Source organism: Salinivibrio sp. PR919 (genome assembly GCF_001995355.1).
Classification (GTDB): Bacteria; Pseudomonadota; Gammaproteobacteria; order Enterobacterales; family Vibrionaceae; genus Salinivibrio; species Salinivibrio proteolyticus.
The window spans coordinates 1-57,671 of the sequence record NZ_MUFL01000005.1 but is presented as its reverse complement, the minus strand read 5'-3'; the positions used below and the strand labels follow the sequence as shown (position 1 = coordinate 57,671).

The 57,671-nt window shown below is 49.6% G+C and carries 52 protein-coding genes (1 of these 52 running past the window's edge); 32 read left to right on the top strand and 20 right to left on the bottom strand.

Annotated elements, in window-relative coordinates:
* Positions 1–615 carry the 3' portion of a 3'-5' exonuclease gene (locus BZG83_RS01795; protein ID WP_077479134.1) on the top strand. It extends 117 nt beyond the left edge of the window, so 615 of the gene's 732 nt are visible here — the last part of the coding sequence; the start codon falls outside the window, past its left edge; it ends in the stop codon at positions 613–615.
* 145 nt (positions 616–760) lie between these two features.
* Positions 761–964 (top strand): hypothetical protein, encoded by a 204-nt coding sequence (locus tag BZG83_RS01790; RefSeq protein WP_069591341.1) that lies wholly within the window; start codon positions 761–763, stop codon positions 962–964.
* A gap of 78 nt (positions 965–1,042) precedes the next feature.
* On the opposite strand, the gene BZG83_RS01785 is transcribed toward BZG83_RS01790, so the two are convergent.
* The 6 genes from BZG83_RS01785 to dinG form a co-directional block, all read right to left on the bottom strand.
* Positions 1,043–2,473 (bottom strand): alanine/glycine:cation symporter family protein, encoded by a 1,431-nt coding sequence (locus BZG83_RS01785; protein ID WP_077456478.1) that lies wholly within the window; start codon positions 2,471–2,473, stop codon positions 1,043–1,045.
* A gap of 577 nt (positions 2,474–3,050) precedes the next feature.
* Positions 3,051–3,236, bottom strand: a complete 186-nt coding sequence (locus tag BZG83_RS01780; protein WP_077479133.1) for a DUF2496 domain-containing protein — start codon at positions 3,234–3,236, stop codon at positions 3,051–3,053.
* A 9-nt stretch (positions 3,237–3,245) separates the two neighbouring features.
* Positions 3,246–4,151, bottom strand: coding sequence for a histone deacetylase family protein (locus BZG83_RS01775; protein ID WP_077479132.1), 906 nt, complete (start codon positions 4,149–4,151; stop codon positions 3,246–3,248).
* Positions 4,152–4,234: 83 nt separating this feature from the next.
* A complete protein-coding gene (locus tag BZG83_RS01770) occupies positions 4,235–4,789 on the bottom strand; it encodes a primosomal replication protein (RefSeq protein ID WP_077479131.1) in 555 nt (184 codons plus the stop codon).
* Positions 4,790–4,804: 15 nt separating this feature from the next.
* Entirely contained in the window at positions 4,805–5,578 is a 774-nt protein-coding gene (locus tag BZG83_RS01765) for a sulfite exporter TauE/SafE family protein (RefSeq protein WP_077479130.1), read from the bottom strand.
* A 15-nt stretch (positions 5,579–5,593) separates the two neighbouring features.
* Positions 5,594–7,666 (bottom strand): ATP-dependent DNA helicase DinG, encoded by a 2,073-nt coding sequence (dinG, locus tag BZG83_RS01760; RefSeq protein ID WP_077479129.1) that lies wholly within the window; start codon positions 7,664–7,666, stop codon positions 5,594–5,596.
* A gap of 521 nt (positions 7,667–8,187) precedes the next feature.
* Here dinG and BZG83_RS01755 point away from each other — a divergent pair.
* Together BZG83_RS01755 and BZG83_RS01750 are read left to right on the top strand one after the other, a co-directional pair.
* Complete coding sequence (locus tag BZG83_RS01755; RefSeq protein ID WP_077479128.1) at positions 8,188–9,177, top strand: porin; 990 nt, start codon at positions 8,188–8,190, stop codon at positions 9,175–9,177.
* A 103-nt stretch (positions 9,178–9,280) separates the two neighbouring features.
* Positions 9,281–9,928 carry a YccT family protein gene (locus tag BZG83_RS01750; RefSeq protein WP_077479127.1) on the top strand — a complete coding sequence of 216 codons (648 nt, stop codon included), beginning with the start codon at positions 9,281–9,283 and terminating at the stop codon, positions 9,926–9,928.
* Between the two features lie 113 nt (positions 9,929–10,041).
* On the opposite strand, the gene BZG83_RS01745 is transcribed toward BZG83_RS01750, so the two are convergent.
* Entirely contained in the window at positions 10,042–10,416 is a 375-nt protein-coding gene (locus tag BZG83_RS01745) for a hypothetical protein (protein ID WP_077479126.1), read from the bottom strand.
* A gap of 422 nt (positions 10,417–10,838) precedes the next feature.
* Between BZG83_RS01745 and BZG83_RS01740 the strand changes: the two genes are divergently transcribed.
* From BZG83_RS01740 to BZG83_RS01695, 10 genes are all read left to right on the top strand, one after another.
* Complete coding sequence (locus BZG83_RS01740; RefSeq protein ID WP_077479125.1) at positions 10,839–11,255, top strand: YbaN family protein; 417 nt, start codon at positions 10,839–10,841, stop codon at positions 11,253–11,255.
* Between the two features lie 38 nt (positions 11,256–11,293).
* Entirely contained in the window at positions 11,294–11,839 is a 546-nt protein-coding gene (gene apt / locus BZG83_RS01735; protein WP_077479124.1) for an adenine phosphoribosyltransferase, read from the top strand.
* Positions 11,840–11,916: 77 nt separating this feature from the next.
* On the top strand, positions 11,917–14,022 hold the full coding sequence (gene dnaX, locus BZG83_RS01730) for a DNA polymerase III subunit gamma/tau (RefSeq protein WP_077479123.1): 2,106 nt from the start codon (positions 11,917–11,919) through the stop codon (positions 14,020–14,022).
* A 24-nt stretch (positions 14,023–14,046) separates the two neighbouring features.
* Entirely contained in the window at positions 14,047–14,376 is a 330-nt protein-coding gene (locus tag BZG83_RS01725; RefSeq protein ID WP_077479122.1) for a YbaB/EbfC family nucleoid-associated protein, read from the top strand.
* A gap of 3 nt (positions 14,377–14,379) precedes the next feature.
* Positions 14,380–14,988 (top strand): recombination mediator RecR, encoded by a 609-nt coding sequence (recR, locus tag BZG83_RS01720; protein WP_069588676.1) that lies wholly within the window; start codon positions 14,380–14,382, stop codon positions 14,986–14,988.
* Between the two features lie 172 nt (positions 14,989–15,160).
* The gene (locus BZG83_RS01715) at positions 15,161–15,934 is read left to right on the top strand and encodes a GmrSD restriction endonuclease domain-containing protein (protein WP_077479121.1); all 774 of its coding nucleotides are present in this window, start codon (positions 15,161–15,163) and stop codon (positions 15,932–15,934) included.
* A gap of 194 nt (positions 15,935–16,128) precedes the next feature.
* Complete coding sequence (gene htpG, locus BZG83_RS01710; RefSeq protein WP_077479120.1) at positions 16,129–18,024, top strand: molecular chaperone HtpG; 1,896 nt, start codon at positions 16,129–16,131, stop codon at positions 18,022–18,024.
* 155 nt (positions 18,025–18,179) lie between these two features.
* Complete coding sequence (gene adk / locus BZG83_RS01705; protein WP_077455231.1) at positions 18,180–18,824, top strand: adenylate kinase; 645 nt, start codon at positions 18,180–18,182, stop codon at positions 18,822–18,824.
* A 181-nt stretch (positions 18,825–19,005) separates the two neighbouring features.
* Complete coding sequence (gene hemH, locus BZG83_RS01700; protein ID WP_077479119.1) at positions 19,006–19,980, top strand: ferrochelatase; 975 nt, start codon at positions 19,006–19,008, stop codon at positions 19,978–19,980.
* Positions 19,981–20,069: 89 nt separating this feature from the next.
* Positions 20,070–21,371, top strand: a complete 1,302-nt coding sequence (locus BZG83_RS01695; protein WP_069588683.1) for an inosine/guanosine kinase — start codon at positions 20,070–20,072, stop codon at positions 21,369–21,371.
* A 71-nt stretch (positions 21,372–21,442) separates the two neighbouring features.
* Here the strand turns inward: BZG83_RS01695 and asnB are convergent, their stop codons facing one another.
* From asnB to nagB, 5 genes are all read right to left on the bottom strand, one after another.
* Entirely contained in the window at positions 21,443–23,110 is a 1,668-nt protein-coding gene (gene asnB, locus BZG83_RS01690) for an asparagine synthase B (protein WP_077479118.1), read from the bottom strand.
* 251 nt (positions 23,111–23,361) lie between these two features.
* The gene (locus tag BZG83_RS01685) at positions 23,362–24,948 is read right to left on the bottom strand and encodes a cation:proton antiporter family protein (RefSeq protein WP_077479117.1); all 1,587 of its coding nucleotides are present in this window, start codon (positions 24,946–24,948) and stop codon (positions 23,362–23,364) included.
* Between the two features lie 360 nt (positions 24,949–25,308).
* Positions 25,309–26,523 (bottom strand): DNA-binding transcriptional regulator NagC, encoded by a 1,215-nt coding sequence (gene nagC / locus BZG83_RS01680; protein ID WP_077479116.1) that lies wholly within the window; start codon positions 26,521–26,523, stop codon positions 25,309–25,311.
* Between the two features lie 7 nt (positions 26,524–26,530).
* Positions 26,531–27,667, bottom strand: coding sequence for an N-acetylglucosamine-6-phosphate deacetylase (nagA, locus tag BZG83_RS01675; RefSeq protein WP_077479115.1), 1,137 nt, complete (start codon positions 27,665–27,667; stop codon positions 26,531–26,533).
* An 11-nt stretch (positions 27,668–27,678) separates the two neighbouring features.
* On the bottom strand, positions 27,679–28,479 hold the full coding sequence (gene nagB, locus BZG83_RS01670) for a glucosamine-6-phosphate deaminase (RefSeq protein WP_077479114.1): 801 nt from the start codon (positions 28,477–28,479) through the stop codon (positions 27,679–27,681).
* 301 nt (positions 28,480–28,780) lie between these two features.
* On the opposite strand from nagB, the gene nagE reads away from it, so the two are divergent.
* Together nagE and glnS are read left to right on the top strand one after the other, a co-directional pair.
* Entirely contained in the window at positions 28,781–30,298 is a 1,518-nt protein-coding gene (nagE, locus tag BZG83_RS01665; protein WP_077479113.1) for an N-acetylglucosamine-specific PTS transporter subunit IIBC, read from the top strand.
* A gap of 210 nt (positions 30,299–30,508) precedes the next feature.
* Entirely contained in the window at positions 30,509–32,176 is a 1,668-nt protein-coding gene (gene glnS, locus BZG83_RS01660) for a glutamine--tRNA ligase (RefSeq protein WP_077479112.1), read from the top strand.
* Positions 32,177–32,310: 134 nt separating this feature from the next.
* Here the strand turns inward: glnS and fcrX are convergent, their stop codons facing one another.
* Positions 32,311–32,757 carry a ferric iron uptake transcriptional regulator FcrX gene (gene fcrX, locus BZG83_RS01655; RefSeq protein ID WP_069588691.1) on the bottom strand — a complete coding sequence of 149 codons (447 nt, stop codon included), beginning with the start codon at positions 32,755–32,757 and terminating at the stop codon, positions 32,311–32,313.
* 196 nt (positions 32,758–32,953) lie between these two features.
* Here fcrX and BZG83_RS01650 point away from each other — a divergent pair, with 196 nt between their 5' ends.
* Positions 32,954–33,439, top strand: a complete 486-nt coding sequence (locus tag BZG83_RS01650; protein WP_077455222.1) for a DUF4442 domain-containing protein — start codon at positions 32,954–32,956, stop codon at positions 33,437–33,439.
* A 46-nt stretch (positions 33,440–33,485) separates the two neighbouring features.
* Here BZG83_RS01650 and fldA read toward each other — a convergent pair whose 3' ends face one another.
* The 3 genes from fldA to BZG83_RS01635 form a co-directional block, all read right to left on the bottom strand.
* Positions 33,486–34,013 carry a flavodoxin FldA gene (fldA, locus tag BZG83_RS01645; RefSeq protein WP_077455221.1) on the bottom strand — a complete coding sequence of 176 codons (528 nt, stop codon included), beginning with the start codon at positions 34,011–34,013 and terminating at the stop codon, positions 33,486–33,488.
* A 125-nt stretch (positions 34,014–34,138) separates the two neighbouring features.
* A complete protein-coding gene (locus BZG83_RS01640) occupies positions 34,139–34,360 on the bottom strand; it encodes a DUF2788 domain-containing protein (RefSeq protein WP_077479111.1) in 222 nt (73 codons plus the stop codon).
* Between the two features lie 60 nt (positions 34,361–34,420).
* Positions 34,421–35,194 carry an alpha/beta fold hydrolase gene (locus BZG83_RS01635; protein WP_077479110.1) on the bottom strand — a complete coding sequence of 258 codons (774 nt, stop codon included), beginning with the start codon at positions 35,192–35,194 and terminating at the stop codon, positions 34,421–34,423.
* Positions 35,195–35,293: 99 nt separating this feature from the next.
* Here BZG83_RS01635 and seqA point away from each other — a divergent pair, with 99 nt between their 5' ends.
* On the top strand, positions 35,294–35,836 hold the full coding sequence (seqA, locus tag BZG83_RS01630; protein ID WP_077455219.1) for a replication initiation negative regulator SeqA: 543 nt from the start codon (positions 35,294–35,296) through the stop codon (positions 35,834–35,836).
* Positions 35,837–35,864: 28 nt separating this feature from the next.
* Positions 35,865–37,511 (top strand): phosphoglucomutase (alpha-D-glucose-1,6-bisphosphate-dependent), encoded by a 1,647-nt coding sequence (gene pgm / locus BZG83_RS01625; RefSeq protein ID WP_077479109.1) that lies wholly within the window; start codon positions 35,865–35,867, stop codon positions 37,509–37,511.
* 76 nt (positions 37,512–37,587) lie between these two features.
* Here pgm and BZG83_RS01620 read toward each other — a convergent pair whose 3' ends face one another.
* Positions 37,588–38,385 (bottom strand): DUF1853 family protein, encoded by a 798-nt coding sequence (locus BZG83_RS01620; protein ID WP_077479108.1) that lies wholly within the window; start codon positions 38,383–38,385, stop codon positions 37,588–37,590.
* 127 nt (positions 38,386–38,512) lie between these two features.
* Here BZG83_RS01620 and BZG83_RS01615 point away from each other — a divergent pair, with 127 nt between their 5' ends.
* Both BZG83_RS01615 and BZG83_RS01610 read left to right on the top strand, forming a co-directional pair.
* Positions 38,513–38,710 carry a DUF2517 family protein gene (locus BZG83_RS01615; RefSeq protein WP_069588700.1) on the top strand — a complete coding sequence of 66 codons (198 nt, stop codon included), beginning with the start codon at positions 38,513–38,515 and terminating at the stop codon, positions 38,708–38,710.
* Between the two features lie 109 nt (positions 38,711–38,819).
* The gene (locus BZG83_RS01610; protein WP_077479107.1) at positions 38,820–39,578 is read left to right on the top strand and encodes a Nif3-like dinuclear metal center hexameric protein; all 759 of its coding nucleotides are present in this window, start codon (positions 38,820–38,822) and stop codon (positions 39,576–39,578) included.
* A 60-nt stretch (positions 39,579–39,638) separates the two neighbouring features.
* On the opposite strand, the gene BZG83_RS01605 is transcribed toward BZG83_RS01610, so the two are convergent.
* Positions 39,639–40,928, bottom strand: a complete 1,290-nt coding sequence (locus BZG83_RS01605; RefSeq protein ID WP_077479106.1) for a citrate synthase — start codon at positions 40,926–40,928, stop codon at positions 39,639–39,641.
* Between the two features lie 400 nt (positions 40,929–41,328).
* Here BZG83_RS01605 and sdhC point away from each other — a divergent pair, with 400 nt between their 5' ends.
* The 8 genes from sdhC to sucD all read left to right on the top strand — a co-directional run bounded on the left by sdhC (position 41,329) and on the right by sucD (position 50,869).
* The gene (gene sdhC, locus BZG83_RS01600) at positions 41,329–41,721 is read left to right on the top strand and encodes a succinate dehydrogenase cytochrome b556 subunit (RefSeq protein WP_077479105.1); all 393 of its coding nucleotides are present in this window, start codon (positions 41,329–41,331) and stop codon (positions 41,719–41,721) included.
* A complete protein-coding gene (sdhD, locus tag BZG83_RS01595) occupies positions 41,715–42,065 on the top strand; it encodes a succinate dehydrogenase, hydrophobic membrane anchor protein (RefSeq protein WP_077455214.1) in 351 nt (116 codons plus the stop codon). Before sdhC ends, sdhD begins: the two co-directional genes overlap by 7 nt.
* Complete coding sequence (gene sdhA, locus BZG83_RS01590; RefSeq protein ID WP_069588384.1) at positions 42,066–43,832, top strand: succinate dehydrogenase flavoprotein subunit; 1,767 nt, start codon at positions 42,066–42,068, stop codon at positions 43,830–43,832.
* 14 nt (positions 43,833–43,846) lie between these two features.
* Positions 43,847–44,557: a succinate dehydrogenase iron-sulfur subunit gene (locus BZG83_RS01585; protein ID WP_069588383.1), complete on the top strand. Its 711-nt coding sequence runs from the start codon at positions 43,847–43,849 to the stop codon at positions 44,555–44,557.
* 116 nt (positions 44,558–44,673) lie between these two features.
* Complete coding sequence (gene sucA, locus BZG83_RS01580) at positions 44,674–47,484, top strand: 2-oxoglutarate dehydrogenase E1 component (RefSeq protein WP_077479104.1); 2,811 nt, start codon at positions 44,674–44,676, stop codon at positions 47,482–47,484.
* A 28-nt stretch (positions 47,485–47,512) separates the two neighbouring features.
* On the top strand, positions 47,513–48,721 hold the full coding sequence (gene odhB, locus BZG83_RS01575) for a 2-oxoglutarate dehydrogenase complex dihydrolipoyllysine-residue succinyltransferase (RefSeq protein ID WP_077479103.1): 1,209 nt from the start codon (positions 47,513–47,515) through the stop codon (positions 48,719–48,721).
* Between the two features lie 106 nt (positions 48,722–48,827).
* Positions 48,828–49,994: an ADP-forming succinate--CoA ligase subunit beta gene (gene sucC, locus BZG83_RS01570; protein WP_077479102.1), complete on the top strand. Its 1,167-nt coding sequence runs from the start codon at positions 48,828–48,830 to the stop codon at positions 49,992–49,994.
* 2 nt (positions 49,995–49,996) lie between these two features.
* Complete coding sequence (gene sucD, locus BZG83_RS01565; RefSeq protein ID WP_077455210.1) at positions 49,997–50,869, top strand: succinate--CoA ligase subunit alpha; 873 nt, start codon at positions 49,997–49,999, stop codon at positions 50,867–50,869.
* A 93-nt stretch (positions 50,870–50,962) separates the two neighbouring features.
* Here the strand turns inward: sucD and znuB are convergent, their stop codons facing one another.
* Together znuB and znuC are read right to left on the bottom strand one after the other, a co-directional pair.
* Complete coding sequence (gene znuB / locus BZG83_RS01560; protein WP_077479101.1) at positions 50,963–51,751, bottom strand: zinc ABC transporter permease subunit ZnuB; 789 nt, start codon at positions 51,749–51,751, stop codon at positions 50,963–50,965.
* Positions 51,744–52,511 (bottom strand): zinc ABC transporter ATP-binding protein ZnuC, encoded by a 768-nt coding sequence (gene znuC, locus BZG83_RS01555; protein ID WP_077479100.1) that lies wholly within the window; start codon positions 52,509–52,511, stop codon positions 51,744–51,746. The genes znuB and znuC overlap by 8 nt, the downstream gene beginning before the upstream one ends.
* 81 nt (positions 52,512–52,592) lie before the next feature.
* Between znuC and znuA the strand changes: the two genes are divergently transcribed.
* The 3 genes from znuA (at position 52,593) to BZG83_RS01540 (ending at position 57,638) form a co-directional block, all read left to right on the top strand.
* Positions 52,593–53,492: a zinc ABC transporter substrate-binding protein ZnuA gene (znuA, locus tag BZG83_RS01550; RefSeq protein ID WP_077455207.1), complete on the top strand. Its 900-nt coding sequence runs from the start codon at positions 52,593–52,595 to the stop codon at positions 53,490–53,492.
* Positions 53,476–54,813 carry a murein DD-endopeptidase MepM gene (gene mepM / locus BZG83_RS01545; RefSeq protein WP_077479099.1) on the top strand — a complete coding sequence of 446 codons (1,338 nt, stop codon included), beginning with the start codon at positions 53,476–53,478 and terminating at the stop codon, positions 54,811–54,813. Before znuA ends, mepM begins: the two co-directional genes overlap by 17 nt.
* Positions 54,814–54,941: 128 nt before the next feature.
* Complete coding sequence (locus BZG83_RS01540) at positions 54,942–57,638, top strand: AraC family transcriptional regulator (RefSeq protein ID WP_158074929.1); 2,697 nt, start codon at positions 54,942–54,944, stop codon at positions 57,636–57,638.
* Positions 57,639–57,671: the final 33 nt, after the last annotated feature.

Here is a 57,671-nt window from a genome sequence, read left to right as displayed (position 1 = left end):
GGCTGGGTAGCACCAGATACGCCTCTAAAGGATGTACCTTTTGTTGCACTCGATTTTGAAACCACGGGTCTAGACAGTGAAAAGGATGCCATTGTCAGTATTGGGCTGGTGCCTTTTACCCTTAGTCGCGTTCGCTGCCAACAGGCGCAGCACTGGATTGTGAATCCCAATCGGCCGCTGGCGGAGTCTTCGATTGTTATTCATGGCATCACCCATTCAGACATTATGAATGCACCAGACTTTTCTCATGTGATTGAACCACTGCTAAGCGCGCTCGCCGGTGCGATCGTTGTGGTGCATTACCGCCGTATCGAGCGAGAGTTCCTTGACCGTGCCATTAAGCAGCGTTTAGGGGAAGGGATTATTTTTCCGATGGTCGATACGATGGAGCTTGAGGCGCGGAAGCACCGCACCGGTAAGCGCAGCTTAATGGACCGTATTATGCGTCGTCCGCCGGTGTCAATTCGGTTAGCCGACAGCCGCACTCGGTATCAGCTGCCTTTTTATCAAAGTCATCATGCCTTAACCGATGCCATTGCCACGGCAGAGCTGTTGCAAGCTCAAGTGGCCCACGACTTTTCCCCTGACACACCGATTAGCGATGTATGGAGCTAATGTTAAGACGGCTATCGCTTTTTGATTGAACCATAGACACGGATGGTTCGTAGACCCGTTTACAGGCGATAGCACGTCGAGTGCTGGTTTTCAGTGCAATAAGAATGTGCTACAACATCAGCGACTGATAATCAGAGGAAAGCACATGACATTTATCCATGCAGTAGAAGGGCTGGTGTTTGGCCTTGGGGTGTTGTTGTTGTCATCAGGCATTGGCTTTGCTTACTGGGGACTCACGTTAAAGCCCGAAGAGGCCGAAGACATGACGGCACGTAAAATTGAGTTGGGCTTTTATGCCGGTGCGTGCATTGTGTTTGCGCTGTTAATTGCCTATTGGCTCACTTGGTGATCCGCACTGACTTTAACGATAAAAAAACCACCGCTTGAACGGTGGTTTTTGTAGGTTGATACCGACAGATCGGTGTTGTTACCACACGTCTTTATCGATTTGCTTGTCCAGTTTCGGGAACTTAGTACGATCAAACGTTGGCTTCTTACCCGCTCGGCGTTGGTCTTCATAATCTTTCATCAACGCAAACGCAATGCCAGATAGTAGCGCAATTGCCACTAAGTTGATCACCGCCATCATACCCATCGATAAGTCAGCAAAACTCCAGATCAACGGCAAGTCAGTAATTGACCCCACCAATACCATAGAGAGAACCGCGATACGGTACAAAGTGATGGCTTTACGACACTTGAAGATATACTCGATGTTAGATTCACCATACGAGTAGTTCGCAATGATAGACGTAAAGGCGAACAACAAAATCGCAATGGCAATAAAGCCTGCACCCCAGTCACCCACTTGGCTCACCAAGGCTTCTTGAGTCAGTGCAATACCGGTAAGACCACTTTCTGGGTCGAGCATACCAGACATCAAGATAATCGAGGCGGTTGCAGTACAGATCACAATGGTATCGACAAACACCCCCAGCATTTGTACATAGCCTTGTGCAGCAGGGTGGTTAGGCTTGGTGGTGGCTGTTGCTGCGGCATTGGGTGCAGAACCCATACCGGCTTCGTTCGAGAACAGGCCGCGTTTGATACCTTGCATCATTGCTTGGGCAATGGCATAACCCATCGCACCGCCGGCAGCTTGTTCAACGCCCAGCGCACTCTTAACAATCATCGAGATAACGGCAGGAAGCTGCTCGATATTCATCGCAACGACAAACAGTGCCACGGCAAGATACGCAAGTGCCATGAACGGAACGATAAGCTCCGCTACACGCGCCACTGAGCGCATACCACCAAAAATTACCGGTGCGGTGACCAGTGTAATTGCGATCCCGACTGCGAGTTCATTGACTCCAAATGCCGTATTCATTGCAGCGGCAATTGAGTTGGATTGTACCCCGTTAAAGGCCAGGCCGAATGCAATAATCAGACACACGGCGAAGGCGATACCGAGCCAGCGCTGACCAAGACCTTTTTCAATGTAATACGCCGGACCACCACGATAGCTGTTGTCTTTGTGGTTGACTTTGTAAGCTTGCGCGAGGGTGGATTCGACAAAGCTGGTGGCCATACCGACCAATGCGGTTAACCACATCCAGAAGATAGCGCCAGGGCCACCTAAGTAAATCGCCACAGCGACACCGGCCATGTTTCCGGTACCTACACGTGCCGCCAAGCTGGTGCTAAATGCTTGGAAAGAAGAGATGCCGCCTGATGCGCCATCACGGCTATTGGCCATGAGTTTGAACATATGGCCAAAGTTACGAAATTGAATAAAGCCGGAACGTACAGTGAAGTACAGACCTAGACCAATCAATAAGTAAATCAGTACGCTTCCCCAAAGGAGGCTATTACCTGTATCGATTATGGACACAAATAGGTTTTCTAGTAGTTCCATCATAAAACTCTGTTTTTCGTCTGTTGGGAGACGCCTTGAGCTTGAAAAGTCGAGTGTTTGCAAAGGTGACGACAAGCGCCAAGGCCGACAACCACTGTCCATGTGACTTAACTGCAGTCCATGCAGGCGAACGGCTGGTCCCCATCTTGAGGGGCGGTTAGGTTGGTGGCCTAACGTGGAACCAGCGTGGTGTGCAACAGCATTTTGAATCCATGCTCGACTGTTGCCAGAGTGCTCTCACGTTAGTTATGCACCTTGATTGAATGAGTAGGTACACAACGCGGAGCGCACCGGATAATACCGATATTTGTGAGACAAAACACTATGAGAAGGGCGGTTTGATTAAAAATTAACCTGCTCGGTATATTGATTTTGGTGATATTGACTGTAAATAAAATGTAATGCTTTTCATGCTAATTACTTGAACTTACGCGATTTAGTCAAATACAATATTGCATAAATTTTCGTTAAAAGCGACTAAAGGCGGACTATGTCAGAGCGCGTAAAATTGTGATCAAAAACACGTGGGTTTGATGAAAATGTCGTCACATGAAAGAAGCGAGCACGCTATGTCTGCCTATTTTTGTGTCGATCTGCTGCCTTTTTTATTGAGCAAGTCTGTTTTGACCATATCAATGGCTGACAGCGCAACGTCGATGTCAATTTGATGACTTTCGAGCAAATAAATCAGGTCAACGGCGAGCTTAACGTCATCGGGAGCGTTCTCAAGGCCGTTCGGGGTGTGGGATGCTTCTTTGTTCATGAGGGCTCCTTATTGCTTTTCGGTCACGTGTAACGCGGCACGGATCAATTGTTCATGAAGTGGGACGAGGGTGTCGTGATTATCGTGATAACCACCACCAATGACTGCCGCGACAGGAATTTGGTTGTGCTTGCAACACGAGAGTACGCCTAGATCGCGCTGATAGATGCCGTTTGTTGACACATCGAGATAGCCGAGCGCATCGTCCCGATGAATGTCGACCCCGGCGTCATAAATGACCATGTCAGGACGATACTGCGCGATGGCGAGTTCGAGCAAGGGCAAAAATGCGCTGAGGTAGTCATCATCACCGGTGCCTTTAGGTAACGGTAAATCTATCGTCGACGGCGGCTTACGCGAGGGGAAATTCTTCTCACAATGAACTGAAAAGGTGATGATATCAGGGTGGTCTGCCGCTAAAGCGGCTGTTCCATCGCCATGGTGTACGTCACAATCAACAATTAACACCTTGTCTATGCCAGGGTGAGACAGTGCGTGGCGTGCCGCAATCATTAAGTCATTAAATAAACAGAAACCACTGCCAAAATCGTAGTGAGCGTGGTGGTAGCCACCGGTTAGATGAATGGCAAGTCCGGTCTCAAGCGCGTGGTCAACGGTCAAGGTGGTGCCGCCTAACGAAGTGAGACTGCGGGTGATTAAGGCCTCACTCCATGGAAAGCCTATTCGACGCATTTTGGCCAGCGGTAGCTCGCCTTTGATTAAGTGATTGATATAGTCGTGATCATGCACGGGGTCGATCACCCGACGGTCTGCCGCTGTCGGTTGGTCGAACGTGACTGGCAAGTTGCATGCGCTGAGACGCTCGTATAGAAGGCGGTACTTCTGAAGGGGATACCTATGACCTTCTGGGAGTGGGAAGTCAGAATAAATAGGATGGTAAATCAGAGGTAACACCCTAAGCTCCTTTGTGCTGATTTGCGCGTATTGGCTAATGCCGTAACAGATTTAATATGATGTTGGGTTTACCCCGTGCGCCCCTAGGTCTTGCGCTCACGATAACTGATGGTACTTTCAATACGTTCTCGAGCTTGGCGGCAACGGGCTAAGCGTTGCTCTAGGGCTAAAACTTGCTTCTGGTAGTCTTGGCGGACTGCCGGAGTGCTTGCTGCATCGACGCTAGCATTCGCATCTCTGAGTTTGTCTTCCAAGCGTCGTTCCCAATCTTGGTGTTTGGCGAGCTCTTGGTAAAGTTCACCTATGGATTGGCGACGACGTCCACGGGATGCTTGTTCTTGTTTACGTAATGGAAGTGTCGCCAGCTCACGTTGCAGCGCACTGATTTGTGCCAATAAGGTTTCACAAATATGTGTCGCTCTTGCTTCGGTCAATAGCCCTTGCTCGTCGTCGCGTCGCATCACATTAAGCAGCCCCTGCGCTTCGTTTACACAAGGGGTGAGCAGCTTGCCTTGGCATTGAAAAAGCTGAATGGAGAACAAAGGCGCGTTTGCTTCTCCGCGACGTCTATCGACCTCAGCGGCACGCTTAGCCAGTTGGTCGAGTAACTGGTGCATTGTTTCGAGCTGGGCTTTCATGATTGTTAAATTACCTTAAAACCATGCGTCTAATGCTAGCTTACCCGCGAGCACGACCACGGCCGTGACAAAAATCGGACGGATAAACCGGCTACCAAAGCGAATCGCAGAATGGGCCCCAATAAAAGCGCCTAACATCAAGCAGACACCCATCGTCAGACCGAGTGCCCAGTTAACATGCCCCAGCAGTGCAAACGCAACCAAGGAAGTGAAGTTACTGGTAAAATTCATCGCCTTGGCAAGTCCCGATGACAGCAAAATGTTCATGCGATACATCGACATGGTCGAGACTGTCCAAAACGCGCCAGTTCCGGGTCCAGCTACCCCATCATAAAAGCCCAGTGATAGGCCTTGCCCCCATTGCTTAATGGGGAGCTTTGGGCAGGGCGCGGGCAATTTATGGTTATCGACCTTGGGCTGAGGGTGCCATACCGTATAAACCGCGGCGACCAGCACCACCAAAGGAATCGCCTTTTCAAGCCACTCGGTGCTCAATACATCAACCAACAAAGTGCCTAAGGTGGCACCAATTAATGTTGCCCAAAAGGCATGTTGCCAGAACCGAGGCGAAAAAAGCCGCTTCTTATAATAGGTAAAGGCGGCGGTACTTGACGCAAAAGTGGCGGCAAGTTTGTTAGTTCCTAAGGCAATATGTGGGGGTAAACCTAATGATAGCAAGGCGGGGACAGTGAGCATTCCACCACCACCAGCCACCGCATCAATAAAGCCGGCGACAAACGCCGTGAGCCCTAAAATAATCAGGGTAGAGAGGTCAATCAGTTCAAGCATGCGAATTCTTTCTAGTTATTGTTCGACGACGCGCTTAAAGGGTGGCAACGAGTCGAGTAATGATTGGCCATATCTGCGGGTGATAATGCGCCGGTCAAGGAGCACCACTCTACCAGAGTCTTCCTCTTTGCGCAGTAAGCGTCCGACCGATTGCACCAGCTTTTTGCTTGCCTCGGGAACCGAAATTTGCAAAAACGGATTACCGCCGCATTTTTCTATGTATTCGGCATGGGCCTCTTCCACTGGTGAAGTGGGTACAGCAAAGGGAATTTTGGTAATAATCAAGTTTGTCAGTAGGTTACCGGGTAAATCTAGCCCTTCAGAGAAACTGCCAGTCCCAAAAATAATACTGGTTTTCCCGGCGGCTACCGCCTCTTTATGTTGGTCTAACAGTGCACTACGTGACAGGGTGCCTTGGCAGAGCAGTTGCCATTGATGACGGCGACAGTGCGGCTCCAAGGTTTTAGCCACTTGATGCATTTGCCAATAGGAGGCGAATAGCACCAGTGATGCGGTTTCGCCTTCCAAATACTCAAGCACTTTATCGCTAAGCACATCGGTGAACTGTTTTGCTTGTGGCTCACAGGGCATAGCAGGCACTATCAGCCTTGCTTGATTGGTATAGTCAAAGGGGGAGGGTAACGCTAAATAGCGCGTGCCATCGCTTTCGCTTAGACCGACTTGGCGACAAAAATAGCTAAACCGATTGAGAGCTCGCAATGTGGCAGAGAACAGCCCGACACCAGCTGCCCGAGACCACAGCATTTGATCTAGGCGCCAGCCGACTTCTAACGGTGAGACGTGGACCCAGCGATCATCCTCACGCTCTTGGCAACGTTGTACCCAACGCGCGAGAGGTGCACCTTTGTTTGCGTTGGGTTGTGCCATCAGGGACCAGACTTTTTCTAGGTTCTCGAGCCGTTGTAAGAAAAAGGCACTTTCCGCAAGCGCAGGGTCGGCGAGCTTGGCCGAAATGTCATTTTCTTTCAGTCGCTCGTTGATCAAATCGTGAATTTTCGCCAAGCTCTGGTTGGCTTTTTTACTCGCTTGCTTCAATTGCTGGCAGGGCTCTACCAAGGCGTCAGGCAGTTCGCCATCAACAAAACGGTAGCAGCCATCCTCATTGATGGGTAACCCACTAATAATTTGGTTGGTGTCGCGTAAAGTGGGGATCAGCACTTGGATCGCGTCTAATAAACTATCCACGAAGCGGCTTGCGCGCTTCATATCCGCGGTATTACCGAGCTTAACCGCGGCTTGGTTGAGCTTTTGTAGCCATCCAGTCGCACCGAGTAAACTGGCATTGGCGGCAGAAAAGTCGCGCGCGACTGTGGGTAAATGGTGGGCTTCATCAATCATATAAAGACATTGCTCTGGCTCGGGCAAGATCACCCCACCACCCAGCTCGAGATCGGCCAGTAGTAGGCTGTGATTGACGACCACAACATCCGCTTTATCCATCGCCTCGCGTGCCTTGGCGAAGGGGCACTGACGATGAGCGTTCAATCCGGCGTGGCAGGTGTGCTTGTCTGACGCAATGGCTTGCCAGAGGTGATCGGCAATCGGCTTGGGCCAGCTATCGCGGTCGCCATCCCACTTTCCGCGGCTAAATGCCGAGTACATGTCATTGAGTAGCCGTTGCTCGTTTTGCTTGGGCTCTTGGGTGAACAGCGCGCCTTGAATGCTGTCTGTATCTGCCACTGCACTTAATTTGTGTGCACAACAATATCGTTGGCGCCCTTTTGCCAGAATAAAATCAAACGGTTTTGGGCAGATGCGACGAAAAAATGGAATATCTTTATTGGCTAACTGCTCTTGCAAAGCCACTGTTGCGGTCGAAATCACCACTTTTTTATTGTTATTAAGCGCAAAGGGGATGGCCCCCATAAGATAGGCCATCGATTTGCCCACACCTGTACCCGCCTCCGCCACAAATAGCCGGCGCTTGTTGTCGTAATCGCCTGCTAGCGTTTTTGCAAGCTCTGCCACGAGATAGTTTTGTACCTTTCTAGGAACAAAGTGGGGAAGTTGCGCTTGTAGGGTTTGATAGCAGGCGCGGATGTCTGATTTTACGGCAGGGCTGAGCATCAATATGTCCGGCTTAAGGGAGAATGGCGCGCAGTATAGCACGACTCAAAAACGTGAAAACGATCCCGAACTGCAAGATTTCTTTACATTAATGAGATCCCAATCACGAATTTATATTGAACCAATTTGCCCTATCTTGCTGTTCTACTTGTCGATTAGGAAAGCGCCTATTTTAAGCTATTGAATAGTTTTTTATTCTGAAAAATTAATATTTTTTATATTAATTTGGTTTTTAATTCTGTTTTGTGCTGTCGTTAACTTTTATCAAGATTGGTTAATGTCTGACCGTTTACTGTGATCTTCATTCAGCGAAATCTTCTAACTATTTGTTTTTTAAACTTTGTGAGTTATGATCTGTACGGTTTAGGGTGAGTTGACAGAATCCTAATTGTTCTGCACGATTACCCACGAAGTTTCAGTGGATTGGCATTTTGTTCTTTGCAGCATTATGACAGCCACCATATAACAGAGTTCCAAAAAAGAACTCATAATGACTAAATAGAAAAGGCAGTGGATTAACCATGAAAAAGACTATTCTAGCAATGGCAGTTCCAGCTCTGCTGGCTGCTGGCTCAGCATCTGCAAGCATCAACCTGTATGACGCAGACGGCGTTAAAGTAGACCTATCTGGTGCAGCTGAAGTTCAGTACATGCAAGAAATTGGTAATGACAAAGACGGTATGTGGCGCCTAGATGATGGCGACCTTGCTGTTAATACTGAAGTTGCAGTGTCGCCTGAAATGAGCGTACTGGCTGGTATGTCATTTGAGTTTGAATCAGAAGAAGCTCTGACTAAAAACCCAACGAACGGTAACGTTGAAAACAAAGAACTGTTCGTAGGTTTCAAGAGCGACAGCTTCGGTCAAATCACTTTCGGTCGTCAATATCTCCTAAGTGATGATATTGGTATCACCAAAGATTATGAGCTTTCAATTTCATCTTTTGACGGCACTGAAGCAACTCACGGTGCGCAAGTGGCTAAATACGTCTACGACAACGGCACAGTGTATGGTGGTATTTCTACGCGTCAAGACAGCGATGGCAATGATGATGGAAACGCAGAACTGTCTATCATCGATGCGCGTTTAGGCTACCGTGTAGCTGACTTCGATATTCGTGGCTATTACTACAAAGCTGATGACGTTGGTGCAGATAAACCAGCTTCAAGCACAGATGTAACAGCGTATCAGTTTGAAGTTGAGTATGCAGGTATTGAAAATGTAGGCTTGGCAGCTTCTTATGGTAATGGCGAAGCTGAAAGAGTTGTAGGTGGTGCGGAAGTCGCTGATACTGATTATTTCTCTTTGGCTGCTGATTACACCATGGGCAATACTACCTTCGCTGCAGGCTGGGACCGCCAAGATCCAAAAGAGGGTGATAATGTCAACGGTTATTACGCTAACGTGACATATGCTCTGCACAGCAACGCTAAAGTATACGCAGAAATCGGCGATACTAACGCAGATAACGCTGACCTAGGCTACGTAGCGGGTATGGAAGTTAAGTTCTAATTGAGCTTAACGATACCACTACAGCATGTAGTATTCGTTCTAAAAAGCCGCCTTCGGGCGGCTTTTTTATTCATGGTTTTGGCGAATCAGTGAGAAAAGAATAATGAAGCAGTTGAAATGGGCTGGACTAGCGTTGGGTGTCACCCTGTTATCAGGTGTCGCTCAGGCCGCAACGATTACCTCAGCACGGGGTGTTGAGTTTTTGGTGATTGATGGCACCGAAGTGAAATTTGACAGCTGGGCGCCTCAGCAAAGTGTTGAACTAAGCGATGGCAAACACCAGTTAGTGATGCGCTATGAAGGGGAAGTGAAGCGCGGCAGCAAAGATGTTGTTTTTACCTCTCGCCCTTATGTGTTTGATTTTAATGTCGATGGACGTGATGCCACCATTGATATTGATACCCGCCTTTCGGCACAAAGCCAAGCGTCGAGCTATTTTGCTTCAGGCCCACAATGGCAAGCGGAGTTCGAGAGTGGTGAGGTGATGCCGTTGAACGCGACTGAGCTTAAAGGTGACGGTTTTGCTGCTTACGCAGATATGGAAGCGTTAGTGGCAGACTATAACCGCGCCAATGGTATTATTTTAGACCAAGGTGAAAGCAAAAACCTCAATGATGTCTTGGTAGAAGTGGATGAGGAAGGCAAAACGTCCATCAAGGGCGATGCGCTCTCACAACTTAAACTTTGGTATACCAAAGCAAGCGATCAAGAACGCAAGTCTTTCCGCCGCTGGATTATCGACCAAGAATAATGTGGCATGGTTTGACTCAAGCACAAAAAACGCCCAGCCAAAGCTGGGCGTTCGTCGCTTAAACAGCGAGAAACAGGCTACAAGCGAAAGTAGACCGACACAGTATCACTAACTTAGTGCGGGTCCGTCGCAACACGGCGCTGCGCGGGATCGTGATGGTAGTAGTTTGATGTGCGACACTGAGGACAGCGCTGTTCTGCTGCATCTTGCATCAAATCACTGAGCGGTATTTGGCTCTCACAATCGGCACACAGGCCGTAGATCTCCAAATCCATGGCACACAAAGAGGCGTCCACTTTCTCCAAACGATCGCCTAGGCAACGAATCGCGCCTGGCAAGCTTTGACTTTCTTTTATTAAGTCAGTCACATTGAGATTATCGCATTCCTTTTCCCAATCTTCTCGTAATMGAGTGGTTAGGGTTGCGATCAGCTCCGCTTGCTCGGTTTCGAGCTCACGCCGAAGCTGTGCGAGGGYTTTTGTATCCATGGTCAGTTCGCTTGATTGGCTGAAATGACGTTTATCATGGATCACTCACCCCACTTGTTACCCTGATGTAAATCAAGAATAACGATAAAACCTTACAAAAGGTCCGTTTTTAGCGGTTGAAAGCTGAGCTATAGTAGCGCCTCACTGTTGTTAAGTTGTTGTGAGTAGAGATAACAAAATGGAACATGATTTTAAAGAGCCGTATAGTCTGAAGTATTTCATTGGATTTTTGCTGGTACTCCTTATTCCCACCTTGCCAGCAAGCCTGACTTGGATCGGTATTTTGTTTGGTCGTTAATTATCCTGGCGGACCGCGTTCAGCGGTTAAATGCGGTATTGTGCTGTACTGGCCGGGTGAGGGTCACTACACTTGTTAATGTGTTTCATTTCACCGTCAGGCCAGAACTTTGCGAGACCACAGCATGCAACACTCACTGCCATCTTCTTCTCCCCGTTGGCGCTGGCTTTGGAATAGCCTTGGTTGGCTGTGGGTCGGCTTAGGTACGGCGGGTATTTTTTTGCCGGTGCTACCAACGACGCCGTTTTTACTGCTCGCGAGTGGCTGCTTTATGCGTGGTTCACCCCGTATTGCTAACTGGCTGCATGCACATCCTACCTTTGGGCCAATCTTGACTGATTGGTATCAAAAACGCGCCATTAGTCGTAAGGTAAAAGTACGAGCCACCGTGATGATTCTGGCCAGCTTTGCTTTTTCTATTTATATAGTCAGCTTTGTTTGGCTAAAAGTCATGCTGCTAATTTGCTTAATTGTGCTGTTATGCTGGTTTCTCCGCCTGCCTGAGACAGAATCTGTTGCCGCCTCGGCTGAAAATTCATAACATTGCGGTTTGCGTTTTTTTACCGGCGAGTATTGGCCATGAGCAACGACAGCTTGAATGTCATTAAACAAAGCATCAAAACCATTCCTGATTACCCAAAGCCTGGGATCCTTTTTCGCGACGTAACTAGCTTGATGGAAGATCCGATTGCCTATCAGGCAACCATAGATACACTCGCGAGCCAGTATCGTGACATGGGTTTTACCAAAATCATCGGTACCGAATCGCGCGGATTTTTATTCGGCGCCCCATTGGCACTTGCAATGGGATTACCGTTCGTCCCGGTACGAAAACCCGGCAAGCTGCCTCGTGAAGTTATCAGTGAAAGCTACCAACTTGAATATGGCGAAGACACGCTAGAAATTCATCGTGACGCGATTAGCAGCGGTGATAACGTGCTTGTCATTGATGACTTACTGGCGACCGGTGGTACCATTGAGGCGACAGTAAAACTTGTGCGTCGTCTGGGCGGTGAGGTGAAGCATGCGGGCTTTGTCATCAGCCTACCCGATATTGGTGGTGAGGATAAACTTGCCCAAATGGGTGTTAACGTATTTAGCCTGTGCCAATTTGACGGCCACTAGTCTCTCTCCATACTGGGGCGCTGTGCGCCCTTGTTACGCTCCGCCTCATTGGATATTCAAATAGGAAGCCGAGAAACATGAGTTATCAAGTACTCGCACGTAAATGGCGGCCACACAGCTTTGATACCGTGGCAGGGCAACAACATGTACTGACTGCGCTTGCCAACGCGCTTGACCACGACCGTTTGCATCATGCTTACTTATTTAGTGGTACCCGTGGGGTAGGTAAAACCACCATCGCGCGTATTTTTGCCAAGGGGCTGAATTGCGAGCAAGGCGTTTCTTCATCACCTTGTGGTCAGTGTCAAACGTGCCGAGAGATTGATGAAGGGCGTTATGTCGATTTATTAGAGATCGATGCGGCATCGCGCACCAAGGTTGAAGATACCCGCGATTTACTGGATAACGTTCAGTACAAGCCTGCGCGTGGTCGCTATAAGGTGTATTTGATTGACGAAGTCCATATGTTGTCTCGTCATAGTTTCAATGCGCTGCTCAAAACGCTAGAAGAGCCGCCTGAGTATGTGAAATTCCTATTAGCCACTACGGATCCGCAAAAGCTGCCGGTGACTATCCTGTCACGCTGTTTGCAATTTCACTTAAAGCATTTCGATGCCAGCCAAATTCAAACCCAGTTAGAAACCATCTTGGCGCAAGAGGGCGTAGATGCTGAGTCGCGTGCGTTGATGCTACTTTCTCGCGCGGCTGAAGGCAGCATGCGTGATGCACTGAGCTTAACCGACCAAGCGATTGCGCTAGGCAACGGCCAAATTACCACGGCATCGGTTAGCGACATGCTGGGTACACTGAGTACAGATCACGCATTGATGCTGCTTGAAGCGCTGGTTAACCACGATGCGCTGGAGCTGATGAGTGCCTTAGAGCAGATTGCTCACATAGGTGTTGAATGGGACGGTTTACTCAAAGAGCTGGCTGGGCAACTGCATCAAATCGCTTTACTGCAAGCGTTACCTAATACGCATAGCGAGGCGTCACCGGACAAAGCACGCTTGCATGCACTGGCGACCCGACTGTCGCCACAAGATGTGCAATTGTGCTATCAAATGGCGCTGCAGGGTCGTCAAGATTTACCGTATGCTCCTGATGGACGTGCGGGGCTGGAAATGGTGTTGTTGCGGATGTTGGCATTCCAACCGGTCAAAACAGTCCCCTATGAACCCAAGGCGATTTCTGTGCCGACCCAAGCCCCTCAAACGCAACAGGCTGCGACTCAGAAACCGCATACCGATCCGGCTCAGGCGATTGGGGCATTAAAAGCGCAGGTGCAGCAAGCAACATCGACGCCAAGGGAGCAGGCCGTGCCAGCTCCACAGTCGGCGCAACCTCAATCACAATCTGAGCCACAGGCGCAACAGCCAGCGTCGACGCAGCCGGATAGTGCGGAGGAAGCTCAGGCTGCCCCTCAATCTGCGGCATCCAGTTTGATTCAGGCGCGGAATCAACTTCGTAGTCGCATGAAACGTCAATCGAGTCAGACGGATAACACGCCAAAAAAGACTGAACGGACATCGGCCAAGCAAGATGCGTTATCAGTGCTGGATCGTATTACTGCGAATGCCCAGCCTGCGTCGCCGGTGTCCGACTCCTCTTTTGAGCAAGCGCCGGCGGCATTGTCTCATCAAAAAACGGCTGAAACGGCGCCGGTGTCTGATGAACCTTATCAATGGACGCCGACTCAACCGCAGCCCGAGAAAGCGACAGCCACGCATTTAACGCCAAATGCGCTGAAAAAGGCGCTGGAGCATGAAAAAACACCAGCGATGCGGGACAAGCTTGTCCATGAAGCGAACGTGGAGGATCACTGGTGTGCGTTGGCAGACAGTTTGGTGGTGCCGCGCTTGGTGAAGCAAATGGCACTGAATGCGTCGATGGTGCGTGAGGGCAATACGGTGGTGTTGACCTTACGTCCTGATCAGGCTCACCTCAATAAAGAAAAAGCACAACAACAGCTCGCACAGGCCTTGTCTCAGGCCCTAAATGCCCCCATAACATTGGAAGTCCATTTAGGCGATAGCGGGCGAACGCCATTAGAGTGGCGAGAACATCTCTATCAACAAAAATTAGCGCAGGCGACACAGAGCTTGCATAATGATCCGAATGTCGGTTTTATTCTGCAGCGTTTTGCTGCGGAACTGGATGAAGACAGCATTCGACCAATTTAGAACACCTAACCAAGAGAGAGAATTATGTTTGGTAAAGGCGGAATGGGTAACCTGATGAAGCAGGCGCAGCAAATGCAAGAGCGCATGCAAAAAGTTCAGGAAGAAATTGCCAATATGGAAGTCACCGGTGAGTCGGGCGCAGGCATGGTAAAAGTCACCATGACGGGTAGCCATAGCGTTCGTCGAGTTGAAATCGATGACAGCCTAATGGAAGACGACAAAGACATGCTGGAAGATCTGGTTGCAGCCGCATTCAATGACGCCGCACGTCGTGCCGAAGAGCAGCAAAAAGAGAAAATGGCCGAAGTGACAGGTGGTATGCAGCTACCACCAGGCATGAAAATGCCGTTTTAATCCATGCGTACCAGTCAGTTACTTGAACAACTGATGGACGCGCTGCGCTGCTTGCCTGGGGTCGGCCCCAAATCAGCGCAGCGTATGGCCTATCATCTGCTTCAACGCAATCGTCAGGGTGGTATCGAGTTGGCGCAAGCGCTGACTGCAGCGATGACAGAGATTGGTCATTGCAGCCAGTGTCGCACCTTCACTGAAGAAGAGGTTTGTGCGATTTGCGACAATCCTCGACGTCAGCAAACGGGCTTAATTTGTGTGGTTGAGAGCCCAGCGGATATCGCCGCGGTTGAAGCGACCGGGCAATATTCTGGGCGTTACTTTGTATTAATGGGGCATTTGTCGCCATTAGATGGTATTGGTCCTGCCGATATCGGCTTAGACGTGTTGGAAAAACGCCTCACGCATGAGCCCATTGAAGAGCTGATCCTCGCTACCAACCCAACCGTTGAAGGCGAAGCAACGGCGCAATATATTGCAGAGCTATGTCGAGAACACGATGTGCAAGCCAGCCGTATTGCCCACGGTGTGCCTATGGGTGGAGAGCTTGAGCTGGTGGACGGCACCACACTCTCACACTCGATCATTGGGCGGCAGCGCTTAAGCTATAACTAGCTGAGAAGCATGACGCGCTGTACCATGACGCACTAATTTCTAAGCCTGACTTGGTCAGGCTTTTCTTTTTTCTCCTCCTTGACTAGTAAGTGTGCAATCAATCATTTGATTGTTGACAAACTAGTCGTTAAGCGCTGTTGTGTAATCACTCATTACTAAACGTGCTTAACGTATGAAGCGTTTTCTCTCTTTCTTTCTTGTAAACTTCTTTCTCGCAAGCGCATTGGTCAGTAGCCTGGCTCAGGCCGAGCCAGTTAAGCGCTCAAAATCGGGCATTTGTCACGACACCAATAGTCCCTATTACACCCGCGTCACGCGATTTACCGCATTTAACTCGCTGTCAGCCTGTCTTGAGGCAGGCGGGCGCTTACCTAAGCGGGCGACGTCTTCTCCAAAAGCGCTTGTCCATCAAGAAACCAACGCGGCGTTGCGCGATGGGCGTCCTTTCTCTGGACCCTATCAGCGAGACCATTGGCCCCATTGGTTGGACGAGGACAAAGATTGCCAAAACACCCGTGCTGAAGTCCTGATTGCCCGGAGCCAAGTGCCTGTGACCTACACACGGGATAATCGCTGCACGGTTGCCACGGGATTATGGGTTGGCGCGTTGACGGGCCAGTCGTTTACCCAAGCCAGTGATGTCGACATTGATCACCTTGTGCCATTGAAGTGGGCCCACGGTCACGGTGGCGAGGTATGGTCTCGGAAGAAAAAAGCCCAATTTGCCAATGACCCCGACAACCTGCTGATCGCCGATGATGCGCTGAATGCACAAAAAGGCGCGAAAGGGCCTGATGAATGGCTGCCGCCGCTCGAGACACTGCGTTGTGACTATGTCTATCGTTTTGATCGTATCGTCGCCCGTTACCAACTCCACTACGTGCCCAGTGAGCGGGAGGCCGTGAACCATTGGCTTGCCGCCTGTGGTTACGGGCCGCGGGGATAGCAAGGCTGGGTGAACTTGTGGCTGCTTTGCTTGATGACGCGAATAGATGGCTAAGTGATTTATTTTTGGTCAGTTAAGCCTTGAAAGCGTCGCGAGCGGCCCCTATATCCAAAGAGACTTTATCCAATTCGTCATCAGGTGGTCCGCTTCGGGCTCACTTGGCGTTTAATTATCATAGCTTTAGGTAGATTGACATGAGCGTGAAAACCCCAGAAAAACACCAGTTTGGCTCTGATACATCCAAGCTGTTGCAATTGATGATCCATTCACTCTACTCAAACAAAGAGATTTTCCTGCGTGAGCTAGTCTCGAATGCGTCAGACGCGGCGGACAAGCTTCGTTTTAAAGCACTTTCGGCCCCTGAATTGTACGAAAATGATGGGGATTTACGTGTACGCCTCTCAGTAGACAAGGATGCAGGTACGCTGACTATCTCTGATAACGGCATTGGTATGAGCCGAGATGATGTGATCGCCAACCTTGGGACCATCGCGAAGTCAGGGACAGAAGAGTTTCTAAAGCAACTCAATGAAGATCAAAGCAAAGATTCCAACTTGATTGGTCAGTTTGGCGTGGGCTTTTATTCTGCCTTTATCGTTGCCGACAAGGTGACCGTGCACACCCGTGCTGCCGGTCTGGCGGCAGACCAAGCTGTATGCTGGGAATCTACCGGTGAAGGCGAATACACCCTAGAGCCTATCGAGAAAGCTGAACGCGGCACCGATATTATCTTGCATCTGAATGACGATGAGAAAGAATTCCTCAACGACTGGCGCTTGCGCGAGGTGATTGGCAAATACTCTGATCACATCGGTATTCCGGTTGAAATGTGGACCGTCGAAAAAGACGACGAAGGCAAGGAAACTGGCGAGGGCAAATGGGAAAAGGTCAATAAAGCACAAGCTTTGTGGACCCGTTCTAAATCAGACATTAGCGCGGACGAGTATAAAGAGTTTTATAAGCACGTCTCACACGATTTCGCGGAGCCACTGACATGGAGCCACAACCGTGTCGAAGGTAAAAATGACTACACAAGCTTGCTATATGTCCCGTCGAAAGCACCGTGGGATCTGTTCAACCGTGAGCACAAACACGGTTTGAAACTGTACGTGCAACGCGTGTTCATTATGGATGATGCGTCGCAATTTATGCCAAGTTACTTGCGCTTTATCCGTGGTCTGATTGACTCGAATGATCTGCCGCTCAACGTCTCTCGTGAGATCTTGCAAGATAACAAGATCACTCAATCACTGCGCAGTGCTTGCACTAAGCGCGTGCTATCTATGCTCGAGAAGTTGGCTAAAAACGACGCGGAGAAGTATCAAACCTTCTGGCGTGAGTTTGGTCTGGTACTTAAAGAAGGTCCGGCTGAAGACTTTGGCAACAAAGAAAAAATTGCGGGCTTGCTGCGCTTTGCCTCGACGCACGAAGACAGTGCGGAGCAAACCGTTTCATTGGCGGACTACGTGTCGCGCATGAAAGACGAGCAAGAGAAAATTTACTACATCACTGCAGATAGCTACAACGCTGCGAAGCACAGCCCACACCTTGAGCAATTCAAGGCGAAAGGCATTGAAGTTATCTTGATGTACGATCGCATCGATGAGTGGCTGATGAGCTACCTCACTGAGTTTGATGGTAAGCAATTCCAAGCGATTACCAAAGCAGACCTCGATCTTAGCCAGTTTGACGACGAAGAAGCCAAAGCCAAGCGTGAAGAAACCGAAAAAGCGTTTGAGTCTGTGGTCGAGCGCGTGAAGTCTCATTTAGGTGAGCGCGTGAAAGATGTTCGTCCGACGTTCAAACTATCCGGCACGCCTGCGGTCGTGGTGACCGACCAATTTGAGATGGGTACCCAGATGGCGAAACTGCTCGAAGCGGCTGGGCAACAAGCGCCGGAAGTGAAATATATCTTCGAGCTCAACCCAGAGCATGATCTTGTCAAGCGTATGGCGGATGAGAGCGATGAAGAGAAGTTTGGTACCTGGGTAGAAATGCTGCTAGGTCAAGCGATGCTGGCAGAAAAAGGAAGCATGGATGACCCGTCTGAGTTCTTGGCGTCGGTGAACAAGCTTCTGACTAAGGTATAATCGACAACGTGCTGTGAAAGCGACATACTGAACAGCGACCAACAAGCCCGGCCGGATTGCCGGGCTTGATAGCGTTTCGTGAAGCGTGTATGTTTCGGGTCTTTGCGAATAGACGCAGTTTTACGAAACTCCAAAAACGATAAAAGGGGATCACTATGCGCATCATTCTGTTGGGTGCACCGGGCGCGGGTAAAGGGACGCAAGCGCAGTTCATCATGGAAAAATACGGGATTCCGCAGATTTCTACCGGTGACATGCTGCGCGCCGCGATTAAAGCGGGCACTGAGCTGGGCAAACAAGCCAAAGCGGTTATTGATGCTGGCGAGTTGGTGTCAGATGACATCATTCTGGGTCTGGTTAAAGAGCGTATCTCGCAAGATGATTGTGCCAAAGGGTTCTTGCTAGATGGGTTCCCACGTACAATTCCACAAGCGGATGGCCTAAAAGAAATCGGAGTTGCGATTGATTACGTGCTCGAGTTTGACGTGCCAGACGATGTGATTGTGGAGCGTATGAGTGGTCGTCGTGCTCACTTGGCGTCAGGCCGCACCTACCACGTGGTGTATAACCCACCGAAAGTGGAAGGCAAAGACGATGTGACTGGTGAAGAGCTGGTTGTTCGTGATGACGACAAAGAAGAAACAGTGCGTGCGCGCCTGAAGGTTTACCATGATCAAACCGCGCCTTTGATTGCTTACTACAAAAAAGAGGCGGATGCAGGCAATACGCAGTACTTCACCTTTGACGGCACCCAAGCGGTGGCAGACGTCAGTGTTGAGATTGAAAAAGCCCTAGGCTAACACTGGATGTTCTCCCAAGGAGAAGATTGAGTATATCGATTGCAGAAACCGGAGCAGACGATTAGTCGCTCCGGTTTTTTTATGGCAAGCTAGCCCAAAATCAAATTGTTACCGTACTGGTTCGGGTAAATCGTTTATACGCCAGTCTGTTCTAAGATTGCCGCCAAGGAATACAATCAAAATGACGGAAAAACACAATCAAGTCGGTGTGCTATTGGTCAACCTCGGAACCCCAGAAGCGCCGACCTCACAGTCAGTGAAAGCCTTTCTTTCTGAATTTCTACATGATCATCGTGTGGTTGATTTAACCCGTTGGTTATGGTGCCCATTATTACATGGCGTGATACTGCCGATTCGTTCACCGAAAGTAGCTAAGCTGTATCAAAGTATTTGGATGGAGGAGGGGTCGCCACTGATGGTGTATGCCAAACGTCAGCAAAAAGCGCTGGCTGAACAGGTGTCGGTTCCGGTTGCGCTTGGAATGACCTACGGTAATCCGTCCATTGCCCAAGGGCTTGATGAGCTGCAAGCAAAGGGCTGCGATAAGGTGTTGGTTTTGCCGCTTTATCCACAATATTCTGCCACCACCACCGCCGCGGTTTTCGATAAAGTGGCTAAATCATTGAAAGGGCGCCCAGTGATCCCTGCGTTGCGGTATGTGAACCACTATCATGATCACCCGCTTTATCAAGCCGCGTTAGCCCATTCGGTGAAGCAGCATTGGCAAGTGCATGGGAAAGGTGACTTGCTACTTTGTTCTTATCACGGCATACCGCAGCGTTTTGCCGATAATGGCGACCCTTATCCTCGGCACTGTGAGCAAACCACATCGCTGCTGCAAGCGGAACTCGGGCTTGCGGATAACGAGATCATGATGACCTATCAGTCCCGTTTCGGACGAGAGGAGTGGCTCAAGCCTTACACCGATAAGACCTTAGAGACGTTACCCAGCAAAGGGGTGAAAACCCTCGATATTATGACCCCAGCTTTTTCGGCTGACTGCCTTGAAACCTTAGAAGAAATTGCTGAGCAATGTCGTGACACCTTCCTCGAGGCAGGTGGCGAACGCTTCCGATTTATTCCATGCTTAAACGACGATGAGGCTCATATTCACCTGATGGCGTCGCTGGTGGCCCAACATACACAAGGTTGGTAGGGCAATAAATTTCATCGTGTAGACGCTACGCATGCGCGAATTCTGTGATAGAATTCGCGCCTCCCTTCCATTAGCTAGTTACACGAACCATGAAATTTCCAGGACAACGCAAGTCTAAGCACTATTTTCCGGTTCACGCCCGTGATCCTTTGCTCAACCCAGCCAGCGAACGTGGCTTTAAGCGCCCGCACGTGATTGGTATCGACCAAACCTTGGTCGACATTGAAGCAAAAGTGCCTGATGAATTTCTGGAGCGGTATCAGTTAAGTAAAGGGCACTCGCTTGTCATCGACGATGAGCGCGCAGAAGCACTGTATCAAGAATTAAAAGACAACAATCTTGTCACTCATGAGTTTGCGGGTGGCACCATCGGTAACACCTTACACAATTATTCAGCGCTGGCGGATGATCAATCTATCTTGCTAGGGGTGATGAGCCAAGATATTCGAATAGGTAGCTATTCTTACCGCTACCTGTGCAACACCTCAAGCCGGATGGATCTTAACTACCTGCAGCCAGTGCAGGGCCCAATTGGTCGTTGTTACGCCTTGATTGGCGATTGTGGTGAGCGTACGTTCGCCATCAACGAAGGCTTGATGAACCAACTCCATCCTGATTCAATTCCTGAGCATATCTTTGAAAACGCTTCTGCGTTGGTACTCACTGCGTATTTGGTTCGCTGTAAAGAAGGTGATCCAATGCCGCAAGCGACCATGCGCGCCATTGAATATGCGAAAAAGCACAACGTGCCCGTGGTTATGACGCTCGGCACCAAGTTTGTGATTGAGCAAAACCCACAATGGTGGCGTGACTTTCTTTCCGAGCACGTTAGCGTCGTAGCGATGAATGAAGATGAGGGTGAAGCCTTAACCGGTGAGAGCGATCCGCTCTTAGCGGCCGATGCTGCACTGCAGTGGGTGGATATGGTGTTGTGTACTGCAGGACCAATTGGTTTGTATATGGCCGGTTACACTGAGGATAAGTCGAAACGTCAAACCACCTTGCCGTTGCTGCCAGGTGCGATCCCTGAATTCAACATGTATGAATTTAGCCGTCCGATGATGAAAGCGGACTGTGAAACGCCGATTAAAATATACTCTCACATTGCTCCCTATATGGGCGGGCCTGAGCGGATTAAGAACACCAATGGTGCTGGAGATGGTGCTCTATCAGCGTTGCTGCATGATATGTCTGCGAATCGCTATCATCGTGACAATGTACCCAATTCGAGTAAGCACCAATACCCATTTATGACCTACTCCTCTTTCTCGCAAGTGTGCAAGTATGCGAACCGTGTCAGCTATGAAGTGTTGGCGCAGCACTCACCGCGTTTATCACGTGGGCTGCCTGAGCGAGAGGATAGCCTTGAAGAGGCGTATTGGGAGCGATAAGCCTCTAGTAAAAAAACCGCCAATCGGCGGTTTTTTTGTTTCTAATCTATGGTGCGCCCATCATTTTGCGCTTATTGATACGCTTTTTCATGTACAGTGCGTACGGCACGACCAGACGGATCGGCTTGGTTTTTGAAAGATTCATCCCACTCAATCGCTTTGGCACTTGAGCAAGCGATCGACGGGCCGCCTGGTACGCATTTCGCCGCATCGTCGAGCGGGAAGAGCTCTGCAAAGATCTCGCGGTACATATACGCCTCTTTAGTGGTTGGCGTGTTATAAGGGAACCGGAAAGCCGCGGTTTCGAGCTGCTGATCCGTCACCTTCTCTTCGGCGATCGCTTTTAAGGTATCAATCCAGCCATACCCAACGCCATCACTGAATTGCTCTTTTTGGCGCCATGCTACCGAATCAGGAAGTAGGTCTCCAAAGCATTCGCGGATAATGTGTTTTTCCATTTTTCCGTTGCCGCACATCTTATCGTCTGGCTTGATCTGCATCGCCACTTCTAAGAAGGCTTTGTCGAGGAAAGGTACGCGTGCTTCCACGCCCCATGCTGCCATGGATTTGTTCGCACGTGCGCAGTCAAACATGTTGAGAGCAAGTAACTTGCGCACCGTTTCTTCGTGAAACTCTTTCGCACTTGGCGCTTTATGGAAGTATAAATACCCGCCAAAGACTTCATCGGCGCCTTCACCGGAGAGCACCATTTTGATCCCCATCGCGCGGATCTTACGAGACATCAGGTACATCGGCGTGGAGGCACGGATTGTGGTGACGTCATAGGTTTCAATGTGATAAATCACGTCACGAATCGCATCCAGCCCTTCTTGAATGGTGTAGGTAAACTCATGATGAACCGTGCCAAGATGATTCGCCACTTCCTTGGCGGCTTTCAAATCGGGGGCGCCTTCAAGGCCGATAGCAAACGAGTGAAGACGAGGCCACCATGCTTGGCTTTGATCGTCATCTTCGATGCGGTTGGCCGCAAATTGTTTGGTGATGGCAGAAATCACGGACGAGTCGAGTCCACCAGAAAGCAACACGCCGTAAGGAACGTCGGTCATGAGTTGGCGGTGAACTGCGGCTTCGAGTGCTTCTTTCAACGCCGCTTTATCGGTTGTGTTTTCTTTCACACCGTCATAGTCCATCCAATCACGCTTGTAATAGCGCACCGGCTCGCCTTGTTTACTCCATAGGAAATGGCCCGGAGGAAATTCACTGATGCTCTTGCACACAGGCGTTAAGGCTTTCATTTCCGAAGCCACGTAGTAGTTGCCGTGTTCATCATGACCGTGGTAAAGCGGAATAATACCAATGTGGTCACGGCCAATCAGGTAGGCATCTTGCTCCTCATCATAAAGGATAAATGCGAAGATACCGTTGAGGTAGTCAAGCAGCTCAGGTCCTTTTTGCTGATACAAAGCGAGAATGATTTCGCAATCTGACTCGGTTTGAAATGGATAGTCAGAAGCAAACTCAGCACGCAACTCTTTGTGGTTGTAAATTTCGCCATTGACCGCTAATGCTTGGGTTTTATCTTGGTTATATAAAGGCTGGGCACCACTGTTTAAATCGACAATCGCTAAACGCTCATGGACCAAAATAGCTTTCTCGGATGAGTAAATGCCCGACCAGTCAGGACCACGGTGACGCATGGTTTTGGACATCTTTAAAGCCACTTCACGGAGCTGCTGTGGGTCGGTTTTTATATCAAGCACCCCAAACACTGAACACATACTTTCCTCTCAAATTCATCTAGCCAACAAGGCGATAACAGGTTGACAACCACTCTGCCTTGCACGATCAGGATAGACAAGCCTCAAAAAGCATTTCTTTATCAAAAATCCACTTTGTGTGAATTTTATTTAAAATAAAGGCAATTTAAGTGAATAAAACACAATTGTAGTGCAGTGTGTGTACAAAATGACTATGCATCGATGAAAAAAGCCGCTCGAAAGAGCGGCTTGAGTATTGGAATCGCGGTGGGTTAGGCGTTGTTGGATGGCGTGGTAAACTGCTCTCGCACATGTCGAGCAAATCCACTACCGGCCTCTTGGTAGATATTGAACGCTTCGTCAACACCGAGCGCTTTGAGCTGCTCAATTTCATCCTCATACTTCGCAATTGCCGCGACCTTGCCCTTAAAGTTGGTTTGCCGGATTTGCTCTAGCGCAAGCATATTGGCCTGACTGTGTGGCATTGCCAGTAAGATTAATTTGATCTGCCCATCAGAAATGGCGCGTGACCAGAAGTCAGGGTCGGTGGCATCGCCAAGAATCGCACGTCGTCCTTCCTCTTGATGGCGTGCCACTGAATCTTCTCGGTTGTCAATGCCAATAATGGGTTGGTGATGAGTGGCAGAGAGCTCGTCATACGCCCCTGAACCAATTCGACCCATTCCAAGTACCAGAATCGAGGCATCACCGAGATTGATCAGCTGATCACTGGGATGTAGCTGCTCGGGGTTTCTATCTTTCAACCACTGCGATGCCCAAGTATAGAGCTGATTACTGAATGTATTGAGCGGTGCGGAAAACGCAAAACTCAATGACACTGCAATAGCGATGGACACTAATATAGGGCCAGGCATAAGGCCAGCTTTATACGCAAATCCCCCCACGATTAAGCCAAACTCACTGAAGTTAAATAGGGTTAGTGTGGTGAATAAAGCAGTCCGCACGCGATAGCGGAAGCCACTGACAATCCAGTAATAGAGAACCCCTTTGATAGGCAAAAGCAACATGAGGAGCAATGCAAAGCCAAAGCTTTGCCAAGTAGGCTGCTCGGATAAGCCAATGTTGAGGAAAAAGCACACGAGGAAAAGCTCTTTCATATTAAAGAGCGATTTGGCCATTTCCGAGGCGCGAGGGTGGCTTGCCAGCAGCATCCCTAAAATTAACGCCCCTAAGTCTGGTTTAACGCCAACAAGCTCAAACAAGCCCGCTCCCGCTACTAACGCCAAGAAAATGCCATAAAGCACCAGCATTTCGCCGTGCCCCGCGTTATCTAGTATCTTATTGAGTACTGGCTTAAGCAGAGGTAACGCAAAGAGCAGTAGTGCACTGAGCTCAGGCGTTTTTCCGGACGTAGCGGTGATAAAGACCACCGCAAAGATATCTTGCATGATCAGAATGCCAATCGCCAAAGTACCATAGGTGGCGTTAAGCTCCCCTTTCTCTTGGAGTGCCTTAATGGCAAAGACGGTACTGGAGAAGGATAGGGCAAAACCCAACAGGGCCAACTCTGACAAGCTCAAACCGGCAAGCATAGGCACGCTTAGGGCTTTCAAGCCGAGCAAGGACAGCGTGAACAACCCCGTAGTCAGCAGGTTATGGGCGGTGGCGCCAAACCAAATCTCCTTGGCAAGTAGGGTTTTGACATCCAACTTCAATCCAATCGAGAAAAGCAGCAAGGTGACACCCAAATCGGCCAGATCAGAGATCACCGGGGTGGATTCGTAGCCAAACGCATGTAGCGCAAAGCCAGCAATCAAAAAGCCAACGAGAGGTGGCAAGTGACAACGCATCAGAATATAGCCGCTGATGAAGGCTGCTGAGATGTAAACCAGTTCCATATCGTATGCTTATTATGTGAGTTAGCGAGCAAACAGAATCCGTGTTTTTGTGCAAAAGCCAATAAACACAGCATCGACACTTATCTTAAAGTTTTGAATCAACTAAAGATATGAATTTGAGACATTGATGGGTCTCCTTAGTAATAGCTTGTTTGAGCTTAGTTCCTCTGAGGTTAAGCGATAAGGAACAAGGCGCTTTGATGTCTACGCGACTTTGAGAAAAGAGATAGGCCCGAGACGCGTTGCCAACTTATAGCGCACCATAGCTTGGGTATATAATGTACACGCTAGATAGGGAWAGTGTGAGATTTTTGCGGAAAAAACGGGTTTGCGTAGCAAGACGTCAAACCCGTTAAACGATCACTCTTCGAGCAGTTTTTGTAACAGTTCGCCGTTGAGCATGGCGCGTTTAACTAACGAGAAAGCGGCCATGGTAGGTTTTTCTGCTAGCTTCGCGCTTACAATGTCTAGCTTTTGATGAAAGCTAGGCAGTGACTGGTTTTCAACACAGCGCTGAATGGCGGGGAAGACGACACTTTTTGCTGCCGTGATCTTACCAGCAATGACCACAAGTTGAGGATTGAATAGGTTAACGGTCATAGCAATGGCTTTGCCAAGATGATTGCCAACCTTTACCAATACCTGTCTTGCCAGTTCATCGCCTTGCTCGGCGGCCTCACAAATGGCTTCGATCGTTAAACTGTCATCGTGTTTGAGCGTGCTCGGGTGCCCTTGAGCCAGTAGCTGTTGTGCATGTTCGATAATGGCTTCGTTAGAGGCAACGGTCTCTAAACAGCCAAAATTGCCGCATTGGCACTTCTTACCCAAAGGGTCAATTTGAACATGGCCCAATTCACCTACATTGCGGTTATGGCCCAAGAAAATTTGCCCGTTTACGATAATCCCAGCGCCAGTGCCATGGTGAACACTGACTAGCATCGAATCGTAATAGGCTTGACTGGCACCAAAGTAGTGCTCCGCCAATGCTTGCCCGCGAATATCGTTACCAATAAACGCTTGCACACCAAACTCCTCACGGAGTGTGTCGGCAAGGGCTAGCTGTTGAATCGTGATGTTAGGCATGTATTCGACGACCCCAGATTCAGGATCAATCAGGCCGGGCATCACGACCGATATGGCAATCAGCTCTTTGATGGATTGTTGGTGGGTGTCAATAAACTGACTCAGAATCTGAATCAGGCCGTTCACTAACTCGGTTTGATCGTGATAGTGAAAAACTTCCCCGTGTTCAGCAAGCGATGTCCCACTTAAATCATAGAGTGAAAGCTCGATAAAATGACGCCCCAGTCTTACCGCAAGGGTATGGAATGGGGCGCATTCTGTGGTCAAAGAAATAGCTCGGCGACCGCCGGTTGACGCTTGCTGAGCCACTTCCTTGATCAAGCCACGTTCGAGCAATTGGCGGGTTATTTTTGTCACACTTGCGGGTGCTAGACGGCTCACGTCTGCAATTTGTATGCGAGAGATGGGCCCTTGTTGATCGATCAACCGATAAACGGCAGCCCCGTTGAGCTGCTTTACCAAGTCGACATTCCCGATTTGTCCGCCAGTCATAAATGTCCTAGCTATGTGTATATTGTCCGTTAACCACCGTCGCTCGGATGTTGAGTGTGCGATCAAAAATAGCAAGATTCGCAATTTTCCCCGGGCGAATACTGCCATAAAGCTGATCGACACCAATAGCGCGCGCAGGATACAGCGTTGCCATGCGCAGAGCCTCATCCAAGGCGATACCTATATGCTCAACACTATTACGAACTGCTTCGTTCATCGTCAGTGCAGAGCCGCCAAGTGTACCATTCTCATCAACACACTTGCCGTCACGGTAATATACTTTCTTGCCTACAAAAATAAAGTGATCCATGTCGGCTCCTGCTGGTGCCACAGCATCAGTAACTAGCACTAATTTCTCACCTTTTACTTTATGTGCAAGACGAATGTTGGCGTAAGACACATGGAAACCGTCAGCAATGACGCCGGTGTAAACCTCGGGCGTATCATAAATCGCGCCAACCATGCCGGGCTCGCGACCGGTAGTCGCCGTCATAGCATTGAACAGGTGGGTCGCAAACCCAATCCCATTAGCAAAGCCTTCCCGTGCTTGCTCATAGGTTGCGTTAGTGTGGCCAGCGGAGACGATAATGCCTGCTTTGGTGAGCGCCTGAATGTGCGCTTTGGGCGCGAGTTCGGGCGCCAGCGTCAATTTGGTAATCACGTCGGCGTTGTCGCACAAGTACGCAATCATCTTGTCGTTGCTGGGGCGAATATAGTCGAGACTGTGGATGCCTTTTTTTGCGCTGTTTAAGTAAGGCCCTTCTAAGTGTAAGCCTAAAGCTTGATGCGGATGGTGGGCTTTGTATTCGCGCATCGCGTTGATCGCCGCACGCATGTCATCATCTGAACTCGTGATCAGAGTGGGTAAGAAGTTGGTGCACCCTGACTTCAAGTTTGCTCGGTGCATGGTCTCAATGGTGTCTGTGGTGATCGCATCGTTAAACATGACACCACCACAACCATTAAGCTGCAGATCAATGAAGCCCGGGCTGACGTAAGCTCCGTCGAGTGAGCGTTTTTCTATCTCTGTCGGCAGCGCATGTTGCGGGCAAACGTCCTCAATCACGCCGTCACGGATGACAATAGCGTGGTCATCAAGCACTTCATGACCAGTAAAAATCCGGCAGTGGGTTAACGCATACATGCTGTTATTCCTTATAAATTATGAATGTTCTGGGCTTCAAGCTCCTGAAAATACTTCACTGTTTTTACTTTTAGTTCGGCAGTTGAAGGCGCATCGCACACAATCATGGCTTTAGGGTGCAGCTGCAGTGCGGAAACAGTCCACAAGTGATTGACCGACCCCTCCACGGCTGCTTGAAGTGCCTGTGCCTTATTGTGGCCAGTGACCAAAATCATGATCTCTTCAGCATCGAGTAGCGTCCCGACGCCAATGGTAAGCGCGTGCTTAGGTACTTGGTTGATATCATTATCAAAGAAGCGAGAGTTTGCCATACGGGTATCTTCGGTCAAGGTTTTGATCCGTGTCCGAGAGGCCAGCGAAGAGGCTGGCTCGTTAAACGCAATGTGACCGTCGTTACCTACACCGCCCATAAAGAGATGGATCTTGCCGTAGGATTTGATCTTGTCTTCATAACGTTTGCATTCCGCATCAACATCGCTCGCATTTCCGTTCAGTAAGTTGATGTTTTCTTCTTTAATATCAATGTGCTTAAAGAAGTTTTCATACATGAAGGTACGATATGACTGGTCATGGTCGGCTGGGATATTGCAGTACTCGTCCATGTTGAAGGTCACCACATGCTCAAAGCTCACTTCGCCCTGATTGAACAGGGTGATCAGTTGCTTGTAAGTATTCAGTGGCGTACCGCCTGTTGGCAGTCCGAGCACAAATGGGCGTTCGGCGCTTGGAGCGAATTTATTAATAGTATCAACGATATATCTAGCCGACCATAGGCCGACTTGATGGCTGGTTTGTAATGGAATGAGTCGCACAGGACACCTCGATAAATCAGTGGGCTTACGGGTACAGCATAACGAATATGTTCATTTATTTTCATCATAAAATAAGTTTTATGATCTGGCTAACATATTTCTCTGTTTTTGGTGTGGATCGGTGATAAAACTCACAAAAAAGGTGGTTTTAATTTGCGAGGCGAATTTATTGACATAAACTGCAATTGACTAACATTGTTTGACAAAAAAAGTGCTTTGGTCATTATCTCACGCGATACGCCAGACGCAGAAAACAACAAATACTGCGGCATGGCTCTGAGAACACATAGGGGGAACGAAGGTGAATATTCTTGGATACGCGCAACGTATAGGTCGTGCGCTGATGGTACCGGTAGCGGTACTGCCAGCCGCAGCGATCTTGATGGGGGTCGGCTACTGGCTTGATCCAACAGGTTGGGGTGGTAACAGCGCATTGGCTGCTTTCTTGATTAAGTCAGGGGCGGCGATCATTGATATGGAAAATATGTCTTTACTGTTCGCCATTGGCGTGGCTTACGGCATGTCAAAAGATAAAGATGGTGCGGCTGCCTTGGCAGGTTTCGTCGGCTTTATGGTGATCACCACGCTTTGTGCGCCTGGTACTGTAAGCCAAATTGGTCTCGTGGATGTTGCACTAGACAACAATGAGCTGGCGTTTAGCAAAATCAACAACCAATTTATCGGTATTTTAATTGGTGTGGTATCGGCAGAGCTTTACAACCGTTACAGCGGTGTAGAGCTGCCAAAAGCACTGGCGTTCTTCAGTGGCAAACGTCTGGTTCCCATTCTTGTCTCAGTCGTCGCTATTGCGATTTCGTTCGTGCTGATGTTTGTATGGCCGGTCGTATTTGGTGGTTTGGTTCACTTCGGTGAAAGTATCACTAACTTAGGCGCCGCGGGTGCAGGTATCTACGGATTCTTCAACCGTCTGTTGATTCCTGTCGGTCTTCACCATGCGCTTAACGCGGTATTCTGGTTCGACACTGTGGGTATCAATGACTTGGGCCGTTTCTGGATGGGCGCACAAGGTCTTGCTTCTGGAGAAGCAATTAAGGGAACCACAGGCATGTACATGGCCGGCTTCTTCCCTGTGATGATGTTTGGTCTACCGGGGGCGGCACTGGCGATTTACCACACTGCACGTCCAGAGAACAAAGCACGTGTGGCATCTATCATGATTGCAGCCGGTTTTGCTTCGTTCTTTACCGGTGTAACTGAACCTCTCGAGTTCGCCTTCCTGTTCGTAGCACCTGTGCTGTTTGTGTTGCATGCGTTCTTGACAGGCATCTCTTTGTTCATCGCGGCCACCTTTAACTGGACTGCCGGTTTTGGCTTCTCTGCAGGTCTTGTCGACTTGGTGTTGTCGTCAAAAAACCCCGTAGCCAACGAGTGGTACATGCTACCTGTGATGGGCTTGGTATTCTTCGTGCTTTATTACGCGACATTCCGTGCGGCTATCATGGCCATGAACTTGAAAACCCCGGGTCGTGAAGATGACAGCATTGAAGGCGCATCTGCTGGAAACGCAAATACGAATGAAACCAGCGACAACCGTGAGCTTGCACGTAAGTACCTCAAAGCGTTAGGCGGACATCAAAACCTGACATCTATCGACGCTTGTATCACACGCTTGCGTCTATCGGTGGCAAACCGTGAAATCGTCGATGAAGCGAAACTCAAAGCCATTGGCGCGATGGGTGTCGTGAAGTTAGGGGATAATAACTTGCAAGTCATTCTTGGCCCATTGGCCGAAATCATTGCCGGTGAGATGAAGCAAATCCCGGATAATGAAGATTTGTCTGCAGTGAAATTGCCATAAGCGACCACTATAAAGACAATCTAAACCCGATAACGCCCAGCTAACGCTGGGCGTTTTTTATGCTCGGGAGGTGGGGTGAACAAAAAAAGCGCATTTAGGGGCATGCGAGGGCGAGTTTAACAACAACTGGTTGAGTAAAGTGCCGGAATAAGAGATCATAGTATCCATGTAGCTGTAAAATTCGCACTGTTTTGATACGAGGTAACCTTGATGAGTGATGCTGAAGCTCGTCCAACCAATTTTATTCGTCAAATCATTGATAAAGATTTGGCGGAGGGAAAACACACATCAGTCGTGACCCGTTTCCCGCCGGAGCCTAATGGCTATCTGCATATCGGTCACGCTAAGTCTATTTGCCTGAACTTCGGTATTGCGCAGGATTATCAAGGTGAGTGCAATTTGCGCTTTGATGATACCAACCCAGAAAAAGAAAACGTTGAGTACGTTGACTCGATCAAACGCGACGTCCAATGGCTTGGCTTTGAGTGGGCAGGTAAAGAGCGCTATTCATCAGACTATTTTGATAAGTTGTACGGCTTTGCGGTTGAACTGATTGAAAAAGGTTTGGCGTATGTCGACGAATTAAGCCCAGATCAAATCCGCGAGTACCGAGGTACGTTGACAGAGCCGGGCAAGCCGAGCCCTTATCGTGATCGTGCGGTGGAAGAAAACCTCACGTTATTTGAAAAAATGCGCGCGGGCGAATTTGCCGAGGGCACTGCGTGTCTTCGCGCTAAAATCGATATGGCGTCACCTTTCATGGTGATGCGCGACCCAGTTATCTATCGCGTACGTTTTGCACATCACCACCAGACGGGTGATAAGTGGTGTATTTATCCGATGTATGATTTTACCCACTGTATCTCGGATGCATTGGAAGGGATCACTCACTCGTTATGTACTCTGGAGTTCCAAGACAACCGCCGCTTATATGACTGGGTGTTGCAAAACATCACCATCGATTGCACCCCGCATCAGTACGAGTTTAGTCGCCTAAACTTGGAATACACCGTGATGTCCAAGCGTAAGCTCAACCAACTGGTGTCAGAGCAGCTCGTCAATGGCTGGGATGATCCACGTATGTTGACGATTTCTGGTCTACGTCGTCGTGGTTACACGCCTGCGTCTATTCGTGAGTTCTGCAAACGAATTGGTGTCACCAAGCAAGATAACATCATCGAAATGAGTGCACTGGAGTCGTGTATTCGTGATGATCTGAATGAACGCGCACCGCGAGCGATGGCCGTTTTGGATCCGATCAAGCTGGTGATTGAAAACAAAGCGGATGACGTTGAGTGGCTAAGTGCCCCGAATCATCCAAACAAACCAGAGACGGGACAGCGTCAGGTGCCTTTCTCTCGCGAGATCTGGATTGAGCGCGAAGACTTCCGTGAATCGGCTAACAAAAAATATAAGCGTTTGGTGTTGGATAAAGAAGTACGCCTGCGTAATGCTTATGTAGTCAAAGCCGAGCGTTGYGAGAAAGATGAGCACGGAAACATCACTACGGTGTACTGTAGCTACGATCCTGAGACGCTAGGAAAAGACCCTGCAGATGGCCGTAAAGTAAAAGGGGTAATCCATTGGGTATCCGCGGCAGAAGCTGTTCCGGCTGAGTTCCGCTTGTACGATCGCCTCTTTACTGTGCCAAATCCTGCAAGTGCAGAAAACTTCGTAGAGACGATTAACCCAGACTCTTTGCAAGTGATGCACGGGTACGTTGAGCCTAGCTTGAAAGACGCGCAGCCTGAAGCTGGCTATCAATTTGAGCGCACGGGCTACTTCTGTGCGGATAACAAAGACAGTCGTGCGGAGGCATTAGTCTTTAACCGTACCGTAGGCTTACGTGACACATGGGCGAAGATTGAAGGTAAGTAACCTTTGTCTTTACTCGATCAAAAAAAGCCGGCATACACTGCCGGCTTTTTTATAGGTTTATGTCCCGTTCTGAAATACGTTGACATAAAGAGGACTTCTTTATGACAACATCAAGTCACTCAAGCCTTGATCATTCAGTCATCATTGTGAATCGATGGATCTGCTTTGCAGTCGCCTTCTTGGCAGTGACCATAGAGATACAAGCTATGGTTGGTAAGACGAACATTAAAACGACCGGCAATTTCCTTTTGACGCTCTTCAATCAAATCATCCGAAAACTCAATGACTTTACCGCAGTCAAGACAGACGAGGTGATCATGGTGGTGCTGAGTCGCTAACTCAAACACCGATTTTCCACCTTCAAAGTGGTGACGGGTGACAATGCCGGCATCATCAAACTGGTTGAGGACACGGTATACCGTCGCTAGGCCAATTTCTTCGCCTAGATCAATCAACTTCTTATACAGGTCTTCGGCACTGATATGCTGGCAATCGGGCTGTTGCAGCACTTCTAGGATCTTGAGCCGTGGCAGCGTGACTTTTAGCCCAGCTTGCTTCAACGCCTGGTTATTGTCTGACATGTGTATCTACCTGTTTTCTGCCTGCGAGAGACAGTTTGATTAGCAAGGAAAATATTTATTAAGACTATCAAAATTGCTCGGCGCTCGCTACAGCAAGGAACGTTTAGACGAACGAATTTTGATCATTCTTGGTTGCAACAATGTTTTCTAGATGTAAATATTGTCTGGTAAGACCAGATAAGGACGTCAATCAGTTATGTATCGGTTCTATAAACCAAGAATTGTGAAGTGGGCATTAAATAGTTGGCCTCCCTTCTGGGGAGCGGGGATCCATATTGAGTCTATCAGTGACGACTTTAAGTGCGTCAATATGCGGTTAAAACTGCGCTGGTGGAACAAAAACGCGAATCGAACACAATATGGTGGCAGTATTTTTTCACTGACCGATCCTGTTTATGCCTTGATGTTAATGGGCATACTCGGACCACAGTATCATGTGTGGGATAAACAAGCGGATATTAATTTCATCAAACCGGGCACCACCGACTTATTTGCCGATTTTGTGATTAGCGATGCGGTGTTGCAAGACATTCAGCAACAGGCTGGAAGAGGGGAGAAAGTGTTACCCGAGTTTGTTGTGCATGTCAAAGACGCGAAGGGGGAGGTGGTGGCTGAAGTGAAGCGCACCTTATATGTGAGAAAAAAACGTCAATACCGTGACCTAACCCAAGACGCCGCATAGAAAAAACGCCAAGAGAGTCTTGGCGTTTTGGTGGTTCATTGACGAGTTAGTCTTCTAATTCCGCCAAACACATTTCTTCGTAGACTTGCTTCACCCATTTGCTGACACGCTCATCGGTCAGTTCAGGTTGACGGTCTTCATCGACGCACAAGCCGACAAAGTGATTGTCGTCTACCAAGGCTTTAGAGGCTTCAAACTCATAGCCTTCGGTTGGCCAATGGCCAATGATGGTCGCGCCTTTTGCTTCAACAATGTCACGTACCGTGCCCATTGCGTCACAGAAATATTCTGCATAATCTTCCTGATCACCACAGCCAAAGATGGCGACCAATTTGGTTGAGAAGTCAATTTGCTCAAGTTCTGGGAAGAAGTCATCCCAATCACACTGTGCTTCGCCATAGTACCAAGTTGGGATACCCAGCAGGAGAAGATCGAAGTTATCGATATCTTCTTTACTGCTTTTCGCAATATCCTGCACATGGACCATCTGTTTGCCCAGTTGCTTTTGAATGCTCTTTGCAATTGCTTCAGTGTTACCTGTGTCACTACCAAAGAAGAGACCTACACTCGCCATATAAAAAATACCCGTTTTTTTCAGTGGGTTGCTGTTTGCAACTAACTCGAATTAAAGAAAAAGCGGTGCTTTTTCACACTCCTATACGCTAGAGCGTACGTGGGATCATTCTCCGTTTAGGGATGTTAGCCGATGCCAACACCTTCCCAGAACAGTTGAATAACCCCTTTTGTAATAAAACCAACACAGCCTAGTGTGAGAACAAACCAGACAATACGTCGACCAAAAACTGGCACATTGCCTTCTTTTAGTACGTCTTTGATTGCCATTCCGATAAAAAAGAAAATGGCAGCAAAAACGAGGTCTAGGCCAATTTTTTCGAGCAATTGAAAGTGCTCGTAAAGCATGCGTGCCTCCATTGAGCACCGACATATGCGGCGCAATATACCACAAGGGTCACAGACCTGTTAACGCTCTCCCTGCATTAAAAAGCGCTCAATAACGTTGGCAACCACAGCAGGTTTTTCAGCATGTAGCCAATGGCCTGTGCCTGCCACCATGTGCGCTTTCGAATGCGGGAACTGTTCTATAATCGCATCACGATGCTCGGGCAAAATGTATTCAGATTGTTGACCTTTTACAAACAGAGTCGGGCCTGAATACTGTCCGAATGCCTGCCAGCCCATAATATCGCGATAACCGTGATAAAGATTATCAATATTGAAGCGCCAGGCGTAGTGACCTTGATCGGTTTTATAGAGTGATTTCAATAAAAATTGTGTCACGCCTGGGTTTTCAATTGTCTCATCCATGATGGATTGTGCTTGTTGACGACTGGTCAAGGGAATGTTTTGGGTGCGTTTTAGCGCCGTAAACACCGCGTCATGCCGATTAACTTGATAGTCGACGGGGGCAATATCCATGACCACCAACTGTGTCACGCGCTCAGGAAAGCGCTGTGCGATAGCCATAGCAACTTTCCCGCCCATTGAGTGACCGACTAATGTCACCTTGTCGAGTTGATGGTGATCCATCCATGCGACAACCGCGTCCGACTGTGCCTGATAATCGACCAGCTTAGTATGATAGGACTGGCCGTGATTAGGTAGATCAATTTGATAAACACAAAAGTGATCAGCCAAGGTTTTTGCTAATCCGCCTAGATTGTCGAGATTGCCGAATAAACCGTGGATCAATACGAGCGGCGAGCCCTCACCGCGAGACTTTTCGTTTAATAACACGTTGCTTTTCTCTCAGATTACTGGCTTTGGCGTAGAGTATACCTATCTATCTCTGTATAATCGCCCCGTTAAACGACAAACAGGACTCGATGAAAAACAATGAAGACGATTGAGGTTGACGAGGAGCTATACCGGTACATTGCCAGCCAAACGCAGCATATTGGTGAGAGCGCATCAGATATTTTGCGCCGCTTATTGCTGTCGGATTCGGCGCAGCAGTCAACACAGCCTGCACCGACACCCTCTCGTTCTAGCGGCATCGTAGTGAGTAAAGATGCAGGACGCAGTGCGTCTGTTGATCGCGTTAAAGCGATGCGATCGCTATTGATCTCGGATGAGTTTGCAGCGCAAGAGCGTGCAATCGGGCGCTTTATGCTCGTTTTGACCACCCTATATCGTGTGGACCAGCAAGGTTTTGCCGATGGGATGGCTCTAAAAGGACGCACTCGTCTGTATTTTGCTGACAATCAGCAAACGTTGTTAGAAAGCGGCAAAACCACCAAGCCGAAACAAATTCCAGAGACACCTTTTTGGGTAATCACCAACACTAATACCGGCCGTAAGCGCCAAATGGTGGAGCAGCTTATGGAAAAAATGCAGTTCCCCAGCGATTTGATCGAAAAGGTTGTCAACGCGATTTAATCTATGCCACTCATGGGAGACGAGATTTATGGCAGTGCATCCCCAAGCAGGGCAGCGCGCAGACGCCGCTGATTTATGCGATATTCCAGCGCTAGTCACGCGCTTTTTTCAGGCCCAGCCAACCCCCGGCAATCCGGCGCAGCGCGTTGCGTTTGGAACATCAGGCCACCGTGGCAGTGCACTAAATACAACATTCAACCGTGATCACATTCACGCGATTGCTCAGGCCATCTGTGATGAGCGCCGTGCGCTTGGTATCACGGGACCTGTCTTTGTGGGTAAAGATACGCATGCGCTGTCCGAGCCCGCTTTCGGTGCCGTGGTTGAAGTATTGACGGCCAATCAGGTAGAGGTTATTGCGCAAGCAGATCAGGGCTATACGCCAACGCCGGGCATTTCCCAACAAATTCTGGCTTATAACCGTGATCATGCTGAGCAAGCGGACGGGATTGTGATCACCCCCTCACATAATCCACCGCAAGATGGGGGAATTAAGTACAACCCTCCGCATGGCGGCCCAGCAGAAGGGGCCATCACAAAATCGATTGAAGCACGAGCCAACGATTATATAGATGCTGGCTTAGAAGGCGTGAAACGGTTGGCTATTGACGAAGCACGGGCAAGCGCTTACTACCAAGAGCAAGACTTAGTGACCCCTTATGTCGCTGGGCTCGAGCGTGTCGTGGATATTAAAGCCRTTCAAGCGGCAGGATTAAAACTGGCTGTTGATCCTCTGGGTGGGGCTGGGATTCGCTATTGGCAAAAAATCGCTGAACATTATCAGCTCGATATTACCCTCGTGAATGAGAAAGTCGATCCGACTTTTGGCTTCATGCCTCTCGACAGCGACGGTGTGATCCGCATGGATTGTTCCTCACCCTATGCGATGGCGGGATTGTTAGCACACAAAGACCACTATGATCTTGCTTTTGGGAATGACCCTGATTTTGACCGCCACGGCATTGTGTCATCAGATGGCTTGATGAACCCTAATCATTATTTAGCGGTTTGTATTGATTATCTTTTCCGCCATCGTCAGCAATGGCCGAGTCGCTTAGGTGTGGGTAAAACACTCGTGTCGAGTGCCATTATTGACAAAGTGGTTGCGGATCTTGATAGAAAGCTGGTGGAAGTCCCGGTTGGCTTTAAATGGTTTGTCGATGGTCTGCATCACTGCCAGCTTGGCTTTGGTGGCGAAGAAAGTGCGGGCGCCTCTTTCTTAACCTTGGATGGACAGCCTTGGTCGACCGATAAAGATGGCATTATTCTGTGTTTACTGGCCGCTGAGATCCTCGCGGTGACCGGCATGACACCTCACGCTTACTATCAAACACTGGTGAATAAGCATGGCGATCCCGCCTATAACCGTTTACAAGCGGTGGCGAACAAGCAGCAAAAACAAGTGCTTAGCCAGTTAAGCCCTGAAATGGTGACCGCGGAGACGTTAGCGGGCGATATCATTACTGCAAAGCTGACTCACGCGCCAGGCAATGGTGAAGCGATTGGTGGCTTAAAAGTCGTCACTGAGTCTGGGTGGTTCGCTGCTCGCCCCTCTGGTACGGAAGAGATCTACAAGATCTATTGTGAGAGCTTTAAAGGTGAGGCGCACCTGCGCATGATTGAAAAAGAAGCGCAACAGATCGTGGATAACGTTTTTGCCGAGCAAGGGGTATAAAACGCCAAATATCCCCTCGTGCGTTGTAAAGGCCGTACCGTTAAGGTGCGGCTTTTTTATGTGCGTCTGGCGGCCACTATACTTTAGGCGGTAGAGTTTGAGGCCAGTCTGGGGTGACGACAAACCAGGGCGTGAGATACTCATCAACCAAATGACAAGTGCGTGTCAGCGAAGCCAGCGCCGCTGTATCAAAGCGGGGTAAAGTATGAAAATCAGGGATGCTCAACCACTGATCGCGTGATAAAGACGCATAACGACGGTCTTGGGGTAAGGCCTCGGGCCAGCACCACCAACCAGTAATACAATCGAGATTGACGCTGGGTGCATCTGGGAGTGGTGCGTTTTGGTGAAACGGCTGGTACAAACGGCCGTGGATACAAAGTCGCTTCTTTTGCGGTCGCCATTGTGGGTGGTCGGCTAAAAAGCGGGGATGATCGGACATAGCAAGCTGATGGTTCATCATACGCTCAGCTTTGATGTCTAATGCATCTTTAGCATTTGGACCCAGCCAGCGACCTTGATGGGCAAGATAAAACTTTACAGCGACTTCCCAGTGTTCGAGTTGCTCACCATTTTCAATCAAGAAATCCACGGCGCCAACCGTTTTACCTGCATCATTAATCTGTATCTCTTCAGCAACCACATTAAGGTGAGGTTGCTGTGCAATTAGGTTTGCTAATAGCCATTGGTAGTAAAAGCCAATGCGGTGTGGTCCGCGATAAGACATCTCTGCCAAGGTGTTATCAGCGACTTGCCATGTCGAGGTATTGACCATGGGAAAATCCGCAGAGGATAACAAAGGCGGTTGGGAGCGAATCCAAGCCATATCCTTTGCGATTTGCTGCCGACGGGCAAACAGTGGTGATGTCGTCATTGTAATTTTATTACCTTGTTAATCGATTGTATCGTCGTAGCTGAACGATTTTTGCGCTATTATGTAGTAAACATACTAAACGAATGATATACTCTCCTCACAACTGGTCAGATGAGTGAGGTTAGTCATGTATAAACCGTTCGATAAAACCCAAGTCGTTTTGCGTCGCAGCGCTGTTGTGGTTGCAGGTATTGTATGTGCGCCTACATTAGTGGTGCCACCTTTGGCATCGCGTATTTATAGTCATCTTCATCAAGTCTGGTTAAAAGATAGTACTAAGCCGGTCTGGCTGGCTGAGTCTGAAAAAGCGGGCGGTTTTTTATAAACATCACGCCTTACTGGTTGAGCGGCTAACGGAAACGTTAGCCGCTTTTTTATGTCGATTCCGCACGTTACACTAACATACAACATCTCAAAGCGACGAAAGAGACATCATGAATAACCTCGAACTCGAAGCAATCCTAAACGCAGAGCTAAAGCCCGACCAAATCAAAGATTATAGCCCGAATGGGTTACAAGTTGAGGGGCGTGAGCAAGTACAGAAAGTGATTACCGGTGTCACGGCTTGCCAAGATCTTATTGATGCGGCGATTGAGCAGAATGCGGATGCCATCTTGGTACACCACGGTTACTTCTGGCGCGGTGAAGCACAGCAAATTCGTGGTATGAAGTATCAACGGATCAAAGCGTTAATTGAAAATGGCATTAATTTATATGGCTACCATTTGCCGTTGGATATTCACCCTACCATGGGAAATAACGCACAACTGGCTAAGCGATTGGGGATTGAGTTGATCGGCGGGTTAGAGCCCGGAAATCCCGTATCGATTCCTGTCTACGGAAAGCTCTCGACGCCGATGACCTTAGCCCAGTTTGAACATCAAGTGGCGGCGGTTCTAGGCCGAGCCCCTTTGATTATTGACGGCGGCCACACCCGTCGTATTGAAACGGTCGGTTTATGCACGGGCGGTGCGCAAGACTTTATCGACTTAGCGGCAAACCAGAATATGGATGCCTATCTGTCGGGTGAGGTGTCTGAACGGACGACGTTCTCAGCGCGCGAACAGGGTGTCCACTATATTGCTGCAGGCCATCATGCGACAGAGCGTTATGGTGTGAAAGCGCTCGGTGAATGGTTGGCTGAACAATATGGCCTAACGGTGGATTTTATTGATATCGACAACCCGGTATAAGTGATTGACGAAAACAAAAACGCCGCCTCGTTTAGGCGGCGTTTTTATGCAAGCAAGGTGTTAGTCTCGCTGTTTCATTGGCGTGAATTCACGTTGCGTGTAGCCGGTATAGAGCTGACGCGGACGACCAATACGATTGTTGGGATCCGAGTGCATTTCATTCCAATGCGCAATCCAACCAATCGTTCGTGACATTGCGAAAATCACAGTAAACATGGACGTTGGAATACCAATCGCTTTGAGAATGATGCCCGAGTAGAAATCTACATTTGGGTACAGTTTCTTGTCGATAAAGTAATCATCAGACAGTGCAATACGCTCGAGCTCCATCGCCACATCGAGAAGTGGGTCTTGGATACTCAGTTCTTCCAATACTTCATGACAAGCTTCGCGCATCACAGTGGCGCGAGGATCGTAGTTTTTGTAAACCCGGTGTCCGAAGCCCATCAGACGGAAAGGATCATCCTTGTCTTTTGCTCGGCCAATAAACTCAGGAATATTATCGACATGACCGATTTCTTCGAGCATGCGCAAGCAGGCCTCATTGGCACCACCGTGAGCTGGCCCCCAAAGTGACGCGATCCCCGCGGCAATACACGCGAATGGGTTCGCGCCTGAAGAGCCGGCTAGACGGACCGTCGAGGTGGATGCGTTCTGCTCATGATCGGCATGCAGCGTAAAGATTTTGTCCATCGCACGCGCGACCACTGGGTTAACTTCATATTCTTCACAAGGCGTGGCAAACATCATGTGGAGGAAGTTCTCTGCGTAATCTAGGTCGTTGCGCGGATAGATAAATGGCTGGCCAATCGAGTACTTGTAACACATTGCCGCGAGTGTCGGCATTTTAGAGAGCAATCGGAAGGCGGTAATTTCGCGGTGCTGGTCGTTATTGATATCCAGTGAGTCGTGATAGAAAGCAGCCAGTGCACCGACGACACCGACCATGACGGCCATAGGGTGAGCGTCACGACGGAACCCGTGGAAGAAACTCGCGATTTGCTCATGTACCATGGTGTGGCGCACGATTAACGAGCGGAATWCTTCATATTGCTTTTTCGTAGGGACTTCACCGTAAAGAAGGATATAACAGACTTCTAAGTAATCAGCGTTATTGGCGAGTTGATCAATAGGGTAACCGCGATGCAGCAAAACGCCTGCAGCGCCGTCGATGTAGGTGATTTGCGATTCACATGATGCCGTGGCGACAAAGCCCGGATCAAAGGTGAAATATCCGTTTGCACCTAATGCACGTACGTCCAAGACCTCTGGCCCGACAGTGCCCCCCATGATCGGCAGTTCGATTGGTGCTTGCCCTTCAATATGTAGGGTAGCTTTCTTCTCTGCCATAACAATCTCCTTTGTTATTTTATAATCCCATCCAGGATACGGACCCGACCGTTTTACCGATCGGCCTAGGTGATGTCAATTTTTAACCTAACGATGTGTGCGCGAGTTAATAACTTATTTGCAATGCGGGTTAAATATCTGTTGTGAGATTCCTGTCAATTTTGAGCGTTTGTAATTGCTTGTTACGCCGCGTATACTTTTGCGAGGTCTCTGGGCATATCAGTATCCTAGGGCGTTTAGGGGCTCAAACACCTTTCTAAATTGACGTGATCCATTTGCTCAAAGTTGCAGTTAATAGCAATAAGGTACGCAAAGCACGTTACACAGATGTTGCAGGTCTTACGCTTTGAGTACTGAGGTTCAGAGAGTGTAAATAACTATAAATGCTCAATGGAGCTGAGTGGGCAATATCGTGAAAGAAAGAAAGCCAAGACCCGTAAACCTCGACATTAAGACCATTCGTTTCCCCATCACAGCGATTGCGTCTATCATGCATCGAGTAGCAGGTGTCATCACCTTCGTCTCGATCGCCATCCTATTGTGGCTACTTAGCCTGTCTCTCTCTTCACCTAGCGGTTTTGAAACTGCGTCTGCCATCGTCGATAGCTTCTTCGTCAAGTTTGTCCTTTGGGGCATCCTCACGGCGCTTGCCTATCACATTGTAGGTGGTATCCGCCACCTTATGCAGGATATCGGTTATTTTGAAGAGTTAGAAACGGGTGCGAAAAGCGCTCAGGTGGCATTTGCATTGACCGGCGTGTTGTCTGTACTGGCGGGGATTTTGGTATGGTAACGAAAAACATTTCATCGGTGGGGCGTAATGGTGTACATGACTTTGTACTCATTCGGGCCACTGCGATTATCATCACACTTTACACACTTTATATGGTCGGATTTGCTGCATTTGGGCCGGACATTACGTACGCCTCATGGACAGCCTTTTTTGGCCAAACCAGCACCAAGGTTTTTACCATGCTGGCACTGGTGTCGATTCTCATTCACGGATGGATCGGTATGTGGCAAGTGTTAACTGACTACATCAAGCCCGCTTTGTTGCGTGGTCTGCTTCAATTGGGTGTAGTTGCCTTGCTGCTGATCTATGTGTTTGCCGGTTTCTTTGTACTGTGGGGTGTGTAAGTGAGTATTCCAGTTCGCGAATTTGACGCAATCGTTATTGGCGCAGGTGGTGCAGGTATGCGCGCCGCCCTGCAAATTTCTGAACAAGGCCTGTCTTGTGCGTTGTTATCAAAAGTCTTTCCGACTCGTTCTCACACTGTATCTGCGCAGGGTGGTATTACGGTAGCACTGGGTAACTCACACAAGGATAATTGGCAATGGCACATGTATGACACGGTGAAAGGGTCGGATTATATCGGAGACCAAAACGCCATCGAGTACATGTGTAAAACCGGCCCGCAATCGGTCATTGAACTCGAAAAAATGGGCCTACCGTTTTCGCGCTTTGAAAACGGCTCTATCTATCAGCGTCCGTTTGGTGGCCAATCGAAAGAGTTTGGCGGTGAACAGGCAGCGCGTACAGCCGCAGCGGCAGACCGAACTGGTCATGCATTGCTTCACACGCTGTACCAGCAAAACATCAAGAACAAAACCACCATCTTCTCGGAATGGTATGCCCTCGATTTGGTGAAAAACCAAGACGGTGCGGTGGTTGGTGCCACCGCGATGTGCATGGAAACTGGTGAGATTTGCTATTTCAAATCGAAAGCGACCGTGCTTGCAACGGGCGGTGCAGGGCGTATTTATCAATCCACCACCAATGCGCACATCAACACGGGTGACGGTGTCGGTATGGCGTTGCGCGCAGGTGTTCCGATGCAAGACATGGAAATGTGGCAGTTCCACCCAACAGGGATTGCTGGCGCCGGTGTCTTGGTGACTGAAGGCTGCCGTGGTGAAGGGGGCTATCTGCTTAATAAAGATGGCGAACGCTTTATGGAGCGTTACGCGCCGAACGCAAAAGACCTGGCTGGTCGTGACGTGGTCGCACGCTCTATGATGATCGAAATCCGAGAAGGTCGAGGTTGTGATGGCCCTTGGGGTCCACACATCAAGCTTAAGCTCGACCACTTGGGTAAAGATGTCCTTGAGTCACGCTTGCCAGGCATTTTGGATCTGTCTCGTACCTTTGCGCACGTGGATCCGGTCAAAGAGCCAATTCCGGTCATCCCAACCTGCCACTACATGATGGGCGGTATTCCAACGCAAGTGTCTGGTCAAGCGATCAAACAAGATCCAATGGGACACGACGTTGAAGTACAAGGCCTGTTTGCCTGTGGTGAGATCGCGAGTGTGTCTGTCCATGGCGCAAACCGTTTGGGCGGTAACTCATTGCTTGATCTGGTGGTCTTTGGCCGTGCAACGGGTCTACACCTTGGTGAAACCTTGGCCGCGCAAGTTGAAGCGCGTGATGCAAGCGAATCTGATATTGAAGCCTCTTTAGCGCGCTTGAACCGCTGGAACAGCACGCAAAAAGGCGAAGACCCTGTAGAAATCCGTAAAGATCTCCAAGCGTGTATGCAAGAAAACTTCTCGGTATTCCGCGAAGGTGAGGCGATGGAAAAAGGCCTCAAAGAACTGCAAGAAATCCGTGAACGTTTGAAAGTCGCACGATTGGACGATACGTCGACTGAGTTCAACACTCAGCGTATCGAGTGTTTGGAGCTGGAGAACCTGATGGAAACCGCTTATTCAACGGCGGTAGCGGCAAACTATCGTACCGAAAGCCGTGGCGCTCATGCACGCTTTGATTATCAAGAGCGTGATGATGAGAACTGGCTATGCCACTCCATCTACAATCCAGAAACGGAATCTATGTCGAAGCGCGACGTCAACATGGCGCCAGTGCATCGTGACGCTTTCCCACCGAAAGCGCGTACTTACTAAGGGGGTCGAAAACGATGAACGTTAAGTTTTCAGTCTATCGCTACAATCCAGATGTGGACGATGCGCCATATATGAAGGATTACACGCTCGACGTGCCTGAAGGGTCGGACATGATGCTATTGGACGCGCTCATTCAACTAAAAGAGCAAGATCCGACGTTAGCATTCCGTCGCTCATGTCGCGAAGGTGTGTGCGGTTCGGACGGCGTGAACATGAATGGTAAGAATGGATTGGCGTGTATCACGCCACTCTCATCACTGATGGACAAATCAGAAATTGTGATCCGTCCATTGCCCGGTTTGCCGGTTGTGCGTGACCTTATCATCGATATGAGTCAGTTCTATGAGAACTACGAGCGGGTTAAACCTTACTTAATCAACGATGACACACCGCCATCACGGGAGAATTTACAAGCCCCTGAAGACCGCGCGGAGTTGGACGGCTTGTATGAGTGCATCATGTGTGCGTGTTGCAGCACCTCTTGCCCTTCTTTCTGGTGGAACCCAGACAAATTTGTCGGGCCGGCAGGGCTGCTCGCAGCGTATCGTTGGTTAGCAGATAGCCGTGATACCGCGACCGAAGAGCGCTTATCTGATCTGGACGACGCTTTTAGTGTCTTCCGTTGCCACGGTATCATGAACTGTGTCAGTGTGTGTCCTAAGGGATTAAACCCAACGAAAGCAATTGGGCACATCAAGTCGATGCTGATTCAGCGTGGCGTTTAAAACGCTTTCGTACATTAACGTGAACTATAAAGCCCCGTCCACGGACGGGGCTAAATAACAGGTAACCCGGCTTAGAACCGGTGTTTGGATAAATAACTAGTGGTTAAGGGATAACAATGCAAAATGGCGTGATGAAGGCTTGGATGGAGTCTTCTCATTTGGCTGGCGCCAATGCAACTTACGTAGAAGACCTCTACGAACTGTACCTCAGTGACCCGGAGTTAGTTGATCAAGAATGGAGAGCGGTCTTTGACCAACTACCAGCGGTGAATGAAACCGCGGTAGAACAACCCCACTCTCGCGTTCGTGATTACTTTCGACGCCTAGCTACCGAGACAGCGCGTGCAAATGCCTCAGTCAATGACCCCGACGTAGACGCGAAACAAGTCAAAGTCCTTCAACTTATTAACGCATTTCGTTTCCGCGGCCATCAGCAGGCCAATCTTGACCCGCTGGGTTTATGGAAGCGTAATCAAGTACCCGATCTATCACCTGCTTTCCACTCGCTTACCGAGCAGGATTTCAACGAAAACTTCAATGTCGGCTCATTTGCAATTGGTAAAGACAATATGCAGCTGGGCGAGCTTTATGAAGCACTGCAGAAGACCTATTGTGGGTCTATCGGTGCTGAATATATGCATATTACTGACACGGAAGAGAAACGTTGGATCCAAAGCCGATTAGAGTCTGTGGTTGGGCAGCCGCAATTCAACGAACAAGAAAAGCTGACCTTCCTAGAAGAACTGACCGCGGCTGAAGGACTAGAGCGCTATTTGGGCGCGAAGTTCCCAGGCGCAAAGCGCTTCTCTCTCGAAGGGGGGGATGCACTGATCCCGATGCTTAAAGAGCTCATCCGCCACGCTGGTGGTAAAGGTGCTCGTGAAGTGGTGGTCGGTATGGCTCACCGCGGCCGCTTGAACGTGTTGGTGAATGTGCTGGGTAAAAAGCCGTCAGAACTGTTTGACGAGTTTGCGGGTAAACAAGACGAAACCTGGGGCACCGGTGATGTGAAATATCACCAAGGCTTCTCGTCTGATTTTGCCACGCCAGGTGGTGATGTGCATTTAGCGCTTGCCTTCAACCCATCTCACCWTGAGATCGTCAACCCTGTGGTTATGGGCTCAGTTAGAGCACGTCAAGATCGTCTCGAAGATGCCACCGGTTCGAGTGTCTTACCGATCACGATTCATGGTGATGCGGCGATTGCTGGCCAAGGGGTCGTGCAAGAGACCTTTAACATGTCTCAAGCGCGTGGTTTCCAAGTTGGCGGCACGGTACGTATCGTCATCAATAACCAGATCGGTTTTACCACCTCGAACCCAGCCGATTCTCGTTCTACGCAATACTGTACTGATATTGCCAAAATGGTGCAGGCGCCAATCTTCCACGTAAACGCGGATGATCCTGAAGCTGTTGCCTTCGTTTCTCGCTTAGCGCTTGATTTCCGTAACGAATTCCGGCGTGATGTGGTCATTGACTTGGTGTGTTATCGCCGTCACGGTCACAACGAAGCGGATGAGCCCAACGCGACACAGCCTATGATGTACCAAAAGATCAAGAAGCATCCGACACCGCGTAAGCTTTATGCGGACGTTCTTGATCAGCAGGGTGTTGCGAATCTTGAGAAAGCGACCGAGCTTATCAACGAGTATCGCGATGCGCTTGACCGTGGTGAATGTGTGGTCAAAGAATGGCGCCCGATGGCGTTGCACTCGGTCGATTGGACCCCTTATCTTGGGCATGATTGGACCGTAGAGTGGGCGAGTAAGTTTGACGCTAAGCGTCTGAAAGAGCTCGGCCATCGGATTTGCCAATTGCCAGAAAGCCACAAGCTTCATAGCCGTGTCGCCAAGCTTTATAACGATCGTAAAGTCATGGTGGAAGGTGAGAAAAAGCTAGATTGGGGTATGGCGGAAACCTTGGCGTATGCGACGCTGGTGGATGATGGCAAACGTATCCGTATTACCGGCCAAGACTCCGGACGAGGTACCTTCTTCCACCGTCATGCGGTCTTGCACAATCAAACTGACGGCAGTACCTATTTGCCACTGGCGAATATTCACGACAAACAAGGGCCATTCCAAGTGTTTGACTCTGTGTTGTCTGAAGAGGCGGTTCTCGCGTTCGAATATGGCTATGCAACGGCAGAGCCTGGTGGTCTCACCGTTTGGGAAGCACAGTTCGGTGACTTTGCCAATGGCGCGCAAGTGGTGATTGATCAGTTCATCAGCTCTGGGGAACAAAAATGGCGCCGTATGTGCGGATTAACCATGCTGTTGCCTCACGGCTATGAAGGACAAGGCCCCGAGCACTCATCGGCGCGTCTTGAACGCTATCTACAGCTGTGTGCCGAACAAAACATGCAAGTGGTGGTACCCTCAACGCCTGCACAGGTCTATCACATGCTGCGTCGCCAAGTGGTTCGCCCCATGCGTCGTCCATTGATTGTGATGTCACCTAAGTCGCTGCTGCGCCACCCGCTGTGTGTGTCGAGCCTTGAAGACTTATCTGATGGTGATTTCCTCCCCGCCATTGGCGAGATGGATGAGCTGGATGCGAACAAGGTTGAACGCGTCGTCATGTGCGCAGGCAAGGTGTATTACGACCTACTGGAAACGCGTCGTAAGTCGGAAATCGACAATGTGGCGATTATCCGTATTGAGCAGCTTTATCCGTTCCCATTGGATGCGGTGAAAGAAGCTATCGCTCCTTACACCAATGCGAAAGACTTTGTGTGGTGCCAAGAAGAGCCTCAAAACCAAGGGGCTTGGTATAGCAGCCAGCACAATTTCCGTGCGGCGATTCCAGATGATGCTACCTTAACCTACGCAGGACGAGAGGCATCAGCATCGCCAGCGGTAGGCTATATGTCCGTACACCAGAAACAACAAAAAGCGTTAGTCGAAGACGCTCTGACCCTCAAGTAAGAACTAGAACATTAAGGATAACTACGATATGACAATCGAAATTCTGGTTCCCGATTTACCCGAATCTGTGGCTGACGCAACGATTGCCACATGGCACAAACAGCCAGGTGACTCGGTAACCCGTGACGAAGTACTGGTTGATATTGAAACGGATAAAGTGGTACTGGAAGTGCCTGCGCCTGCTGATGGCGTGTTGGAGTCAATCATTGAAGATGAAGGGTCAACCGTGTTGGCGAAACAAGCCATCGCTAAGTTGAAAGAAGGCGCTGTGGCAGGAGAGCCGACCAAAGACGTGCCTGCTGAATCAGAAGCGTCACCGGATAAGCGCCATACAGCATCACTGGAAGAAGAGTCTAATGATGCATTGAGCCCAGCCGTGCGTCGCTTACTAGCCGAGCATGATATCTCTCCTGATGCGGTGAAAGGCACAGGTGTGGGTGGGCGTATTACCCGAGAAGATGTTGATGCTTACCTGAAGAACAAGCCAAAAGGTGGCGAGCAAGGCAAACCTGCCCAAGACGTCCCTGCTGTGGCTGAGCGCGGTGAAAAACGTGTGCCAATGACACGTTTGCGTAAGCGTGTTGCTGAGCGCTTGTTGGAAGCGAAAAACAGTACCGCAATGTTGACCACGTTCAACGAAGTCAACATGAAGCCGATTATGGAACTGCGTAAGCAGTATCGTGATAGCTTCGAAAAACGCCATGATATTCGCCTCGGCTTCATGTCTTTCTATGTGAAGGCAGTGGTTGAAGCGCTCAAGCGTTACCCTGAAGTGAATGCGTCTATCGACGGTGATGACATCGTTTATCACAACTACTTCGATGTGAGCATGGCGGTATCAACACCACGCGGTTTGGTCACCCCAGTGCTGCGTGATTGCGATAAGCTAGGCTTTGCGGATATCGAGAAAGGGATCCGTGATCTCGCGGTCAAAGGCCGAGACGGTAAGCTAACCGTTGATGAGCTAACCGGGGGTAACTTTACGATCACTAACGGTGGGGTATTTGGTTCGCTGATGTCGACGCCAATTATTAACCCACCTCAGGCAGCCATTCTTGGCATGCACAAAATTCAAGACCGCCCAATGGCGGTAGATGGCAAGGTAGAGATCCTACCAATGATGTACTTGGCGCTTTCCTACGATCACCGTCTGATTGACGGCCGTGAATCGGTTGGCTTCCTGGWTACCATCAAAGAGCTTCTTGAAGACCCAACACGTCTGCTATTGGACGTTTAACTGATGGGCCAGTACGTGATGTGCTGGCTGTCAGTCGAGGGGACGGAGTCCCCTCATTTGGAAAGCACAAAGACACAATAATGGACATTAACACGGATAGAACATCATGAATCTGCACGAATATCAGTCAAAGCAGCTGTTCGCTGAATATGGTCTACCAGTTTCAGAGGGCTATGCTTGCGACACACCACAAGAAGCTGCTGAAGCAGCCGACAAAATTGGTGGCGACAAATGGGTCGTCAAATGTCAGGTCCACGCGGGCGGTCGCGGTAAAGCGGGCGGCGTAAAACTGGCTTCCTCTAAAGAACAAATTCGCGAGTTCGCACAACAATGGCTAGGTAAAAACCTTGTTACTTACCAAACAGATGCGAATGGCCAACCGGTTAGTAAAATTCTCGTTGAATCCTGCACTGATATCGCCAAAGAGCTATATCTCGGTGCGGTCGTTGACCGTGGCTCACGCCGCGTGGTTTTCATGGCGTCAACAGAAGGCGGTGTGGAAATTGAGAAAGTGGCGGAAGAAACGCCTGAATTAATTCACAAAGCATCGATTGATCCTTTAGTTGGTCCTCAGCCTTATCAAGGCCGTCAACTGGCATTTAAATTGGGCCTTGAAGGTGACCAAATCAAGCAGTTCACCAAGATCTTCATGGGGATTGCACAGCTGTTTCTTGACAAAGACGTCGCATTGGTTGAAGTGAACCCATTGGTGATCACTGATCAGGGCAACCTGCACTGCTTGGATGCAAAACTGTCGATTGATAGCAATGCGGTCTATCGCCAGCCACAGGTTCGCGCGATGCACGATCCAAGCCAAGAAGACGCCCGTGAGGCGCATGCGGCGCAGTGGGAACTGAACTACGTTGCCCTCGATGGAAACATTGGCTGCATGGTCAATGGTGCAGGTCTTGCGATGGGCACCATGGATATTGTTAATCTGCACGGCGGTAGCCCTGCTAACTTCTTGGATGTCGGCGGTGGCGCGACGAAAGAGCGTGTGACTGAAGCATTCAAGATTATCCTGTCTGACAGCAATGTGAAGGCAGTATTGGTGAATATCTTCGGCGGCATCGTTCGCTGTGACTTGATTGCCGACGGCATCATTGGCGCAGTGGAAGAAGTGGGCGTGAAAGTGCCTGTTGTCGTTCGCCTAGAAGGCAATAATGCCGAAGTAGGTGCGAAGAAACTAGCCGATAGCGGCTTGAACATCATCGCGGCCACCTCACTCACAGAAGCCGCACAGAAAGTCGTTGCTGCAGCGGAGGGTAAATAACAATGTCAGTGCTGATTAATAAAGACACCAAAGTCATCTGTCAGGGCTTTACGGGTGGACAGGGTACCTTCCACTCTGAGCAGGCGATCGAATACGGTACGCAAATGGTTGGTGGGGTATCACCGGGTAAAGGGGGAACTACCCATCTCGGTTTGCCGGTGTTTAACACAGTGGCAGAAGCCGTGGAATCGACGGGTGCAACAGCGTCGGTGATCTACGTGCCAGCACCATTCTGTAAAGATGCGATTCTCGAAGCAGTTGATGCGGGTATCGAGTTGATTGTGTGTATCACCGAAGGGATCCCAACGCTGGATATGCTGGAAGTGAAAGTGAAGCTTGATGAAGCTGGCGTTCGCATGATTGGTCCAAACTGCCCAGGCGTGATCACCCCGGGTGAATGTAAGATTGGCATCATGCCAGGTCACATCCATAAACCGGGTAAAGTCGGTATTGTGTCACGTTCAGGTACCTTGACCTATGAAGCGGTGAAGCAGACTACGGATGAAGGTTTTGGCCAGTCAACCTGTGTCGGGATTGGTGGCGATCCTATTCCAGGTTCTAACTTTATCGACATTCTCGAAATGTTCGAAAAGGATCCAGCGACTGAAGCGATTGTCATGATTGGTGAAATCGGTGGTACGGCTGAAGAAGAAGCGGCGGCTTACATCAAAGAGAATGTCACCAAACCTGTTGTTTCTTATATTGCCGGAGTAACCGCACCTCCGGGTAAACGTATGGGCCATGCGGGTGCGATTATCTCTGGTGGTAAAGGAACAGCCGATGACAAGTTTGCAGCTCTTGAAGCTGCAGGCGTCACCACAGTAAAAAGCTTGGCAGAAATTGGTCAAGCACTGCGCGATAAAACCGGATGGTAAAAACGCAGTCGTAGCATGATTCAAAGCCGCTCACTGTGAGCGGCTTTTTTGTCTTGTTTTGTATGAGCACAAGCTAACCGTATGGATGAGTCGCTAGCGGCTTCGAATTGGGATCAGCTGGCTCAGCATAAATACGCCTGCCGCCGCAACCACGACCGATGGACCAGCCGGCGTATCGTAAAACCAAGAGCCCGCCATACCGAGAAAAACAGCGCCCATTCCAATTAAACTCGACAATGACGCCATTTGTTCGGGCGTAGCCGAGAGACGTCGTGCTGTTGCTGCGGGAATGATAAGCATTGACGTAATGATCAAGGCGCCGACAAATTTCATCGCCAGTGCAATCACAAGCCCGATAAGTAACATGAGCAGCAGCCGTAAGCGTTCCACATCAATGCCCTCAACTTGAGCCAACTCTTCGCTGACGGTCATTGAGAGTAAGGGCTCCCAGTAATAAGCCATCACAGCAAATGTGAAGCAAGCGCCAATAGCTAACCAAGTTAAATCGGTATAGGTCACGGCCAATAAGTCCCCAAACAGATACGCCATTAAATCCACACGTACTGTATCAAGAAAACTGACCGCGACGAGCCCTAACGATAAAGCACTGTGCGCCAAAATACCGAGCAGAGTATCAGTGGCGACTAAGTGCTGGCGCTGTAAACCAACCAGAACAATGGCAAGTAAAAGACAGGTTGCGATAAGCGCAAGATTAAGGTCAATTTGCAACAAAAAACCGACGGCGAGCCCAAGCAACGACGCATGGGCGAGGGTATCACCAAAATAGGCCATTCGACGCCATACCACAAAAGAGCCCAGTGGACCTGCAATGGCGGCAATCAGCACCCCTCCTAGAATAGGTGCCATTAAAAACTCAATCATGCTGGTCTTCCTGATGTTGGCAGCCATTAACAGGCTGTCCAGATAAATCGTGATCGTGATTGTGATGGTGGTGATACAAAGCAAGCTGTTCGCTGGTTTGGCGACCGAACATCGCGACATAAGAGGGATGTTGAGAAATCGCATCAGGCGCCCCTGAGCAACACACATGGTGCTGCAAACAGATCACCTCATCGGTTTTCGCCATCACTAAATGCAGGTCGTGTGAGACCATTAAAACGGCGCAGCTGAGTGTGTCGCGCAGCGTCGCGATAAGGCTATACATTTCAAGCTGGCCGCTGACATCCACGCCTTGCACCGGCTCATCCAGTACTAAGAGATCGGGAGATTTCAGGATCGCACGGGCAAGCAACACCCGCTGGGTTTCTCCGCCGGACAAGGTATGCATGTTAGAAAATTGCAGTGCGGCCGCATTGACGGTGCTTAGCGCTTGCGTAATTTGCGCGTTGGTGTAGCGCGTCCCCAAGCGGATAAACCGGTCGACCGTCAAGGGTAGTGTTTGGTTAAGCTGAAGCTTTTGTGGCACATAACCGATCTTTAATCCTTTTTTAAGCCTCACAGCGCCTTGGCTGGGTTTAACCAAGCCAATCAGTGTTTTTACAAGGGTGGATTTTCCCGCGCCATTAGGGCCAATCAATGTGGTGATATTGCCGCGTTTTAAGTCTAGCGACACATTATCCAGAACCTGGCGGCCGTTATAGGTCACCGTCACCGCATCGAGGGTGACTAGCGAGTCAGTCATAGTGAAAAAAGCATTGTGAATTGTAATTGTTATATTATAACATTTCGCATCGCTGATGAAACTGATTAATTGGGGTAAACCATGGGTGTGCGTGTTATTGGACTATTTTTTGCGCTGTTACTGGCCTTGCCAGCGCAGGCTGTCACTGTGATGACCACGATTAAGCCGGTGCAGCTGATTGCTAAAGGGTTAGTCGCAGACGACGATACGGTAGAGGTGTTACTCCCGCCCGGCGCATCACCACACGGCTATGCGCTAAAACCTTCTGATATTCGCAATTTGAAAGCGGCCGATTTGACGGTTTGGGTGGGACCGGAGCTTGAATTATTCTTGAGTAAACTGTTGCAAGAGCAGCCCAATGTATTAACCCTCACTCAAGTAGAGGGGATCCCACTTCGTCATTATGACGGGGAAGCAGAGACCCACCATCATGGCCACGACCATGACCACCATGGTATTGACCCTCATATTTGGCTGGGCCCCGAGTCGGCACGTGTCGCAGCGCGGGCGATTACTCAAGCCTTGATAACAACTGCGCCCGAAAAGGCTGACCAATACCGCGCTAAATTAGCCATTTTTAACGCCCAGCTGGATGAGACAGTAACCGATATTCATGCGGCATTGGCGCAACGCCAGCAAAGTGGATATTTCGTATTTCATGATGCGTACGGTTACTTTGAACAAGCATTTGGTTTGAAGAAAACGGGCCACTTTACCGTTGATCCTAGCCAAAAACCGGGCGCAAAGACCCTAGTAACTATCCGGAGAGGATTGCTAAATCATGACGCGACCTGTATCTTCACCGAGCCGCAGTTTAATCCCTCACTGGTCGATGCTGTGACCCGAAACGATGACGTTACTGTGATTGCTTTGGATCCGTTGGCAACTGCTATTCGAGTTGCGCCTGATGGTTATCAGGTTTTTTTGAAAGATATGGGAAACCGCTTCGCACGTTGTTTAAAGCATGAAACTACTCACTAACTGGTTAGCCGCGACCGCTCGGTTACCTCGCCAGCACAAGCTGGCGCTCGCCTCATTATCGTTACTCGTTGCTGCCGCACTCATGTGGCAGCCACATCCTTTTAAACATCACGATGAACGTCGCTCATTGCCGCTAATCGATGAGCAACAGGCATCGATGCCGCTAGAAAACAGTGAGCCGATTGAAGTTGGTTTAGACGCTGATGATCCAGCACTGACAGTGCCTGAAGATGCTCTCGAGCAAGATATCACTTCAGAAGCGGCCCGCATTCACACCCACACGGTTGCCTCTGGTGATACCTTGGGTGCGATTTTTTCACAGTATGGTATACCGCTCCGTCAGATGTACCAGATCCTCGATGTGAATCAGAAGGCAGGCGATCTTCGGCTTGGACAAAAAATTGATTGGCAAGTTGATGATGAGGGACAGCTTTCGTCACTCACTGTCTATCAATCGATTAAATATCGGGATCAGTATGTCTTCGGTGCGGATGGGGTGAGCTACGAGCAACTTGAAACGACCGGAGTCTACGAGCAAGTCACTCTGTCGGGTCGCGTCACAAGTAGCTTTTACCAGCAAGCTCGACAAGCAGGATTGACGCCCAACCAAATTCAGAACTTAGTCTCAGCCTTACAATGGCGTTTTGACTTTGGTGCAGAATCCCATCGTGGGGATCGCTTTTCAGTCTTGGTCAACAAAGAGTTTATCGATAATAAAGCGGTATCGTCTGGCGACGTGATGGCGATGCTTTATCAAGCGGGCGATCGAGATATCTTTGTCTACCGCCACACCGATGGTCGCTTTTACGATGAGCAGGGCCATAGTCTGGATCGTGCTTTGCGCCGTTTCCCAACCGCTAAGCGTTACCGTATCAGCTCGCCATTTGACCCACATCGTAAGCATCCGATCACCGGACGTATTTCACCGCATAATGGCACCGATTTTGCCACCCCGGTGGGTACGCCCGTCTTGGCGGCAGGTGATGGGGTAGTGGTCAAAGCGCGCAAGCACCCACTAGCCGGCAACTATGTCGTGATCAAACACGGTCGCGAATACTCGACCCGCTATTTGCATCTTCACCGTATTTTAGTGAAACCGGGTGATCACGTCTCTATGGGGCAAAAAATCGCATTGAGTGGCAACACTGGGCGCTCGACCGGACCTCATTTGCATTTTGAGCTGATTAAATATGGCCATCCAGTGAATGCGATGAAGGTTCCTTTACCTGAAGCGCATCCTGTACCGCGTAGCGAGCAGGACGACTTCAAGCGTCAAGCAAGACGCGCTCACCAGCAGCTGTCTCAAGTTCTGAACAGCTAATAAATCTCAAGAATGTGAGGCCCAGCTCACATTGAGGGTCGCAGGGTTCCATTTTGTTTGGTTACACAGGATGATACCCGTCTTAATTTTGCGACCCTTATTCCTCTCTTAGTTGCATGAAACGCCTTTTGCTCTGCCTGATTTGGGTAATTAGCACCTTTCTCTGTCTGCCTTTGCAGGCACATCATGGGTTGGAAACCTCGTTCCAAGCCTATCCGGGCTTGCAGGCGGTCGCGAACGTGCGTGATATTGCCTACCAGCCGGGTGGAGGAGTGTGGCTGCTTAATCATCAAGGCGCGGTTGTCTTTTTTGACGGCCACCAAACCCACCCACTCAGTGATGTTCTCAGTCTGCCCGAAGAAAAAGTAACGGCGATTGCCTTTGCGCATGATGCCCTTTGGATGGCAGGGCAAAACTTTATTTATCGCTACCAATCGGGGCAGCATATTGTCACTCGTTATCGTCTGCCACAGACGGTGTTGGCGCGCCAAGCGGATGCACAATCCCGTCTTGCGACGATAGACGGTGAGCTTTGGCATATTAGTGACGGTCAACTCAGCCGTTATGTGGTGGAAGACAACAGCTTTTCTATTTGGCGCGCAGGACAATGGCAAGCCGAGTTAACTTGGATGACGAACGAGCATCGCTTGATTGCTATTGGTCAGGGGCTCTACCAAGTGGATGAGCAAGGTATTCGCCAGATACATCGCTTCAATTCAGCGATAACTGCGATCACAGGGCAAGACTCGAGAGCTTGGGTCAGCACCCAAAATGCGGTCTATTTACTTGCCCTCGATGAACACTCTGTGACCGGGCAACACATACTAACTCAGCAGGGTGGATTTAGTTTTCTCGCATCAGGCGCGGGAGGCGTTTGGGCCGCCAATGATCAAGGACTGTTTCTACTGTCACTCGATGGGAGCGCATCGCCGGTATGGACGCCGAGTCAGAGTGCAATTGATGGTTCAAGGGTGACATTTTTACGTGCCGACGCCGAAGGAGGGATTTGGTTTTCCACCGACCGATCTCTGCGTTATCGTGCTGCCGGGCAGCGCTGGATTGCGCATCATCATGGTCCCTTTCCACAAGCGATCACTCATGGTTTTTCTGAGGCGAGTGACCCGTGGCTGTTAAGAGGTCGTCATTGGCGCGATCTGAGTGGTCGTTGGTTGGCGCGTATGCCCGATCAAAACGGCGATAAGATCAAGAGTGCCGCACGAAAAGCGACCCAGTTGTGGTGGTCGACAGAAAATGGTGTGGCGGGCTTAGATACTCAAACAGGGGCGCGTTTAATACTCCCTGAACCTGTCGCTAACTTCGCCGCTGACCACTTGTATACTGATGCGGCAAGGACACTTTGGTTGGCAAAAGGGGCTCAGTTAATCCGCTACTGGCCGGATTCAGAGACGGTTGTGGACTACGGAACCGGATGGCAAGTGGACGAGGGTGACGTTGAAGGTTTTTATGATGATGGTCGCGGTAGTGTTTGGATCCGGCAGCAGCAAGGTTTGACGCGTTATCGAGATGGACAGTTTCAGGCGATTCGATTACCTGTTTCTCTCCTGCCACTGTCTGATTTGTATACCGATGAACGGGGCCGCCTTTGGCTAGCCAGTGCGCAAGGCATTTATCAGTATGACCATACCACGCCGGATACGGTGTCGGCGGCCTACCTGTCGTTAAACAATGAGCAGTTTCATTGTATTACCGGGAACAAAGATGGTGTTTGGGCATACAGCAACCAAGCCATCGTCCATATCGCGCCAAGAGGTGTCGTGCGGACATTCAGATTACCCTCGCCAATGGGACAGGTGGAGTGTCGAGTATCCAACCCGCATCAGCTGACCATTTTTTCCGGCGCTGAACGCTTTGTGATTAATACCGATCAACTTGCGTTCTCACTACGAAAACCGCCGAAGGTTGTGATTGGCGCGGTATGGCAACAGGATAGGCGTTGGCGTATTGCACCTCGCCAGCAAACGTCCATGACATTGCTGGAAAATAATCCGACCCAACTTGAGTGGGGAAGTTGGCCACCCGAGCGACAGGTCAGTCGTGTCCACTACCAGTTGATTGCTAAGCGTCATCCGGGGAACCCAATGGCCGGCCAGCTTGCCGCATGGCAACAAACCAGCAGCGATACGATTACGCTGGCGAATATGGCAGGGGGAGAGTATCAGCTGCGCATTGCCATTCCTCGCGATGGTGCCTCGCATACGGTATTAAATCTTGATATCTCTCTTCCCATGTTGCCACACATGATGAGTGGGGCCGTTCTTGCTGTTTTCGTGAGTATTGTGTTGTTAGCGGTTGGATTAGCGTTTAAACAGCGCTATCAGGCTAGGCAACAAAGCAAGCGTCTTCAACAAATTCACACAACACAGCCAGTTTTTGATCCCATCGCGGCTCAGCCTGAAGCGGTTGTCGTCACTATGAAGGGGCATCACGCTAAACGCCGTGCTCAGTGTCAACAGCTGCGCTCAGCATGGATCTCGCGTTTTATGCAAGCGGTAGAAAGCGGCTTTACCCATCCTGACTTTTCTACTCATGAGCTGGCTGCTGTATTGGCCATGTCGGAGCGGAACTTACAACGCAAATGCCGCCAGTATTTTCACATCACGGTCACCAGCTATATCACTCAAAAGCGATTGACCCATGCGAGCGGGCTGTTAAAACAAGGGATGAGTATTACTGAGACAGCCGAAGCGTGTGGCTATCGTGATCCAGCGTATTTCAGTCAGCGGTTTAAAGGATACTTTGGTGTGAGCCCCTCACAGTATCGTGATCGCATCCTCCCTCAAGCACTCACTAGCCCAGCCGATTAAATCTGCTACGCCAGTAAGGCATATGGGCATATG

What these genes read in the sequence shown, in the direction of transcription:
- BZG83_RS01790 (WP_069591341.1), top strand. Translation starts at nt 761, where the DNA reads ATGACATTTATCCATGCAGTAGAAGGGCTGGTGTTTGGCCTTGGGGTG.
- BZG83_RS01785 (WP_077456478.1), bottom strand. Translation starts at nt 2,473, where the DNA reads ATGGAACTACTAGAAAACCTATTTGTGTCCATAATCGATACAGGTAAT.
- BZG83_RS01780 (WP_077479133.1), bottom strand. Translation starts at nt 3,236, where the DNA reads ATGAACAAAGAAGCATCCCACACCCCGAACGGCCTTGAGAACGCTCCC.
- BZG83_RS01770 (WP_077479131.1), bottom strand. Translation starts at nt 4,789, where the DNA reads ATGAAAGCCCAGCTCGAAACAATGCACCAGTTACTCGACCAACTGGCT.
- BZG83_RS01765 (WP_077479130.1), bottom strand. Translation starts at nt 5,578, where the DNA reads ATGCTTGAACTGATTGACCTCTCTACCCTGATTATTTTAGGGCTCACG.
- dinG (WP_077479129.1), bottom strand. Translation starts at nt 7,666, where the DNA reads ATGCTCAGCCCTGCCGTAAAATCAGACATCCGCGCCTGCTATCAAACC.
- BZG83_RS01755 (WP_077479128.1), top strand. Translation starts at nt 8,188, where the DNA reads ATGAAAAAGACTATTCTAGCAATGGCAGTTCCAGCTCTGCTGGCTGCT.
- BZG83_RS01750 (WP_077479127.1), top strand. Translation starts at nt 9,281, where the DNA reads ATGAAGCAGTTGAAATGGGCTGGACTAGCGTTGGGTGTCACCCTGTTA.
- BZG83_RS01740 (WP_077479125.1), top strand. Translation starts at nt 10,839, where the DNA reads ATGCAACACTCACTGCCATCTTCTTCTCCCCGTTGGCGCTGGCTTTGG.
- apt (WP_077479124.1), top strand. Translation starts at nt 11,294, where the DNA reads ATGAGCAACGACAGCTTGAATGTCATTAAACAAAGCATCAAAACCATT.
- dnaX (WP_077479123.1), top strand. Translation starts at nt 11,917, where the DNA reads ATGAGTTATCAAGTACTCGCACGTAAATGGCGGCCACACAGCTTTGAT.
- BZG83_RS01725 (WP_077479122.1), top strand. Translation starts at nt 14,047, where the DNA reads ATGTTTGGTAAAGGCGGAATGGGTAACCTGATGAAGCAGGCGCAGCAA.
- recR (WP_069588676.1), top strand. Translation starts at nt 14,380, where the DNA reads ATGCGTACCAGTCAGTTACTTGAACAACTGATGGACGCGCTGCGCTGC.
- BZG83_RS01715 (WP_077479121.1), top strand. Translation starts at nt 15,161, where the DNA reads ATGAAGCGTTTTCTCTCTTTCTTTCTTGTAAACTTCTTTCTCGCAAGC.
- htpG (WP_077479120.1), top strand. Translation starts at nt 16,129, where the DNA reads ATGAGCGTGAAAACCCCAGAAAAACACCAGTTTGGCTCTGATACATCC.
- adk (WP_077455231.1), top strand. Translation starts at nt 18,180, where the DNA reads ATGCGCATCATTCTGTTGGGTGCACCGGGCGCGGGTAAAGGGACGCAA.
- hemH (WP_077479119.1), top strand. Translation starts at nt 19,006, where the DNA reads ATGACGGAAAAACACAATCAAGTCGGTGTGCTATTGGTCAACCTCGGA.
- BZG83_RS01695 (WP_069588683.1), top strand. Translation starts at nt 20,070, where the DNA reads ATGAAATTTCCAGGACAACGCAAGTCTAAGCACTATTTTCCGGTTCAC.
- asnB (WP_077479118.1), bottom strand. Translation starts at nt 23,110, where the DNA reads ATGTGTTCAGTGTTTGGGGTGCTTGATATAAAAACCGACCCACAGCAG.
- BZG83_RS01685 (WP_077479117.1), bottom strand. Translation starts at nt 24,948, where the DNA reads ATGGAACTGGTTTACATCTCAGCAGCCTTCATCAGCGGCTATATTCTG.
- nagC (WP_077479116.1), bottom strand. Translation starts at nt 26,523, where the DNA reads ATGACTGGCGGACAAATCGGGAATGTCGACTTGGTAAAGCAGCTCAAC.
- nagA (WP_077479115.1), bottom strand. Translation starts at nt 27,667, where the DNA reads ATGTATGCGTTAACCCACTGCCGGATTTTTACTGGTCATGAAGTGCTT.
- fcrX (WP_069588691.1), bottom strand. Translation starts at nt 32,757, where the DNA reads ATGTCAGACAATAACCAGGCGTTGAAGCAAGCTGGGCTAAAAGTCACG.
- BZG83_RS01650 (WP_077455222.1), top strand. Translation starts at nt 32,954, where the DNA reads ATGTATCGGTTCTATAAACCAAGAATTGTGAAGTGGGCATTAAATAGT.
- fldA (WP_077455221.1), bottom strand. Translation starts at nt 34,013, where the DNA reads ATGGCGAGTGTAGGTCTCTTCTTTGGTAGTGACACAGGTAACACTGAA.
- BZG83_RS01640 (WP_077479111.1), bottom strand. Translation starts at nt 34,360, where the DNA reads ATGCTTTACGAGCACTTTCAATTGCTCGAAAAAATTGGCCTAGACCTC.
- seqA (WP_077455219.1), top strand. Translation starts at nt 35,294, where the DNA reads ATGAAGACGATTGAGGTTGACGAGGAGCTATACCGGTACATTGCCAGC.
- BZG83_RS01620 (WP_077479108.1), bottom strand. Translation starts at nt 38,385, where the DNA reads ATGACGACATCACCACTGTTTGCCCGTCGGCAGCAAATCGCAAAGGAT.
- BZG83_RS01615 (WP_069588700.1), top strand. Translation starts at nt 38,513, where the DNA reads ATGTATAAACCGTTCGATAAAACCCAAGTCGTTTTGCGTCGCAGCGCT.
- BZG83_RS01610 (WP_077479107.1), top strand. Translation starts at nt 38,820, where the DNA reads ATGAATAACCTCGAACTCGAAGCAATCCTAAACGCAGAGCTAAAGCCC.
- sdhD (WP_077455214.1), top strand. Translation starts at nt 41,715, where the DNA reads ATGGTAACGAAAAACATTTCATCGGTGGGGCGTAATGGTGTACATGAC.
- BZG83_RS01585 (WP_069588383.1), top strand. Translation starts at nt 43,847, where the DNA reads ATGAACGTTAAGTTTTCAGTCTATCGCTACAATCCAGATGTGGACGAT.
- sucC (WP_077479102.1), top strand. Translation starts at nt 48,828, where the DNA reads ATGAATCTGCACGAATATCAGTCAAAGCAGCTGTTCGCTGAATATGGT.
- sucD (WP_077455210.1), top strand. Translation starts at nt 49,997, where the DNA reads ATGTCAGTGCTGATTAATAAAGACACCAAAGTCATCTGTCAGGGCTTT.
- znuB (WP_077479101.1), bottom strand. Translation starts at nt 51,751, where the DNA reads ATGATTGAGTTTTTAATGGCACCTATTCTAGGAGGGGTGCTGATTGCC.
- znuC (WP_077479100.1), bottom strand. Translation starts at nt 52,511, where the DNA reads ATGACTGACTCGCTAGTCACCCTCGATGCGGTGACGGTGACCTATAAC.
- znuA (WP_077455207.1), top strand. Translation starts at nt 52,593, where the DNA reads ATGGGTGTGCGTGTTATTGGACTATTTTTTGCGCTGTTACTGGCCTTG.
- mepM (WP_077479099.1), top strand. Translation starts at nt 53,476, where the DNA reads ATGAAACTACTCACTAACTGGTTAGCCGCGACCGCTCGGTTACCTCGC.